The organism is Streptacidiphilus sp. MAP5-3, from assembly GCF_041262505.1.
Lineage (GTDB): Bacteria > Actinomycetota > Actinomycetes > Streptomycetales > Streptomycetaceae > Streptacidiphilus.
Map to the genome: position 1 here is coordinate 1 of NZ_JBGCCL010000035.1, position 56,118 is coordinate 56,118.

At 70.8% G+C, this 56,118-nt stretch carries 55 protein-coding genes and 1 pseudogene; 27 read left to right on the forward strand and 29 right to left on the reverse strand.

The window, feature by feature from the left end; genetic code table 11:
- Positions 1–176: 176 nt before the first annotated feature.
- Together ABH928_RS32225 and ABH928_RS32230 are read right to left on the reverse strand one after the other, a co-directional pair.
- On the reverse strand, positions 177–2,198 hold the full coding sequence (locus ABH928_RS32225) for an AAA family ATPase (RefSeq protein ID WP_370072287.1): 2,022 nt from the start codon (positions 2,196–2,198) through the stop codon (positions 177–179).
- Positions 2,199–2,755: 557 nt separating this feature from the next.
- Positions 2,756–3,337: a uridine kinase gene (locus ABH928_RS32230; protein WP_370072219.1), complete on the reverse strand. Its 582-nt coding sequence runs from the start codon at positions 3,335–3,337 to the stop codon at positions 2,756–2,758.
- A gap of 276 nt (positions 3,338–3,613) precedes the next feature.
- Here ABH928_RS32230 and ABH928_RS32235 point away from each other — a divergent pair, with 276 nt between their 5' ends.
- A complete protein-coding gene (locus ABH928_RS32235) occupies positions 3,614–4,774 on the forward strand; it encodes an acyl-CoA dehydrogenase family protein (RefSeq protein WP_370072220.1) in 1,161 nt (386 codons plus the stop codon).
- Positions 4,775–4,912: 138 nt separating this feature from the next.
- Here the strand turns inward: ABH928_RS32235 and ABH928_RS32240 are convergent, their stop codons facing one another.
- Positions 4,913–5,137 carry a hypothetical protein gene (locus tag ABH928_RS32240; protein WP_370072221.1) on the reverse strand — a complete coding sequence of 75 codons (225 nt, stop codon included), beginning with the start codon at positions 5,135–5,137 and terminating at the stop codon, positions 4,913–4,915.
- A 38-nt stretch (positions 5,138–5,175) separates the two neighbouring features.
- On the opposite strand from ABH928_RS32240, the gene ABH928_RS32245 reads away from it, so the two are divergent.
- A complete protein-coding gene (locus ABH928_RS32245; RefSeq protein WP_370072222.1) occupies positions 5,176–5,778 on the forward strand; it encodes a PadR family transcriptional regulator in 603 nt (200 codons plus the stop codon).
- On the opposite strand, the gene ABH928_RS32250 is transcribed toward ABH928_RS32245, so the two are convergent.
- Positions 5,744–6,145 (reverse strand): nuclear transport factor 2 family protein, encoded by a 402-nt coding sequence (locus ABH928_RS32250; RefSeq protein WP_370072288.1) that lies wholly within the window; start codon positions 6,143–6,145, stop codon positions 5,744–5,746. The two genes, ABH928_RS32245 and ABH928_RS32250, sit on opposite strands and share 35 nt — an antisense overlap.
- 182 nt (positions 6,146–6,327) lie before the next feature.
- Between ABH928_RS32250 and ABH928_RS32255 the strand changes: the two genes are divergently transcribed.
- Positions 6,328–7,467, forward strand: coding sequence for a hypothetical protein (locus ABH928_RS32255; RefSeq protein ID WP_370072223.1), 1,140 nt, complete (start codon positions 6,328–6,330; stop codon positions 7,465–7,467).
- A 31-nt stretch (positions 7,468–7,498) separates the two neighbouring features.
- Complete coding sequence (locus tag ABH928_RS32260; protein ID WP_370072224.1) at positions 7,499–8,626, forward strand: phosphotransferase family protein; 1,128 nt, start codon at positions 7,499–7,501, stop codon at positions 8,624–8,626.
- Here the strand turns inward: ABH928_RS32260 and ABH928_RS32265 are convergent.
- On the reverse strand, positions 8,614–9,027 hold the full coding sequence (locus ABH928_RS32265) for a hypothetical protein (protein ID WP_370072225.1): 414 nt from the start codon (positions 9,025–9,027) through the stop codon (positions 8,614–8,616). The two genes, ABH928_RS32260 and ABH928_RS32265, sit on opposite strands and share 13 nt — an antisense overlap.
- A gap of 152 nt (positions 9,028–9,179) precedes the next feature.
- Here ABH928_RS32265 and ABH928_RS32270 point away from each other — a divergent pair, with 152 nt between their 5' ends.
- From ABH928_RS32270 to ABH928_RS32285, 4 genes are all read left to right on the forward strand, one after another.
- A complete protein-coding gene (locus ABH928_RS32270; protein WP_370072226.1) occupies positions 9,180–9,623 on the forward strand; it encodes an Lrp/AsnC family transcriptional regulator in 444 nt (147 codons plus the stop codon).
- A gap of 77 nt (positions 9,624–9,700) precedes the next feature.
- The gene (locus tag ABH928_RS32275; RefSeq protein ID WP_370072227.1) at positions 9,701–11,356 is read left to right on the forward strand and encodes an amidohydrolase; all 1,656 of its coding nucleotides are present in this window, start codon (positions 9,701–9,703) and stop codon (positions 11,354–11,356) included.
- A 584-nt stretch (positions 11,357–11,940) separates the two neighbouring features.
- Positions 11,941–13,524: an apolipoprotein N-acyltransferase gene (lnt, locus tag ABH928_RS32280; RefSeq protein ID WP_370072228.1), complete on the forward strand. Its 1,584-nt coding sequence runs from the start codon at positions 11,941–11,943 to the stop codon at positions 13,522–13,524.
- Between the two features lie 171 nt (positions 13,525–13,695).
- A complete protein-coding gene (locus tag ABH928_RS32285; protein WP_370072229.1) occupies positions 13,696–14,214 on the forward strand; it encodes an FxsA family protein in 519 nt (172 codons plus the stop codon).
- A 99-nt stretch (positions 14,215–14,313) separates the two neighbouring features.
- Here ABH928_RS32285 and ABH928_RS32290 read toward each other — a convergent pair whose 3' ends face one another.
- From ABH928_RS32290 to ABH928_RS32320, 7 genes are all read right to left on the reverse strand, one after another.
- A complete protein-coding gene (locus tag ABH928_RS32290; RefSeq protein ID WP_196194063.1) occupies positions 14,314–14,688 on the reverse strand; it encodes an RNA polymerase-binding protein RbpA in 375 nt (124 codons plus the stop codon).
- Positions 14,689–14,973: 285 nt separating this feature from the next.
- Positions 14,974–16,263, reverse strand: coding sequence for an MFS transporter (locus tag ABH928_RS32295; RefSeq protein ID WP_370072289.1), 1,290 nt, complete (start codon positions 16,261–16,263; stop codon positions 14,974–14,976).
- A gap of 77 nt (positions 16,264–16,340) precedes the next feature.
- Positions 16,341–17,144 (reverse strand): glycerophosphodiester phosphodiesterase, encoded by an 804-nt coding sequence (locus ABH928_RS32300; protein WP_370072230.1) that lies wholly within the window; start codon positions 17,142–17,144, stop codon positions 16,341–16,343.
- 272 nt (positions 17,145–17,416) lie between these two features.
- Positions 17,417–17,617 carry a DNA-binding protein gene (locus tag ABH928_RS32305; protein ID WP_370072231.1) on the reverse strand — a complete coding sequence of 67 codons (201 nt, stop codon included), beginning with the start codon at positions 17,615–17,617 and terminating at the stop codon, positions 17,417–17,419.
- A 121-nt stretch (positions 17,618–17,738) separates the two neighbouring features.
- Positions 17,739–19,292, reverse strand: coding sequence for an amino acid permease (locus ABH928_RS32310; protein ID WP_370072232.1), 1,554 nt, complete (start codon positions 19,290–19,292; stop codon positions 17,739–17,741).
- A 192-nt stretch (positions 19,293–19,484) separates the two neighbouring features.
- Positions 19,485–21,137, reverse strand: a complete 1,653-nt coding sequence (locus ABH928_RS32315; protein ID WP_370072233.1) for a hypothetical protein — start codon at positions 21,135–21,137, stop codon at positions 19,485–19,487.
- A 29-nt stretch (positions 21,138–21,166) separates the two neighbouring features.
- Complete coding sequence (locus ABH928_RS32320) at positions 21,167–21,361, reverse strand: hypothetical protein (protein ID WP_037606139.1); 195 nt, start codon at positions 21,359–21,361, stop codon at positions 21,167–21,169.
- Between the two features lie 418 nt (positions 21,362–21,779).
- Here ABH928_RS32320 and ABH928_RS32325 point away from each other — a divergent pair, with 418 nt between their 5' ends.
- The 5 genes from ABH928_RS32325 (at position 21,780) to ABH928_RS32345 (ending at position 25,876) form a co-directional block, all read left to right on the forward strand.
- Positions 21,780–22,187: an ankyrin repeat domain-containing protein gene (locus tag ABH928_RS32325; RefSeq protein ID WP_370072234.1), complete on the forward strand. Its 408-nt coding sequence runs from the start codon at positions 21,780–21,782 to the stop codon at positions 22,185–22,187.
- Positions 22,188–22,359: 172 nt separating this feature from the next.
- Entirely contained in the window at positions 22,360–22,839 is a 480-nt protein-coding gene (locus tag ABH928_RS32330) for a GNAT family N-acetyltransferase (RefSeq protein ID WP_370072235.1), read from the forward strand.
- A 132-nt stretch (positions 22,840–22,971) separates the two neighbouring features.
- Positions 22,972–23,574 (forward strand): DoxX family membrane protein, encoded by a 603-nt coding sequence (locus ABH928_RS32335; RefSeq protein ID WP_370072236.1) that lies wholly within the window; start codon positions 22,972–22,974, stop codon positions 23,572–23,574.
- Between the two features lie 95 nt (positions 23,575–23,669).
- Positions 23,670–24,122, forward strand: coding sequence for a DUF4442 domain-containing protein (locus ABH928_RS32340; protein ID WP_370072237.1), 453 nt, complete (start codon positions 23,670–23,672; stop codon positions 24,120–24,122).
- Between the two features lie 299 nt (positions 24,123–24,421).
- The gene (locus ABH928_RS32345; RefSeq protein WP_370072238.1) at positions 24,422–25,876 is read left to right on the forward strand and encodes a hypothetical protein; all 1,455 of its coding nucleotides are present in this window, start codon (positions 24,422–24,424) and stop codon (positions 25,874–25,876) included.
- 57 nt (positions 25,877–25,933) lie between these two features.
- Here the strand turns inward: ABH928_RS32345 and ABH928_RS32350 are convergent, their stop codons facing one another.
- Together ABH928_RS32350 and ABH928_RS32355 are read right to left on the reverse strand one after the other, a co-directional pair.
- Positions 25,934–27,274 (reverse strand): streptophobe family protein, encoded by a 1,341-nt coding sequence (locus ABH928_RS32350; RefSeq protein ID WP_370072239.1) that lies wholly within the window; start codon positions 27,272–27,274, stop codon positions 25,934–25,936.
- A gap of 267 nt (positions 27,275–27,541) precedes the next feature.
- The gene (locus ABH928_RS32355; RefSeq protein WP_370072240.1) at positions 27,542–29,842 is read right to left on the reverse strand and encodes an MMPL family transporter; all 2,301 of its coding nucleotides are present in this window, start codon (positions 29,840–29,842) and stop codon (positions 27,542–27,544) included.
- A 163-nt stretch (positions 29,843–30,005) separates the two neighbouring features.
- Between ABH928_RS32355 and ABH928_RS32360 the strand changes: the two genes are divergently transcribed.
- From ABH928_RS32360 to ABH928_RS32370, 3 genes are all read left to right on the forward strand, one after another.
- Complete coding sequence (locus tag ABH928_RS32360) at positions 30,006–30,710, forward strand: helix-turn-helix domain-containing protein (RefSeq protein WP_370072290.1); 705 nt, start codon at positions 30,006–30,008, stop codon at positions 30,708–30,710.
- 95 nt (positions 30,711–30,805) lie between these two features.
- The gene (locus tag ABH928_RS32365; protein WP_370072241.1) at positions 30,806–31,243 is read left to right on the forward strand and encodes a hypothetical protein; all 438 of its coding nucleotides are present in this window, start codon (positions 30,806–30,808) and stop codon (positions 31,241–31,243) included.
- Between the two features lie 31 nt (positions 31,244–31,274).
- Positions 31,275–31,877: a maleylpyruvate isomerase N-terminal domain-containing protein gene (locus tag ABH928_RS32370; protein ID WP_370072242.1), complete on the forward strand. Its 603-nt coding sequence runs from the start codon at positions 31,275–31,277 to the stop codon at positions 31,875–31,877.
- 119 nt (positions 31,878–31,996) lie between these two features.
- On the opposite strand, the gene ABH928_RS32375 is transcribed toward ABH928_RS32370, so the two are convergent.
- Positions 31,997–32,752 carry a hypothetical protein gene (locus ABH928_RS32375; protein ID WP_370072243.1) on the reverse strand — a complete coding sequence of 252 codons (756 nt, stop codon included), beginning with the start codon at positions 32,750–32,752 and terminating at the stop codon, positions 31,997–31,999.
- Between the two features lie 117 nt (positions 32,753–32,869).
- Between ABH928_RS32375 and ABH928_RS32380 the strand changes: the two genes are divergently transcribed.
- Entirely contained in the window at positions 32,870–33,313 is a 444-nt protein-coding gene (locus ABH928_RS32380) for a hypothetical protein (protein ID WP_370072244.1), read from the forward strand.
- A gap of 197 nt (positions 33,314–33,510) precedes the next feature.
- The gene (locus tag ABH928_RS32385; RefSeq protein ID WP_370072245.1) at positions 33,511–33,930 is read left to right on the forward strand and encodes a VOC family protein; all 420 of its coding nucleotides are present in this window, start codon (positions 33,511–33,513) and stop codon (positions 33,928–33,930) included.
- Here the strand turns inward: ABH928_RS32385 and ABH928_RS32390 are convergent.
- On the reverse strand, positions 33,918–34,061 hold the full coding sequence (locus ABH928_RS32390) for a hypothetical protein (RefSeq protein ID WP_370072246.1): 144 nt from the start codon (positions 34,059–34,061) through the stop codon (positions 33,918–33,920). The genes ABH928_RS32385 and ABH928_RS32390 overlap by 13 nt on opposite strands.
- 70 nt (positions 34,062–34,131) lie before the next feature.
- Positions 34,132–34,992, reverse strand: coding sequence for a class I SAM-dependent methyltransferase (locus ABH928_RS32395; RefSeq protein WP_370072247.1), 861 nt, complete (start codon positions 34,990–34,992; stop codon positions 34,132–34,134).
- A 469-nt stretch (positions 34,993–35,461) separates the two neighbouring features.
- Here ABH928_RS32395 and ABH928_RS32400 point away from each other — a divergent pair.
- The 4 genes and pseudogenes from ABH928_RS32400 (at position 35,462) to ABH928_RS32415 (ending at position 39,792) form a co-directional block, all read left to right on the forward strand.
- Positions 35,462–36,800: pseudogene (locus ABH928_RS32400) on the forward strand (nucleobase:cation symporter-2 family protein).
- Positions 36,801–36,922: 122 nt separating this feature from the next.
- Positions 36,923–37,468 carry a GNAT family N-acetyltransferase gene (locus ABH928_RS32405; protein ID WP_370072248.1) on the forward strand — a complete coding sequence of 182 codons (546 nt, stop codon included), beginning with the start codon at positions 36,923–36,925 and terminating at the stop codon, positions 37,466–37,468.
- Positions 37,469–37,658: 190 nt separating this feature from the next.
- On the forward strand, positions 37,659–39,191 hold the full coding sequence (locus tag ABH928_RS32410; RefSeq protein WP_370072249.1) for a helix-turn-helix domain-containing protein: 1,533 nt from the start codon (positions 37,659–37,661) through the stop codon (positions 39,189–39,191).
- Positions 39,192–39,240: 49 nt separating this feature from the next.
- Positions 39,241–39,792: a Uma2 family endonuclease gene (locus ABH928_RS32415; protein WP_370072250.1), complete on the forward strand. Its 552-nt coding sequence runs from the start codon at positions 39,241–39,243 to the stop codon at positions 39,790–39,792.
- Here ABH928_RS32415 and ABH928_RS32420 read toward each other — a convergent pair.
- From ABH928_RS32420 to ABH928_RS32445, 6 genes are all read right to left on the reverse strand, one after another.
- The gene (locus ABH928_RS32420) at positions 39,778–40,287 is read right to left on the reverse strand and encodes a DUF5990 family protein (RefSeq protein WP_370072251.1); all 510 of its coding nucleotides are present in this window, start codon (positions 40,285–40,287) and stop codon (positions 39,778–39,780) included. The two genes, ABH928_RS32415 and ABH928_RS32420, sit on opposite strands and share 15 nt — an antisense overlap.
- On the reverse strand, positions 40,284–41,006 hold the full coding sequence (locus ABH928_RS32425) for an alpha/beta hydrolase (RefSeq protein ID WP_370072252.1): 723 nt from the start codon (positions 41,004–41,006) through the stop codon (positions 40,284–40,286). Before ABH928_RS32425 ends, ABH928_RS32420 begins: the two co-directional genes overlap by 4 nt.
- Positions 41,007–41,053: 47 nt before the next feature.
- On the reverse strand, positions 41,054–41,896 hold the full coding sequence (locus ABH928_RS32430; RefSeq protein WP_370072253.1) for an ABC transporter permease: 843 nt from the start codon (positions 41,894–41,896) through the stop codon (positions 41,054–41,056).
- Positions 41,856–42,761 carry an ABC transporter ATP-binding protein gene (locus ABH928_RS32435; protein WP_370072254.1) on the reverse strand — a complete coding sequence of 302 codons (906 nt, stop codon included), beginning with the start codon at positions 42,759–42,761 and terminating at the stop codon, positions 41,856–41,858. Before ABH928_RS32435 ends, ABH928_RS32430 begins: the two co-directional genes overlap by 41 nt.
- Complete coding sequence (locus ABH928_RS32440; protein ID WP_370072255.1) at positions 42,758–43,210, reverse strand: MarR family winged helix-turn-helix transcriptional regulator; 453 nt, start codon at positions 43,208–43,210, stop codon at positions 42,758–42,760. Before ABH928_RS32440 ends, ABH928_RS32435 begins: the two co-directional genes overlap by 4 nt.
- Positions 43,211–43,305: 95 nt before the next feature.
- Positions 43,306–43,959 carry a LysE family translocator gene (locus tag ABH928_RS32445; RefSeq protein ID WP_370072256.1) on the reverse strand — a complete coding sequence of 218 codons (654 nt, stop codon included), beginning with the start codon at positions 43,957–43,959 and terminating at the stop codon, positions 43,306–43,308.
- A 116-nt stretch (positions 43,960–44,075) separates the two neighbouring features.
- Between ABH928_RS32445 and ABH928_RS32450 the strand changes: the two genes are divergently transcribed.
- Positions 44,076–45,485 (forward strand): PLP-dependent aminotransferase family protein, encoded by a 1,410-nt coding sequence (locus tag ABH928_RS32450; RefSeq protein ID WP_370072257.1) that lies wholly within the window; start codon positions 44,076–44,078, stop codon positions 45,483–45,485.
- A gap of 34 nt (positions 45,486–45,519) precedes the next feature.
- Here the strand turns inward: ABH928_RS32450 and ABH928_RS32455 are convergent, their stop codons facing one another.
- The 3 genes from ABH928_RS32455 to ABH928_RS32465 all read right to left on the reverse strand — a co-directional run bounded on the left by ABH928_RS32455 (position 45,520) and on the right by ABH928_RS32465 (position 48,128).
- A complete protein-coding gene (locus ABH928_RS32455) occupies positions 45,520–46,710 on the reverse strand; it encodes a cation:proton antiporter (RefSeq protein WP_370072258.1) in 1,191 nt (396 codons plus the stop codon).
- Positions 46,711–46,821: 111 nt separating this feature from the next.
- Positions 46,822–47,214, reverse strand: a complete 393-nt coding sequence (locus ABH928_RS32460) for a Zn-ribbon domain-containing OB-fold protein (protein WP_370072259.1) — start codon at positions 47,212–47,214, stop codon at positions 46,822–46,824.
- Positions 47,215–47,384: 170 nt separating this feature from the next.
- Positions 47,385–48,128 (reverse strand): TetR family transcriptional regulator, encoded by a 744-nt coding sequence (locus tag ABH928_RS32465; protein ID WP_370072260.1) that lies wholly within the window; start codon positions 48,126–48,128, stop codon positions 47,385–47,387.
- 101 nt (positions 48,129–48,229) lie between these two features.
- Here ABH928_RS32465 and ABH928_RS32470 point away from each other — a divergent pair, with 101 nt between their 5' ends.
- On the forward strand, positions 48,230–49,381 hold the full coding sequence (locus ABH928_RS32470) for an acyl-CoA dehydrogenase family protein (protein WP_370072261.1): 1,152 nt from the start codon (positions 48,230–48,232) through the stop codon (positions 49,379–49,381).
- A gap of 83 nt (positions 49,382–49,464) precedes the next feature.
- Here ABH928_RS32470 and ABH928_RS32475 read toward each other — a convergent pair whose 3' ends face one another.
- The 3 genes from ABH928_RS32475 to ABH928_RS32485 all read right to left on the reverse strand — a co-directional run bounded on the left by ABH928_RS32475 (position 49,465) and on the right by ABH928_RS32485 (position 52,515).
- The gene (locus ABH928_RS32475) at positions 49,465–50,712 is read right to left on the reverse strand and encodes a tyrosine-type recombinase/integrase (protein WP_370072262.1); all 1,248 of its coding nucleotides are present in this window, start codon (positions 50,710–50,712) and stop codon (positions 49,465–49,467) included.
- 349 nt (positions 50,713–51,061) lie between these two features.
- A complete protein-coding gene (locus tag ABH928_RS32480) occupies positions 51,062–51,691 on the reverse strand; it encodes a hypothetical protein (protein ID WP_370072263.1) in 630 nt (209 codons plus the stop codon).
- Positions 51,692–51,870: 179 nt separating this feature from the next.
- Positions 51,871–52,515, reverse strand: a complete 645-nt coding sequence (locus ABH928_RS32485; RefSeq protein WP_370072264.1) for a helix-turn-helix domain-containing protein — start codon at positions 52,513–52,515, stop codon at positions 51,871–51,873.
- A 208-nt stretch (positions 52,516–52,723) separates the two neighbouring features.
- On the opposite strand from ABH928_RS32485, the gene ABH928_RS32490 reads away from it, so the two are divergent.
- The 3 genes from ABH928_RS32490 (at position 52,724) to ABH928_RS32500 (ending at position 55,813) form a co-directional block, all read left to right on the forward strand.
- Positions 52,724–53,014 (forward strand): helix-turn-helix transcriptional regulator, encoded by a 291-nt coding sequence (locus ABH928_RS32490; protein WP_370072265.1) that lies wholly within the window; start codon positions 52,724–52,726, stop codon positions 53,012–53,014.
- 365 nt (positions 53,015–53,379) lie between these two features.
- Positions 53,380–53,637 carry a hypothetical protein gene (locus tag ABH928_RS32495; RefSeq protein ID WP_370072266.1) on the forward strand — a complete coding sequence of 86 codons (258 nt, stop codon included), beginning with the start codon at positions 53,380–53,382 and terminating at the stop codon, positions 53,635–53,637.
- A 154-nt stretch (positions 53,638–53,791) separates the two neighbouring features.
- Positions 53,792–55,813 (forward strand): protein kinase, encoded by a 2,022-nt coding sequence (locus ABH928_RS32500; RefSeq protein WP_370072291.1) that lies wholly within the window; start codon positions 53,792–53,794, stop codon positions 55,811–55,813.
- Positions 55,814–56,118: the final 305 nt, after the last annotated feature.

The window sequence follows — 56,118 nt, forward strand, 5'->3', positions numbered from 1 at the left end:
CCACCACGTTCCCGCCCCCCCCCACCCCGGGGGCCGTGTCCCCCCCCCCCGGGGTCGCCCTACCCCCCCCCCGGGCCCCCGGGGGCCCCCCCCCCCCCGCGGGGGGGGGGGGGCGGGCCCACCCCCCCCCCCCCCCCGCGCCCCTGGTGGTTGCGACGACCTGCGGGAGCGGACCGTCAGCGTCCGTCTATCAGTTCGCCGTAGGCCTGGAGTACGTCCGGCAGCCGCAACGCGGCCAAGTCCTGGCGGGTGGGTGGGTCTGCGAGGACGGAGAGGCGCAAGTCCCGGTACGCGCAGGACTTCTCGTAGAGCGTGCGCATGAAGCGTCCGTTGCCGAGGTCGTCGATCCAGCCTTCGCGGACGACGTGGCCGCAGATGGAACGGAGTTCCTCCAGCGCCTCGTCGTCCCAGAAGTCGCCGTCGCCCGCCGCCAGCGACTCGCCGATCGCGGAGAGCTCGCCCGGGCGGTAACTCGGGAAGTCGACCCGGGAGGTGAACCGCGAGCTGAGCCCGGGATTCGCCGCCAGCAGGCGGTTCATACCCTCCGGGTAGCCCGCGAGGATCACCACCAACCGGTCGCGGTTGTCCTCGGCGCGCTTCAGCAGGACCTGGAGCGCCTCGTCCCCGTACGCATCGCCCTTGGAGTAGCCGGAGTTGGCCAGGCTGTAGGCCTCGTCGATGAAGAGCACGCCGTCCAGCGCCGAGTCGATCAGCTCGTTCGCCTTGACGGCCGTCTGGCCCAGGAACTCGCCGACCAGGTCGGCCCGTTGGGCCTCGACCAGGTGGTCGCCGCTGAGCAGGCCGAGGGCGTAGAAGACCCGGCCGAGGATCCGGGCCACCGTGGTCTTGCCCGTGCCTGACGGACCGGAGAAGACGAAGTGCCGCTTCGGCGGCTGCACCGGAAGGCCCTGGCCGGCGCGGAGCCGGGCCATCCGCAACTGCGCCGAGAGCGCCAGCACTTGGCGCTTGACCGGTTCCATGCCGACCATCTGGTCCAGCTCGGCGAGCGCGGCGTCCAGTCGCTCCTGGTTCGGCTGGACGGTCGTGCCCGGAGGGAGCGGCGGCACCGCGGCGGCGTCGGCGCGGTGGCGTGCGCCCAGCGCTGTGGCCCCCGGTGTCCGGGGTCCGGTGTCGTCGCCCTCCTCGGGTTCGTCGTCCTCGTCGGTGCCCGCAACACCGGCACCTTCCGCACCCTCCGCGTCGAAGTACGCGGAGCCGGCGGAGGCGTTCGCGCCGTCCTCCGCCTCCCCGCCCACCACGTCCTCGTCCTCGTCCGCGAGCGGGAAGCCGGGCAGCGGGTCGTAGTAGGCCGGGTCGAAGCCGCCGTCGAGCGAGGAGTCCAGCGGGACGTCCAGCGAGGCGTCCAGCGGGTCGAACGGCGACGCCGACGGCGTCTCGGGCGGTGTGCCTGCGAAGCCGGCGCCGCCGCTGGCGCGGCGCGGGCGGTGGAGGCCGGGCTCGGGCGGGGACTCCAGCAACGACGGGTCGACACCGTCCTCCGCGGTGATCGCGGCAAGGCGGGCGGTGGTGTCCATGAAGCCCGGGTCGACGCGGTGCACCGCACGGTAGAGCGAGAGCGCCGCCGCGCTGCGGCCGACGCCCTCGTAGGCGCGGGCGAGCCAGTAGCGCAGCTCCTTGCGCTGCGGCTGCTCGGAGCGGCAGCGGGCCAGGGAGGTGGCCAGCGGCAGTTCGGCCTGGCCGGACATGTCCAGCCGCACCCGGGCCATCCCGGCGAAGAGGCCCGCCTCGATGCCGAGCAGCGGATCGTCCAGCAGGCCGTCGGTGTCGCGGATCAACTGCTCCCAGTCCTTGGTCAGGTAGGAGCGGCAGGCGTGCAGGAAGCGGACCGCGTGGTCCAGCCCTGGGGGTGGGCAGTCGGCCAAGGCCTGGTCCAGCTCGGGCAGATGACGGCCGTCCAGCCAGTGCGACGCGTGTGCGAGGGCCAGGTCGCGCTCGTCCTCCAGCAGCGGCTGCACCCACCAGCCCAGCCAGTACCAGGAACTGAGTGGGCGTCGGTGTCTGCCCCGCTGCTCGCCGAAGCGGTGCCGGTTCCGGTACATGGCGAGCAACGCGGCTGAGGTGTCCGAACGCAGGGCGTGCAGGCCCAGCCAGGCGTCGGCCATGCCCGGGTCAAGGCGGACGGCGGCGCGGAACTCCTCCTCGGCGCGGGTGTACGCGCCGGCGGCGTAGGCGTCCATCGCCCGCAGCCAGGCGCGGTCGGCCAGGCTCCGGGAACGCCTGTCGCCGTTGTCCTCTGTCCCCACCGCTCTGCCCCCTGCTGTGCCGCGACCCGCCGCCCAGCAACTGGGCTGACCCGGGAGGCCTGCAGACGCCGCACTTTGACGGTCCGTGAGCGCGCGGGGCCGAGGCACCGCGCTCATGGGGGCATCGTACCGGCCCGGTGCTGATCCGGAAGAGTGCCTTGCGGCCGTATCGGCTGGTGGGAACACGGACAATAGGCGGACACAAGCGGCACCCGAGATTCCGGTGGTCACCGACGGTCACTCGGCTGACGAAGAACGGATCGGGCCAAAAGGGCGGATCCGTAGGAAAAGAACGAGCTGCCGGCCACGGGGGAACGGCCAGCAGCTCGTGTCTCTGGAGCGCGATCACGCTCTGTCGCGCTGATGAGAACGTAGTTGCTGCCAGGCCCGCAGGTCAAGGCCGACCCCGTCGCAGGGTCCTTGTGCAACTCCCTTTGCGGGGTGGCAATTCATTGGCTGTGAGACAGCGTACCGGGCGCACGCAGTCGTGATTACCGTGCGTTGCCGAGCGGCTCCCCGGTCGCCCCGTCCACGAGAAAATTGGCGAAAGGTCTGGTGGGATCGTGCCGAAAGTGTGTCGACTGCCCCACGAACCAGTGCGACCAGAAGTCGGCCTGATCCGGTCCGTCCCGGTCTTCGCCGCGCGCACGAGCGGTCGTCGCGTCGAGCTCCATCCAGACCAGCGCGGCCAGCTGCGGCCGCACCGCGCGTCGCCCGGCGCCGACCCCCTCCAGCAGCAGAAACGGAGGAGCGGCGGCCAGTTCGCGGGTGGTGGCGAAGCGGTGCAGCGTCCAGTCGTAGACGCGGTGCCGCACTGGTCGTCCGGCGGCGAGCGGCTCCAGCACCTCGCTGCGCAGACGGTCGGTCCAGCCGAAGAACTGCTCGTGCGTCGCAAGGTCGTCCAGATGTACGACCGGCGCGCCCTCGGGACGAGGGGAGAGTGCGGCGGAGAGGCGTGCGGCGAAGGTCGTCTTCCCCGAACCGGCGAAGCCGTCGACGGCGATCAGGCGGGTCGGCCCGCAGGAAGGGGGGAGCGCCGCCAGCCGTGAGGCGAGTGAGTCCAAGGTGAGCATGATGCTGCGAGCGTATCCAGGCTGCGCCATCCGTCCGGGCCCGTGCGGCCACTCTTGGGCCGGGAAGCGTAGCGGAAGACAGGGGAGGGCAGGTCAGGGCCGATCCGGCTCCCTGGTGCCGGATCGGCTCCGCATGGTGCGAGGGGCTCCGGATGGGGCATACTTCCACCGCCGTATGTTAGCGAGCGTTCACTGCGATCCGGAGGACGGCTCGTGTCCGTGTCGGACGCCCCCACCCAGGGGTGCCCCGCCCAGAGACCAGGAGGCCGCGCCGCCATGACCACGCCTGCGACCAAGCCCGTCGACCGCCAGCTCCCCACGGAGGAGGCGCGCGAGCTGCTGGCCCTCACCCGGGACCTCGCCCTGAACGAGGTCGCCCCGACGGCTGCGGAGGAGGAGGCGGCCGGGATCTTCCCACGCGAGACCTTCCGCACCCTCGGCCGGTCCGGCCTGCTCGGCCTGCCCTACGACGAGCAGTACGGCGGCGGCGCCCAGCCCTACGAGGTCTACCTCCAGGTGATCGAGGAGCTGGCCGCCGCCCGGCTCACCGTCGGTCTCGGGCTCAGCGTGCACACCCTCTCTTGCCACGCGCTCGCCACCTTCGGCAGCGACGCCCAGCGTGACCAGTGGCTGCCCGACATGATCGGCGGCGAACTGCTCGGCGCATACTGCCTGTCCGAGCCGCAGTCCGGCTCCGACGCGGCGGCGCTGCGCACTCGCGCGGTCCGCGACGGCGACGACTACGTCGTCAACGGCACCAAGGCCTGGATCACCCACGGCGGCATCGCCGACTTCTACAGCACGATGGTGCGCACCAGCGACGACGGCTCGCACGGCATCAGCGTCCTGCTGGTCCCCGGCGACACCCCCGGCGTCTCGGGTGCGGCGCCGGAGCGGAAGATGGGCATGAAGGGCTCGCCCACCGCCCAGGTCCTCTTCGACGACGCCCGCGTCTCCGCCGACCGGCTGATAGGGAGCGAGGGCCAGGGCTTCGGCATCGCGCTCTCCGCGCTGGACTCCGGCCGCCTCGGCATCGCCGCCGCCGCGATCGGCGTGGCCCAGGCCGCGCTCGACTACGCCGTCGGATACGCGAAGGAGCGCGAGCAGTTCGGCCGCGCCATCGCGGACTTCCAGGGGCTCTCGTTCATGCTCGCCGACATGGCCACCGCGGTCGAGGCCGGTCGCGCCCTCTACCTCGCCGCCGCCCGCCGCCGCGACGCCGGCCTCAGCTTCGGCCGCGAGGCCGCGATGGCGAAGCTCTTCTGCACGGACGCGGCGATGCGCGTCACGACGGACGCGGTCCAGGTCCTCGGCGGCTACGGCTACACCCAGGACCACCCGGTCGAGCGCTACATGCGCGAGGCCAAGGTGCTCCAGATCGTCGAGGGCACCAACCAGATCCAGCGCCTGGTCATCGGCCGCGCCTTGACCCGCTGACGCGGTCGCCTGCCGGCATGCGGCACCGGGACGCGGCACAGGGACGTCGGAACGGAGGGGACTCCGCCCGGCGTCTCCGCCCGACTTGGCCGGACCCGTGGCCCCGCCGCCAGTCGTGGGTGGCGGGGCCGTCGTGCGTCAGCCGCCGAAGAGCGTGCCGCCAGTGATGGCGATGACCGTCGGCAGGAAGATCAGCGCCGCGGATACGAAGAGGAGGGCCAGGGGGGTTCCGATCGGCACGACGGGCTCCTTGTCGGCGGGAGAGGGTCCTGCGATCAGTCGAGCGGCGGCCGGACCGGTCGGCAACTGCCGGTAGGCCGTCCAGCCCACAACCCGACGGGTGGCGGCGCCCGCATCGTCCATCTGTCCGAGTGACTACGGCCCCCCGATACGCTCGGGTTATGGCTCTGCGCAACGCGATCATGTCCGCGCTGCTCGACGGCGAGGCCTCGGGCTACGACCTGGCCAAGGCCTTCGACGCCTCGGTGGCGAACTTCTGGATGGCCACGCCGCAGCAGCTCTACCGCGAGCTGGACCGGATGGAGGCCGAGGGGCTGGTCCAGGCGCGGGTCGTCGAGCAGCGGGGGCGGCCGAACAAGCGGCTCTTCTCGCTCACCGGCGACGGTCGTGCCGCGCTGCGCGCCTTCACGGCCGAAGCCCCGAGGCCGTCCGCGATCCGGGACGAGCTGCTGGTCAAGGTGCACGCCGTCGACGCGGGTGACGCGGACGCGGTGCGCGCGGCGCTGCGCGAGCGTGCGGCCTGGGCCGAGGCCAAGATCGCCCGCTACGAGCGCCTGCAGGCGCGGCTGCTGGACGGCCGGTTCGAGGAGGAGTACCTGGCCGCCGCCGACCCCGTCGGTCCCTACCTCACGCTGATGCGCGGCCTGATGTTCGAGCGGGAGAACCTGCGGTGGTGCGAGCAGGCGCTCGCCGTCCTGGAGCGGCGCGCCGCCCCGGCGGACGTGGCGTTCACTCCGCCGGCGAGCCCAGAGCCTCGGCCGTGATCCGCTCGAACTGGGCCCCCATCGCCGCCGCGAGCGCCTGTGCTCCGGAGAGCGGGCGCACCATCACCGTGAACTCGTCGATCAGGCCGTCCTCGTCGAAGTGCAGGAAGTCGCAGCCGTGCACCTCGCGGCCGTCGACGGTGGCCTTGAAGACGAAGGCGCGGTCCCGGTCGTCGGCGCCGCCGATCTCGCGGACATAGCGGAAGTCCTCGAAGACCCGGCCCGCCCCGCGCAGGATCGCCGCCGTGATGGCCTTGCCCGGGTAGGGCTTGAACACGACCGGACTGGTGAAGACGACGTCCTCGGCCAGCAGCGCCTCAAGGGCCTTGTGGTCACCGGCCTCGACCGCAGCGCGGAAAGGGTGCACGGGGTGCTCCATGGTCACCACTCCCTAGTCAATTAGTTGAGTATCAACACCGAGACTAGTGACGCCGGTGGGTGCTGTCGAGGGCCGACTGCGGACGTGCCGATGGCTGCGTCGATCCGGGTATGGCCTCCTCGACCTGACCTGACGTACCGTCAGACAACTTTCCTGTCGAGGAGGCCAGCGTGACGTTCCGTCCTGTCCCTCTGGACGAGTACCCCGTGCACCAGGTGCCGCTGTCCATGCGGCACGTCGCCACCGGCGACCGCAACGCCTACGACCGCTGCATCTTCCACGTCTTCGACCACAACGGCCGTGCCCTCCTCATCGCCGGGCTCGGGGTCTACCCCAACACCGGCGTGATCGACGCGTACGCGACGCTCAAGGTCGGCGACACGCTGCACGCCGTCCGCGCGTCGGACGCGCTCGGCGAGGACCGGATGAAGCTCCAGGTCGGCCCGGTGCGGATCGAGGTGGTGGAACCGCTCCGCACGCTGCGCCTGGTCTGCGAGGGGGACGGCACGCCCGACGGTCTGGCCCTCGACCTCACCTGGCAGGCCGAGTTCCCCGCCGTGTGGGAGCCGCACCATGTGGGCCGCACCGGCGACCGGCTCACCCTCGAAGGGCGGCGCTTCGTCCAGGCGGGCGGCGCGACCGGCGTGATCCGCGCCGGGGGAGTGGAGTACCGGGTCACGCCCGAGCAGTGGACCGGCACCCGGGACCGCAGTTGGGGCGTGCGGCCGATTCCCGGCGAACAGCCCGGCCGCGCCGCCGAGGAGCACCGGCCCGAGGGCTTCCACTGGGTCTGGTGCCCGATCCGCTTCCGCGACCGCTTCGTCATGGTGATCCTCCAGGAGGACGCCGACGGCTACCGCACCCTCAACGAGGCGTTGCTCGTCCACGCCGACGGGGGCGCGCGCGACGGGACGCGGAAGGACGAGCAACTCGGCTGGCCGCACGTCGACATCCGCTACCGGTCCGGCACCCGGGTGCCCGAGGGCGCGGTGCTGCACCTCACCGACTCGGCGCGCAAACCGGTCGAGATCCACGCCGAACTCCTGGGCGGTTCCCCGCTCGCCGTCGGCGCCGGATACCCGCCCGCAGCCGACTGGCAGCACGGCACCTGGCAGGGACGCGGCTGGGTGGACCGGCGCAGCTACGACCTCACCGACCCGAACGACCTCGCCCTCGCGTCGTACGGCGTCACCGACCATGCGGCCCGGTTCACCCTCAACGGGGAGACCGGCCACGGCATCTTCGAACACGGCAGCTTCGGCCGCCACGACCCCAGTGGATTCGCCGACTTCTCCGCCGTCGCGCCCTGATTCGTCTGTCCACGAGAGGAGCAGCCGCGCCATGGCCACCCCCAGCACCCCGCGTCCGCGCACCAGCACCCGCGACCCCGAGCAGCTCCGTGTCCGGCTCGCCGCCTGGATCGACGGCCGGCTGCCCGGAGCCGCCGTCACCGACCTGACGGTCCCTCAGTCCAACGGCATGTCCAGCGAGACCGTTCTCTTCGACCTGCGGCACGCCGACGGCAGCGTCCAGCCCTGCGTGCTGCGACTCGCCCCCGATCCCGCCGATCCCGCCGGTTTCACCGTATTCCCCAGCTATGACATGGAGCGGCAGTACCGCTGCATGGCACTGGTCGCCGCGCACACCAAGGCGCCCGTGCCACGGCTGCTGCGGCTGGAGACAGACCCTGAACCACTGGGCGCCGCAGCGATTCTGATGGAGCGTGTGGACGGCCGTGTCCCACCCGACGTCATGCCCTACACCTACAGCGGCAACTGGCTGCACGAGGCGACCGACGCCGAACGCGGAGAGCTGGAGCGGTCCAGTGTGGCCCTCCTCGCCGAACTGCACACGGTGCCTGTGGCGGACGCGGCCTTCCTGCAGCCGGATCGGGAGGACGGACGCAGCGCTCTCCGTAGGCATGTCGACGCCCAACGCGCCTACTACGCCTGGGTGGTGGACGGACGCCCGGCCTCGCCGCTGATCGAGCGCGCCTTCGCCCGGCTGGAGGAGCTCTGGCCGGCCGACGAGGGTGAAACGGTGCTGAGCTGGGGCGACGCGCGCATCGGCAACGTGATCTACCAGGGCTTCACCCCGGCCGCGGCGCTGGACTGGGAGATGGCCGACCTGGGTCCGCGCGAACTGGACCTCGGGTGGTTCGTCTTCCTGCACCGCTTCTTCCAGGACCTGACCGTCGCTTTCGGCCAGCCGGGGCTGCCCGACTTCCTGGACCGCGACCGGGTCACGGCCCAGTATGCCGAGGCCAGCGGCCACATGCCGACCGACCTGGAGTTCTACACGCTCTACGCGGCGCTGCGCCACGCGGTGGTGATGCTCAGGATCGGCCACCGGCAGATCCACTTCGGCGAAGCCCAGTCACTGGAAGCTCAGCCGCCCGAAGACCCGGACCGCCTGATCCTGCACCGCGACACGCTCGCGGCCATGATCGAGGGCCGCTACTGGTCCTGACGCCGTATCGGGGTCGACCCCTGGCCGCCCACGTGCGAGAACGGCTGCCGACGCCAGTCGAGCTCCGCGGGCAGGGTGAGGAACTCGGCGAGCGAGGGCTCGGGGTCGAACTCCGGGTCCTCGTCGGCGTCGTAGTCCGCGGCGTCCTGGAGTCCGCGGCCCGAGCCCTGGCAGAGCGCGGCGGAGAAGGGGTGCCACGGGTTGCTCACGACGGCGTGCTGCGGGAAGCGCTCCTCGTTGTCCAGCACGGCGATCGGGCGGTGGCAGTCAGGGCAGAGGAACCGGGTGATCTCCCAGGTCTCCGCCTCGCCCGGGTCCATGCCGGGCATTCTTTCGGAGTCGACGCGCTCGCCGAGCTCGACAGGCTCGACGGCAGCAGGAAGCTGTTCGGCAACAGTCATCTGAACTCCCCCTGGAGCAGGCACGCGTACCTCGGTGGTCGCGACCATAGCGAGCAATTCCCGCGCGCGGCATCCGATAATCCTGGGCGTGCCAGCGTGGTTGTCGTGCGACTGTGGCCTTGCTCACATCCCGCGTCGGATAAGTTGTCCGGGTGGAGGAACTCGACCGACAAATCGTGCAGCTGCTGGTCGCCGACGGGCGCATGAGCTACACAGACCTGGGCAAGGCCACGGGCCTGTCCACCTCGGCGGTGCACCAGCGGGTGCGCCGTCTCGAACAACGCGGCGTGATCCGCGGCTACGCAGCGATCGTCGACCCTGACGCCGTCAACCTGCCGCTCACCGCGTTCATCTCGGTGAAGCCGTTCGACCCGAGCGCACCCGACGACACCCCGGAGCGGCTGGCGGGCATCGACGAGATCGAGGCGTGCCACAGCGTGGCGGGCGACGAGAACTACATCCTCAAGGTCCGGGTGACCGCGCCGGGGGATCTGGAGGACCTCCTCGCGCGCATCCGCTCCGCGGCGGGCGTCTCGACCCGCACGACGGTCGTGCTGAGCACGCCCTACGAGGCGAGGCCACCGCGGCTCAGATGAGGTAGTCGCACGATGTGGGGGCATGGTCCCGTGCCCCTCGGTAGGTGCATGCCTGCCGCTTGCATAACCTTGACCGCATGACCGCCGCCGCACCCCTCACCGCCCTTGCCGAGACCGCCCCGCGCAGCGTCCTGCTGCGCGGTGGGGACGTCTACAGCCCGGCCGACCCCTTCGCCACCGCCGTACTCCTGCAGGACGGCACCGTGGCGTGGGTCGGCGAGGAGGGCGCGGCCGAGAGCTACGCCCGGGACGCGGAGTTGGTCGTCGACCTCCAGGGCGCGCTCGTCACCCCGGCGTTCGTCGACGCGCACGTGCACGCGACGTCCACCGGCCTCGCGCTGACCGGGCTGGACCTGACCGACTGCCCGACCCTCGCCGAAGCGCTGGGCCGGATCCGTACCTTCGTCGCGTCGCGGGACGCGCGCGGCGGCGTGCTGCTCGGCCACGGCTGGGACGAGACGCGGTGGCCCGAGCGTCGCGCGCCGTCCCTCGCCGAGCTGGACGAGGCCGCCGGTGGCGCCGCGATCTACCTCTCCCGCACCGACGTCCACTCCGCCCTCGCCTCGACCGCCCTCCGTGCGCTCGTTGGGCCGGAGTTGGCCGCGCTGCCCGGACATGCGCCCGACGCGCCGCTGAGCCGCGACGCGCACCACGCCGTGCGCCGCGCCGCGCTCGCGCATCTGACGCCCGCTCAGCGGGACGCGGCCCAGCGGGCGACCCTCGCGCACGCGGTCACGCTCGGCATCGGCTCCCTGCACGAGTGCGCGGGCCCGGACATCTCCTCCGAGGCTGACCTCGCCGCGCTGCTGGCGCTTGCCATGGGGTCGCCCGAAGGTCAGGCGTCCGGCCCTGAGGTCTTCGGCTACTGGGGCGAGCTCGGCGCGGTCGACACGGCCCGACGGCTCGGCGCGGTCGGGGCGGGCGGGGACCTGTTCGTCGACGGCGCGCTCGGCTCGCACACCGCCTGCCTGCACGACCACTACACCGACGCCGCCCACACCGGCGCGTCCTACCTCTCGGCCGCGCAGATCGCCGACCACGTGGCCGCCTGCACCGAGGCGGGCCTCCAGGCGGGCTTCCACGCCATCGGCGACGCCGCGCTGAGCGCGCTGGTCGAGGGCGTCCGCACCGTGGCCGAGAAGCTCGGGCTGGACCGGGTCCGCTCGATGCGCCACCGTGTCGAGCACGCCGAGCTGTTGACGCCCGCCCAGCTCGCCGCCTTCGCCGAGCTGGGGCTGACCGCGTCCGTCCAGCCTGCCTTCGACGCCGCGTGGGGCGGCGAGGAGGGCATGTACGTCGAGCGGCTCGGCGCGGAGCGGGCGCGGACGATGAACCCGTTCGCGGCGATGCTGCGCGCCGGAATCCCGCTGGCCTTCGGTTCGGACGCCCCGGTCACCCCGCTGGACCCCTGGGGCACGGTCCGAGCCGCCGCGTTCCACCGGACGCCCGAGCACCGGATCTCCGTGCGAGGCGCGTTCACCGCGCACACCCGAGGCGGCTGGCGTGCCCTCGGACGCGACGACGCCGGGGTGCTGATCCCGGGCGCGCCGGCGTCGCTGGCGGTCTGGGAGCCGGGCGAGCTGGTCGTCCAGGCGCCGGACCAGCGGGTCGCCAACTGGTCCACCGACCCGCGCAGCGGCGTCCCCGGCCTGCCCGACCTGACGCCGGGCCGGGAGCTCCCGCGCTGCCTGGCCACGCTCGTCGGCGGACGCGCCGTCCACCTGGCGGGGTAGCGCTCAGGCACCCGTCCGGCGCAGCCCATCATCCTCGCGAGTGGCCCTCCGCGCTCGGATACCGCCGAACGATGGGTTGCCCACGGGTCGCTCACAGCGCGGACACACGCGGCTGACCTGCGGCGACGCGCCGTCGGTGCAGGTAGGACGGCGGTTGACAGGCCGCCCCGGCGGGCGAGTAGGTTCGTCGTCGTCCACCCCACCTCACCACCCACGCCAAACCCGGGATCGCCGCTGGCAGGCAGCCAGGTCCAGCGTTGCCGGACCGGGGAGCGTGGGCGGCACAGGGTCCGCGGGCCCAACGCCGACGGGTGCGACACGGGCTCGGCCCGGACGCTCAGTAGACAACGGCTTTTGGTCGACCCGCAGCCAGCGGATCCCGAGTCGGCCCGAAGAGCGTCCGGGCCGAGCCCGTGTCCGGGTGCTCCCCGCCCCTCGCTCCCGGGCCGATCCGGGGCGCTGCGGCGGTCCTGTCCGCTCCTGTCCTCACCTGCGCTTACCGCGAGGATGTACCGTCTTCCCACTGCCCTGGATCTGCCCTGGATCCTTGTGATCACCCGATCGGCTGCGGATAGGCGGCGAGCGTGCCCTTGACTCTGGAAACCGACGACCGCGTGGAGGCCCAGCCCCCCGCGCGTCCGTCGCGCCTCGCGCGCATCCGCGCCGGGTTGCCGCGCACGGGGCTCTCCGCGCTCTGCGGTGCGCTGCTCGCCCTCTCCTTCCCCTCGGTCGGGATCTGGCCGCTCTCGATCGTCGCCGTCACCGGGCTGGCGCTGCTGACCTATCGGCGCACGCTCAAGCAGGCCGCGTGGACCGGCATCGTCTTCGGCGCCGTCTTCATGTTCTGGCTGCTGATCTGGATCGACGTCATCGGCTACGACGCGTGGGTGCTGCTGGCGCTCGCCGAGGCCGTCTTCGTGATGCTGATGGCGATGGGTCAGGCGGCCGTCTCCCGGTTGCCCGCCTGGCCGTTGTGGACGGCCTGCCTGTGGGTCACCCAGGAGTGGGCCCGCGACCGGGTCCCGCTGGGCGGGCTCCCGTGGGGCCGTCTCGCCTTCGCGAACACCTCGTCACCCTTCACCCCGCTGGCCGCGCTCGGCGGTGCGCCGCTGGTCACCTTCGCCGTCGCGCTGAGCGGCGCGCTGCTGGCCGCCGCGATTCTGGCGCTGCGGGCACGCGGACGCCGCGCGGGCGTGGCCTGCGCTGCGGGGGCGGTCGCGCTCGGTGTCGTCGGGTACGCGGTCCCGCTGCCGACGGGCGGCGACACCGCCGGCGGACCGGCCTCGGCGGAGATCGCGCTCATCCAGGGCAACGTCCCGCACGCGGGCATGGACTTCCTCGGCCGCCCGATGCAGGTGCTCGGCGACCACGTCGCCGCCACCCAGGCGCTGATGGCCAAGGTCGGCGCGGGCAAGATGCCGCAGCCGCAGCTGGTGATCTGGCCGGAGAACTCCTCCGACGTCGACCCGTACACCACGCCGGAGGCGTACCAGCTGATCGACGGTGTGGTGAAGCAGGCCGGCGTCCCCGTCCTGGTCGGCGCGCTGGTGGACGGCCCCGACGCGCAGCACGTGATGAACGAGGGCATCGTCTGGGACCCGAAGACGGGCCCCGGCGCGCACTACACCAAGCAGCACCTGGTGCCGTTCGGCGAGTACGTGCCGTTCCGGTCGTTCCTGAGCAAGTACATCACCGAACTGCAGCGGATCGCCGTCGACTTCTCCCCGGGCGACACGACGGGCGTCCTCCAGGTCGGCCCGGCCAAGGTCGGCGACGTGATCTGCTTCGAGGTCGCCTACGACGGCATCGTCCGCGACGCGGTCACCAAGGGCGGACGCGTCATCGTCGTCCAGACCAACAACGCGACGTACGAGCACACGGACCAGCCGGCCCAGCAGTTCGCGATGTCGCGCCTGCGCGCGGTCGAGCACGGCCGCAGCGTCGTCATCGCGGCGACCAGCGGGATCAGCGCGGTCATCGCCCCGAACGGCTCGGTGATCGAACGCTCGCAGCTGGCGACCCAGGCCGAGCTCGAAGCGAACGTCCCTCTCCGGGACGGGCTCACCCTCGCGGACCGGGTGGGCGCGACGCCGGAGTGGGCGCTGGCCCTGCTGGGGCTCGCAGCCTGCGGCTTCGCGGTGTGGCAGCGCAAGCGGCAGAAGACCTGAGGATCGGGCAGCGGGGACGTCGCACTACCTGGGGGCGCGAGGAACTGCGCGACAAGCCACTCAGGGCAGACGAGGTGCTGCAACGTCCCCCTTGCCCAACGTCCGGAACACTGGATTGACCTCGTGCGTTTTCGCTAGGAACCCCTCGTTCGACGAAAGGTCCCGGGCACTGTGCGCGGCTCACGCATCAAGCGGTTCCTCCCTCTGCTCGTCGCGGCCTACGCGCTGCTGGAGCTGTGGATCATCGTGGAGCTCGCCGGACTGATCGGCTGGCTCGCCGTGCTCGCGCTGCTGATCGGCGGGTTCGTGCTGGGCGGGTGGGTGATCAAGCGGGCCGGGTTGCGCGCCCTGCGCGCGACCACCAGCGGCCGGATGCCCGAGGGCGAGGCCCGGACCGCGGTGACCATCGCCGGAGGCGTCCTGCTGATGGTGCCGGGCTTCCTCTCCGACGTGATCGGCCTGCTCTGCCAGGTACCGCCGGTGGCCAAGGCGCTGCAGCGGATCCCGATGGCGCTGCTGCGGCGCGGACCGCTGGGGGACGCCGTCCGGGTCCAGGAGCAGATGCGGATCCACCAGCCGGACGGCAAGGTCGTCCAGGGCGAGGTGATCCACGACGACGCGCCCCAGGAGGGCTCGTACGACTACGGCCGCCGCGACGACGACGGCCCGCAAGGCCAGATCCGCCGCTGACCGGCACAGGTCACATGTCACAGGGCGAAGAAAACGACGAGGCCCGGCACCCCCGAAGGGGAGCCGGGCCTCGTCGTCAGGTCCGTGCTGCCGTTGCGGCTAAGCCGACTTGCGCGCGTCGCGCGGGTGCACCGCGAGGTTCATGCCGCCGGAGCGAAGAACCGCCAGCCGCTCGGCGAGTACCTCCTCCAGCTCCTCACGCGTACGCCGTTCCATCAGCATGTCCCAATGCGTACGGGCCGGCTTCGTCTTCTTCTCCTCCGGCTCCTCGCCGTCGATCAGCAGCGCCTCGCTGCCGCAGAACCGGCATTCCCACACGTGGGGGATCTCGGCTTCCACCGAGAACGGCACCTCGAAGCGGTGTCCGTTCTGGCATGCGTACTCGACGGTCTGGCGGGGTGCCAGATCGATACCGCGGTCGGTCTCGTAGCTGGTCGCCCCGAGTCGCGTGCCGCGGAGAGCTCGCTCACTCATGAATCGTGCCTCCCGGGCTCCTGGCCCACAGGACTGGATGTCGCTGTCTTCGTCGGTCCGTACAACGCGCGGCAATCGTCGAAGATTCCCGCGGTAAGCGCGCAAAACGCGCGACCCTTCGTCGCACACCCCGCACCGCACCTGTTTGTACCCATCGGCGTCCGATTTGTCACATCTGCGGGCGGATATCACCCTCTGTTGGCCCGCAGTTCCCATCCGTCACGAATCCGCAAGGACATCCGCGCCGAGTTCGGGTGGGATCCGGGTGGCAGTCGTCACACATCCTCACGAAATTGACGGCACCGGATTGCCGACGGCCTCGATCGCCCGACGTACCGGAACGCGCAGCAACAGCAGGAAACCGATCGCGAAGAAGACCAGCAGTGAGATGATGGCGATCCGATAGCTTCCGGTCAGCTGGTAGGCGAGACCGAAGACCAGCGGGCCCATCCAGCTGGTGCCGCGGTCGCTGATCTTGTAGAGGCTGAAGTACTCCGCCTCGTGCCCGGCGGGGATCAGGTGCGAGAAGAGCGAGCGCGACAGCGCCTGGCTGCCGCCCAGGACCAGCCCGATGGCCGCCGCCAGGGCGTAGAACCAGACCGCCTTGTGCGCTGGCATCACGTAGCCGAAGGCCAGCGTCACCACCCAGGCGACCAGTGAGCCGAGGATGGTCTTCTTCGCCCCGTACCGCTGCGCGATCCGCCCGAGCAGCAGTGCGCCGCCGATGGCCACGATCTGGACCAGAAGCACGCCCGCGATCAGTGTGGTCTGGCTCATGCCCAGCTCCTGGCTGCCGTAGAGGGAGGCCTGGGAGATGACCGTCTGGATGCCGTCGTTGTAGCAGAGGAAGGCGATCAGGAAGAGCAGCGTCAGTGGGTACCGCCGCATCGAGCGCAGGGTCCCGACCAGCTCGCGCAGGGTGCCCCCGCCGTGCTCGTCGGCCGGGCGCGCCACGGGGGCCGTGGCCGGACGCTGCGGCAGGCGCAGCATCGGGAACAGGGTGAAGGTCGCCCACCACGCGCCTGCCGAGGCCAGGCAGAGCCGGACCGCCGTGCCGGAGGAGAGGCCGAGCGCGCCGTGGCCGAGGAAGAGGCCGAGGTTGACGATCAGCAGCAGCCCGCCGCCCCCGTAGCCGAACGCCCACCCCTTGGACGAGACCGCGTCGCGGTCGTCGGGCGCGGCCAGGCCGGGCAGGAAGGAGTTGGCCAGCGCGGCCGAGACGGCGTAGCAGATGTTGGCCACGACCAGCAGGCCGCCGCCGAGGAGGTAGTGCGACCCGCCGAGGAAGAACATCCCGAGCGTCGCGGCGGCGCCCACATAGGCGAAGGTGCCGAGCAGCGACTTGTGCCGCCCGGTCCGGTCGGCCGCGGCGCCGGCCAGCAGCATAACGGCGACGGAGATCAGCACCGAGAACGAGACGGTGTAGGGAAAGAACGACCCCGCCTTCACGGGGATGTCGAAGGGGTGCACGTCGCCGTGGGAGTCGGCGGCCTTCTTCGCAATGTCGGTGAGGTACGGCCCGAGGAAGACGGTCAGTACGGTGGCCGAGAAGGCCGCGTTGGCCCAGTCGTTCATGTACCAGCCGAACTGGGTGCGTTTCAGGGCGGCGGGGTCGGCTGTCGCCGGCGATGTGGCGGCAGTGGGAGAAGAGATCAAAACCAGGCTCCGCGCTCGATCAGGACATCGCGAAGGACATCGATGTGATCCGCCATGATGCCATCCACGCCCAGTTCGAGAAGATCACGAATGCGTGACGGTTCGTCCACCGTCCAGACGTGCACCTGGAGGCCGAGCCGGTGCGCGGTCGTCACGAACGCCCGGTCCACCAGGCGGAGTCGGGTGCCCGGCACCGTCTCCGGCACCTGGACGCAGACCGCCTGCCGCCGGACGGCACGGGCGATCGGCGCGTGCCCGCCGGTGAGCGAGCGCAGCCGCAGCGCCGCGACGCCGCGGGGACCGGCGGAGGTGGCCAGGCGCGGCCCGGCGGCCTCCCGCAGTGCGCGCAGCCGTGCGTCGGAGAAGGAGCCGACGCAGACCCGGTCCCAGGCGTTGGTGCGGCGTATGACGTCGACCAGCGGGCGGATCGCGCCCGCGGCCTTGACGTCGATGTTGAAGCGGACGCCCGGGAAGGCGTCGAGCAGCTCGGCCAGCGTCGGGATGGGCTCCCGCCCGCCGATCCGGGCGGCGGAGACGGTGCGCCACGGCAGTTGGGCGACCGCTCCGGTGCCGTCGGTGACCCGCTCCAGCCGCTCGTCGTGAAAGGCGATCAGGACGTTGTCGGACGTGACGTGGACGTCGGTCTCCAGATAGCGGTACCCGAGTCTGACCGCCCGTTCGAACGCGGCCAGCGAGTTCTCCGGCCCGCCCAGGCTCCCGCCCCGGTGGGCGAAGGCCAGCGGACCGGGGTGGTCGAGGTAGGGATGGCGGACGATTCGGCTGGTCAGGCTGCGGGTCACGCGGAGAAGTATGCCCTGTGGCGCCCGGGGCGCTGGAGAGTGCGATGCGGATTTCCGGTGCGGTGCGGTGGAATTCGGCGACGTGGTCAGTGGTCGCGTGCTCGGTTCGACCGTCCGACCGGCGCCGGCCTCGCAATTTCCGCAGGTCTGCGGAAAAGCGGTGGTCGTGCTCGGCGCGGGCGTGGGGGAGGAATTCGCAGAATCGGGCGAGCGGCAGAGCGTCGAAGGGCCCGTTGTCACCGGCAGGAGCTATTTCTGCATGCTCCGGACCGTCATCGCCCGGTGTCGGCCCGCAGCGCCAGGCCCTTCCCGGCCAGGGCAAGGCGGAGCAGGCGCAGGGCCTTTGGCCCGACGCCCGGCAGGTGGTGCAGGGACGCCTCGGGAACGCCGTCCAGATCCTCGAGGCAGCGGTAGCCGGCCTGGTTGAGCGCCTCGCGGGCCGGGGCGGCGAGGCCGGTGGGGAGCGGGGTCATGCGGATCCTTCCGGCGAGAGCGGGGCGTCACGGGGATGTGCCCCGGTGCGGTGGGTACCCGCTCCCGCCGGTCAGATGACGTGCCATCAGGTAAATGTCAGTCAGATCACCTGCGGTCAGGTCACGTGCTGCCGAGTTCGCGCTCGACGGCCGCGAGTTCCTCCGCCGTGCCCTGGACCTTGGGCCCGACGAACCACTTCCGTGCCGACAGCAGCCACCAGCCGCCCGCGAAGCCCAGCACGACCAGCACCGCGATCGGCGCGTAGTTGAAGCTGTTCCTGGTGACCGGGCTGGCGGTCGGCAGCATGAACAGCACCGTGATGATCACGACCCAGACCACCGCGACCGTCCCCACCGGGCGGCTCCAGCGCCCGAGTTGCCACGGACCCGGCCGGAACGCCGAGCCCAGCCGCAGTCGCAGGAAAGTGGGGATGACGTAGGCGATGTAGAGCCCGATGACGGAGATCGACGTCACCGCCGTGTACGCGGTGGTGTTCCACAACGCCGGCAGGCCCAGCACGAACGCGCCGCCCGCGGCCAGCCAGACGCCGTTGGTGGGCGTCCTGGTGCGCGGGTTGATCCGGTGCCACAGGGCCGAGCCCGGCAGCGCGCCGTCGCGCGAGAAGGCGTAGATCATACGGGAGTTGGCGGTGACCGAGCTCATCCCGCAGAAGAGCTGCGCGCCGATGGCGATGAGCAGCAGCAGCTTTCCGCCGGTCGAGCCGACCGCGTCGATGAAGATCTGCGCCGGCGCGACGTGCGTGGCGGTGTTCATCTCCCCGTTGTAGTCCTGGATGGCGAAGGTGATGCCGATCAGCAGCACCCAGCCCGCCACCAGCGACACCAGGATCGAGATGATGATCCCGCGCGGCCCGGTGCGGGCGGCGTCGCGGGTCTCCTCGGTCATGTGCGCGGAGGCGTCGTACCCGGTGAAGGTGTACTGGGCCAGCAGCAGACCCAGCGCGGCGACGTAGAGCGAGCTGCCCCAGCCGGTGGTGTTGACGAAGTGTCCGAAGACGAAGCTCGCCGGCTCGTGCTTGGACGGCACGATGCCGAGGACCGCGACGATCACCACCACGCCCAGCACGTGCCACCAGACGCTGACGTTGTTGAGCAGCGCGACCAGCCGGACGCCGAAGGTGTTGAGCGCGCCGTGGAGCAGCAGCACCAGACCGAAGATGAGCACGGTGTGGCCCTGCGTGGCCGAGAACCAACCCTGCAGGTCCATTAGGGCGTTGATGAACTGCGCCGCGCCGAAGTCGATCCCGGCGGTCACCGCCACCTGGCCGAGGAAGTTGAACCAGCCGGTGAACCAGGAGAACACCGGTCCGCTGCGCGGCGAGAGCTTGGCCGCCCAGTAGTAGAGGCCGCCCGCCGTCGGATAACTGGAGCAGACCTCGGCCATGGCCAGGCCGACCAGAAGCGTCATCAGGCCGACGACGGGCCAGCCCCAGACGATGACGGCTGGACCACCGGTGCCCATGCCCGTTCCGTAGAGCGTGAGGCAGCCGGACAGAATGGAGATGATGGTGAAGGAGACCGCGAAATTGGAGAAGCCCGACATTGTGCGGGCCAACTCCTGTGCGTAGCCGAGCTCGTGGAGGCGTTGCTCGTCACTGGTCGATCCCGGAGCGGTTGCGTCCGGGGCGAGGGCTGAGGGCTCTGGGGACGACATGCGCACCTCTGGTGTGTGGGTGCGGACCGCTCAATGGTATGAAGGCAGTCCATTGGCGCACCATTGAGCACCGGTTCCGGTGGCGCCGTCAAGGGGGTGACAAGAATGCGGACGCGACGACGCCCCCTGCTCGTGGGCGCGGGGGGCGTGGCGTCGGGAGAGGCTGACGCTCCAAGCATCAGCGGCGAAGCGTCAGAAGAAGCGCGGCGCCTCGGTCGGGAGCGGGGGCAGGGTCGGCATCGGCGGGAGGTCCGGAGGCAGCCCGACCGGGGGCAGGTCGGCGGGGGAGACACCCTTGGTCAGGTCCTTGGAGAGGTCCTTGCTCAGCAGGTCCGCACCGAGGTTCAGCTCCGTCGTCGTCTCGGTGCGGGTGTCCGCGTGCGGGAGCAGGGCGATGACCGCGTCACGCTGGTCGGTCGGCGCGTCCTCGTCCAACGGGTCCGGCGTGGCCGGGACCTGGAGCCGGACCGGTGCGGCGTTGCCGAGGCGGGCGTAGCCGCGTCCGGGCGGGGTGTGGCTGGACGGGGTGATGTCCAGCGGCGCACCCAGCGCCTCCAGCGCCGTCTCCGGGCCGACCGGTCCGAGCACGACCCGGGCCCGGCACGCGGTCCTGACGCCGGCGCGGATGCGTTCCAGCGCCTCCAGCCGGTCGACGACCACCACCGTCACGTGCGCGGTGCGGCCGTGACGCAGCGGCACCTCCAGCAGCTCCTGCGGGTCGGTGCGACCCTCCGCGTGGGCCAGCTCGGTCAGCTCCGAGGGGTGGTCCAGCAGTAGCCAGAGCGGACGCAGGGTGTCCGCGGGCGGGACGCCGCCGGAGCGCTTGGCCAGGTTGTGGGCGTCGAGACGGCGCTGCGTCTCGTTGGCCGCCCACTCCAGCGCGGCCAACGCGCCGTGCAGGCTGGTCTCCACCGTGTGCACGCCCGGACGGCCCACAAGGCAGGCGTGTTCGCCGGTGCCCGCGCCGTCGATGACGGCGATGTCGCCGTACTGCAGCGCCTGGAGTGCGAGCGAGCGCAGCAGGGTCGAGGTGCCGTAGCCGTGCGCGCCCAGGGCCAGCAGATGCGGCTCGGCCGAGCGCGGACCGGTGCGCCACAGCACCGGCGGCTGGTGCGCCTGACCGCCGGCCTGGCGGACCGGGATCATGCGGTTGGTGCTGGTGGTGTCGGTGAAGCCGAGCACCAGTTCGCCCGCGGCGGTGACGAAGGTCTGTGCGGCGATGTCGCCCGGCAGCGGCGGCAGCGCGCTGACCTGGAGGCGGTTGACCTCCTGGTCCCAGGTGAAGCGGTACTCGCGGCTGCGGCCGACCTTGCCGTGGATCACCTGCTCGATCCGGGCCCGCGAGTGGGGCTCGGTGTCGGTGAAGTAGGCGGGGTAGCGCAGGTCCAGCGAGGTCAGTCGCCCCTCCTCGTCGAACTCCCAGCCGGTGAACGCGTCCTTGAAGTCGCCGCCGTGCGCGTAGAGCGGGCTCGGGTCCGACTCGTGGACCAGATACGGCGTCAGCGCGGTGTAGACGGCGGCGAGTTTGAGCTGGCTGGTGTCGGGCGCGGGCGGTGCGGGCTCGGTGCGCGAACGTCCCGCCCAGGCCGCGCTGCCCATCAGGGCGAGCAGGGCCAGCAACGGGCCGTAGGGCAGCAGGGCCACGGCGGCGACGACGGCCACCACCAGGAAGAGCGCGGGTCCGCGCTTGTCCTTGGGTGTATTCGCCCACCAGTTCTTCGTCCACTGTGCGTGGGCGCGCAGGCCACGGCCGATGGTGATCAGCGGGCCGAACATGTCGGCCGCGTGGTCACTCGCGGTACGTGCCAGGTCGCGCCCTCGGGTCAGGTGCTCGGTGAAGGTCATCGATGTGCTCCGGGGCAGGTTCGGGGGCGTCAGAACTTGATGCCGCCGAGCAGGCTGGCGAGGCTCGCGCCGCCGGCCTTGATGCTGGGGGCGATCGCGGTTCCGGCGAGGTAGAAGCCGAACAGTGCGCAGACCAGAGCGTGGGAGAGCTTGAGGCCGTCCTTGCGGAAGAACAGGAACACGATGATTCCCAGCAGGACGACTCCGGAGACGGAGAGGATCACGAGGGTCTCCTCGTAGTAGGGACAGCGGGCCGGTGGGCCTGGTGGGACAGGCCTTCCTTACTTACTCGTCACGCAATGGTGAACCATGGTGACAAAAAGTAATAACCAATGAATAGCAGCAAATGGGTGGTTTTGCCGGGTGCGCACCCGCCTCGCCCGTGATCGTGTCTCCGATGGCCCGCCACCACGCGGCGGCGCGCGGGCGGTTCGCCCGGATGGCTGACACCCGGTCGGGGACGGGTGTCGCACCCGTCGGGCTGACCTGAGTGACCGTCCGGGGAGTGGAACGCCGCCCCGTCGTACTCCGCTCGGACGGCCCGACGGCGTACGCTCACGCTCGCCGACCCTTTCCGGCGCCGGGGCAGTCCGGGCCCCGGCCGGGTCGGCGCGGCCGTCGAGAAAGCGAACGAACACACATATGACTGATCAGAACGACGCCACGGGCGGCGCCGACGCCGTCGACCCCGAGGTCGCCGCGCTCGCGGGCAAGGTCTTCGACCTCGCTCGTGCGGGCGACGCCGCCGGGCTCGCCGCCTACATCGACGCGGGCGTACCGGCGAACCTGACCAACGAGAAGGGCGACACCCTTCTCATGCTGGCCGCCTACCACGGCCACGCCGAGGCCGTCCGCACCCTCGTCGAACGCGGCGCGGACGCGGACCGCCCCAACGACCGCGGCCAGACCCCGCTGGCGGGCGCGGTCTTCAAGGGCTCGGCCGACGTGATCACCGCCCTCATCGCCGCCGGCGCCGATCCCGACGCGGGCCAGCCCTCGGCCCGTCAGACGGCCGAGATGTTCGGCCGCACGGAACTGCTCGGGCAGTAGCCAGGCTTCCACTTCCGTCCGCCGCTTCCGCCGCCGGGCCTCCGGCCCGGCGGCGGAGGCGTGTCCGGAAGCGCACGCGCGCTGCGTAGACTCGAAGGCTGCCGCCGCAGGTCAGGCCGGTGGCGGAGGGATTTCGGGGTACAGGTCGGTGCAGAGCGGAGGCAGAGCGCGCGTGGAGCGGATACGAGTCGTCGGGTACGGGCACCCGGATGCACAGCTGTTGATGGCGGAGGTCCAGCAGGAGTACGTGCTCCGCTACGGCGGCCCGGACGAGACGGACCTGGACGAGGCCCACTTCGCGCCGCCCCTGGGGACCTTCGCCGTGCTCTACGACGTGGACGGGGCGCCCGTCGGGACCGGCGCGTGGCGGGCGCAGGAATCGGGCGAGATCGGCCTGGCCGACGGGGATGCCGAGATCAAGCGGATGTACACCCGTGCCGCCGCACGCGGACGTGGACTGGCTCGCCGGATGCTCCGGTTCCTGGAGGAGGACGCCCGCCGGGCGGGACGCCGCCGGATGATCCTGGAGACCGGTGACCAGCAGCCGGAGGCGCTGGCGCTGTACAAGTCCGAGGGCTACGAGCCGATCCTGAAGTTCGGCTTCTACCGGGAGTACGACTCCGCGATCTGCCTGGGCAAGAGCCTCGCCTGAGGCCGCCCGGAGCCTTGTTGTGTCAGACAGGGCCCAGGCGCGGCTCCCACGGGTGGGCTAACCGGGAGGGGCCGGGGCGGGGATTTCGGCGAAGACTGGAGCGACACGTTCCCTCGCCGGAAGGACCTCCTCATGTCGTGCCTGCCTCGCAAGGACCTGGGATTGCTGGTGCTGCGCGTCGGGACCGGGGGCGTGCTCTTCGCGCACGGCGCCCAGAAGCTGTTCGGCTGGTTCGGCGGCGGTGGTCTGGACCGGACCGCGCAGGCGATGGAGGCGATGGGCTTCCGTCCCGGCCGTCAGAGCGCCCTCGCGGCCGGTCTCGGTGAGGCGGGCGGCGGGGTGCTGCTGGCCCTCGGCGTGGCCACGCCGGCCGCCGGTGCGGCTGCGGCGGGCGCCATGGCGGGCGCGGTCGCGGTCCACCGTCCCGCCGGGTTCTTCGCCCAGGCGGGCGGCTACGAGTACCCGGCGTACCTCGGGTACATGGCGGCGGGCCTCGGCCTGGCGGGGCCGGGACGCTTCTCGTTCGACCACATCAGCGGCAACTGCCTGAACCGCCCCGGCATGGTCGTGCTGGCCTTCGGCGCTGCGGCTGCTGCCGCCGCGGCCGTGGTGAGCAAGCGCGAGGCGGCGGTCGAGGCGGCGCAGGTGGCCAAGGACGAGGAGCGGAACGAGGAGCGGACCGAGGAGCGGGGCGCGGGCCGACAGGAGCCGGAGGGCACGGCCGGTTCCGCCTGAGACCGGCCGTCGGTGGCAGCCGGTCGCTGCGAGGGTGGTCCGTCGGTGTCCGCCGGTCGTTGGCAGCGAGGCTACTGGCCAGTAATATGCGGTCCATGACCAACGCCATGCCGTCGATCGCCGAACTGCTGCCCCAGACCGTTCCCATGGTCCGGACCCTCAACCTCGTCTTCGACGAGTGCACCGCGACCCGCGCGGTGCTGCGCCTGCCCGACCAGGCCGACTTCCACAACCACGTCGGCGGCCCGCACGCCGGAGCCATGTTCACCCTCGCCGAGTCGGCGAGCGGTGCGATCGTGCTGTCCGCCTTCGGTGACCAGCTGACGCGTGCCGTGCCGCTGGCGGTGGATGCGAAGATCGCCTACCGGAAGCTGGCCATGGGCGAGGTCACCGCGACCGCCGAGCTCGGACGTGCCGCCGCCGACGTCGTCGCCGAGCTGGACGCCGGGCAGCGGCCCGAGTTCCCGGTCGAGGTGACCATCCGACGCGCCGACGGCGAGGTCACCGGTGAGATGACGATCACGTGGACCTTGCGTCCCAACCGCTGACGTCCGGACTGCTGACCGGCAGTCAGGGGCCCGGCAGCGTCTGGTGATCGACTATGGTCGAACACGCCCTGCTGGTGGACGGTGACCATCCGTCACCGTCCGGATCGGGCCCTTTCGGCCCCAACCACGTGCAGATCCTGTGACCCGCCGAGCACGGGTCGAGCTCGCGTGGATATGATCTGCCAGCGCACTATCCGGGGCGGGGACGGTCCACCAACAGCTCGTCGCCTTGGCGTGCCGAGACAAGGTCCTCTCGGGGGCCTTCACCGACGCAGACCATCGCGGGAGGGCGAGCGGGCGTGTCAGCACCCATAGTCGATGCCGTCGCGCCGCCTGACGCGCGCGTGGTGGCACCAAGAGCAGCAGAGCAGTCGACGACGCGGGACGGCGTCGCCGACGGGCGCAACGAATCCGACGGGCCGGGCGGCTCCGGCAGTACCGGGGTCGCCGAGGCCACCGGGACACCCTGGGGAGCGATATGCCTCTCCGTCGCGGGTGTCCTGCTGATGGCCTTCGTGGCCTTCGCGGCCCCCAACGACCACACACTCGACATCGCCATCAGCTCCCTGCGGCTGCCCAAGCTGCCGGGACCCGCCTCGACCTATCTGACCTGCGCGGCGATAGCCGCACAGGGCGCCGGGCTGATACGGATGCTGGGGGCCTCCCGGCGCGGCTGGTCGCCGTCACCGAAGCGGCTGGTGGGGCTGGGCGCGTTCGGCGCGCTGCTGCTCGCCGTCGGGACGCCGGTCGGTTCCGCCGACACCGCCAGCTACGCGGCGTACGGGCGGATAGCGTCCCTCGGTCTGGACCCCTACCGCACGCTGCCGGGTGAGCTCGGCGGCTCGTACGCGCACCTGGTCGGCAACAACTGGCTCTTCACACCGTCCGTCTACGGACCGCTCGCCACGTTCATCCAACAGCTGGCCGCCGACATCGGCGGCAGTCGCCTCACGCTCACCATCACCGTGCTGATGCTCGCCAACGCGGCGGCCTATGTGCTGACCGGGCTGGTCCTGGTGCGGATGGCACGGGACCGCGGCCGGGCGGCGCTGCTCTGGGCGGCCAACCCGCTGCTCCTCTGCCTGCTCGTCGGCGGCGGACACCTGGACACCTACATCGCCCTGTTCAGCGCCTGCGCCGCCTATGCCGCGCTGCGGGTGCGCGAGTCGCCGCCCAGCCACGAGGTGGTGGTCGGCGCGCTGCTCGGCATGGCCTGCGGCGTCAAGATCAGCGCCGCGCTGGTCGCGGTCGGCCTCTCCTGGCCGCTGCTGCGCGACCGCGAGTGGAAGCGGCTGGTCGTACGCACGGTCAGCTGTCTGGTGCCGCTGGCGGTGATGTACGTACCGATCGGCATCCACGGGCTGGATCCGCTCTCCCAGGCGTCGCAGCTCGTCTCGTCCCCGTCCGTCTGGGCGCTGGTCGAGCTGCTCGGCCACGTGACGGTGGGCCAGAACGTCACCGAGGCCGTCATCACCTTGGCCTGGCCGGTGGTGATGCTGGTGCTGGGCTGGATCTTCTACCGGCGTACGGTCGGTCACCCGGCCGAGCTGGGCCTGGAGCAGACGCGTGGCGCCTACGCGCTGGCGCTGGGCTGGCTGCTGGCCGCGCCCTGGTGCATGCCCTGGTACGCGGCGCTGGTCTGGCCGCTGGCCGCGGTCCTGCCGTCGCGGCGCCGCGCGGACCTGCTGCTGACCTGGTTCACCCTGGGGCTGGCCCTGTTCCACAACACCGGCGGGCACGGCTGGAGCTGGTGAGCCGGGCGGACGCCCGCCGGTTCGCGGGTGCCCGCCGGTGCACGGGTGGTCGCTGGTTCACGGGTGGTCGCGCGGCGTTCGGCGCAGGCGCGCGCCGATCCAGCCGCCGACCACGCCTGCGAGCGCGCCCCAGAGCGCACCGAGCAGGACGGCGCGCAGCAGGTCGGGGATCAGGGTGACGCTGCCGGTCAGAGCCTTGGGGACGCCGGCCCCGCCGATCAGGTTGCCGAGCAGGCCGGAGATGCCGCCGGTGCCGCCGACGCCGAGCAGGGAGAGGCCGTAGGCGGCCGAGACCCGGGTGAGCAGGCCGATCAGCAGCATCGCCAGCGCCGTCGTCAGCCCCAGGCTGACCGCGTGCCGCCACGCCGTCGTCCTGCCGCCCGTCCGGCCCATCGCGATGCCGCAGCAGAGCAGCGCCAGCCCCGCGAGGACCGGCAGCCACCAGACGCGGCCGTCCTGTTGGGCGAGCGTGCCGAGGCTGACCGTGCGGTCGCCGGTGCCCGCCGACCGGAGCACCTCCGACAGCACCTTCGGCATCGGCAGTCCGATCGAGGTGGCCAGGTGCCCGTGCCAGGTCGCGCCGAGCCCCAGGCCGAGGGCCAGCCAGGCGAGGTTGGGCAGGGCCAGCAGGATGACCGCGAAGGTGTCCCTGGCCGGTCCGTGGACCACCGCCGTCACCACTCCCGCGACCAGCGCGACCAGGACGTAGCCGAGCAGCAGCACCACCATCGCCGACGCGGCCGGACGCACTGCGGTCCGGAGCCGCAGCAGCCGGTCCGGCAGCGCTGCGGCCCGAGAGACCGCGAAGGCGAGCAGCAGGACCACGGCCAGCCAGAGCAGGCCGTATCCGACGGCCGCTCCGACGTCGACCCGGAACCCGACCGTGGGCGACGCCCCGAGCGCGCCGGTGATCTGGTCGGTGATCGAGTTGCCGGTCGAGACCACGAAGCTGTGCCGGGCAGCCCACGCCAGCAGCGCCACGGCACCGGCCCAGAGCGCGGCGGTCAGCAGCACCCGGCCGAGCAGTTCCCGTCCGTGCAGTGCGGCCCGGCGCCGCAGCGGCCGGAGGAACGCGTACCCCGCGATCAGCGCCCCGGCCAGGCTGAGCGTCAGCGGCATCGCCGCCACGCCCGCGCTGCCGCTCGCGATGAACCCGGCGGACCCCTGCACGCGAGCGGGCGCGCCGAGCGCCATCAGCATCGTGGCCGCCAGCACCGACCCGAAGGAGTCCCCGGGCAGCGTGTTCGCCCGCGCCAGCCAGAGCCCGATCGCCCCGAGCGCCGCCATCACCAGCAGCGCGCCGACCACGACGCCCACGGCGGCGTTCCAGCTGCGCAGCAGCACCGTTCCCATGCCGGGCGTCCCGTCGGCGGAACCGTCGCCCGAACCCGGATGCATCGCGCCTCCCGGGACGTAGTGAAGCCGATCCCTCCGACCAGCGTCCGCCTCCCCGGTCCTGGGCGCTACCGCGCCACGGCGACGGAGTTCGAGGGTTCGTCCAGCTCCGCGTCCAGGTCCACGACGACCTCCACGACCCGCTCGGTGATTCCGCCGACGTTGCAGGCCATCGACCCCGTCCGTCGCCGAGCCCGGTCCGGACGCGCCGCGCCCGCCCTCCCGGCCCGGAGTGCTGGACGGGAGAGCGGGCGAAAAAGCGACGGATCGTCAGCCGATGGGTTCGGTCACGCGGTTTTCGTCCGCCGGCTTCGACGGGCGGGTGTGCTGTTGGAGGCGCTCGCCCTCGATGTCGAGGTCGGGGAGAGCTCGGGCGAGCCACTTCGGCAGCCACCACGCCGCGCGGCCGGTGAGGGCCAGGACCGCCGGGACGAAGGTCATCCGGATCACGAAGGCGTCGATCAGGACCCCGACCGCCAGGGCGAAGGCGATCTGCTTGAGGATCATGCTGTCGGTGCCGAGGAAGGATGCGAAGACCGAAATCATGATCAGCGCAGCCGCGGTGACGACCCGTCCGCTGTGCCGGGCGCCGCTGTGCACGGCGGCCAGCGGCTCGCGGGAGTGGGCGTAGGCCTCACGCATTCGGGACACCAGGAAGACCTCGTAGTCCATCGCGAGCCCGAACAGCACCGCCAGCAGCAGGATCGGCAGGAAGCTGCTCACCGGACCCGTCGTGTCCAGGCCGAAGAGGCTGCCCAGATGGCCGAGTTGGAAGACGCCGACGACCGCGCCGAGGGTCGCCCCGATCGACAGGAGGAAGCCCACCGCGGCCTTGAGCGGCACCACGAACGAGCGGAACACGAGCAGCAGCAGGAGCAGCGACAGTCCGACCACGACGGCCGTGAACGGCACCAGCGCCGCGTTGAGCTTGGCGGCGACGTCGATGCTGACGGCGGTGCTGCCGGTGACCTGGATGGTCGCGCCGGTCTGCTGCTGGATCGTGCCCTTGTCCGCGCGGATGGTGTTGACCAGCGTCTTCGTCGCCTCATCGCTCGGCGCGCTCTTGGGAATCACCTGGATCAGGGCGGTGTGGGTCGTCGGGTTCGCGACCGGCTTGCCGACGGCGGAGACGTCGGGGAGCGTGCGCAGCGTCGAGGCAATCTGCTGGGTCGCGGCGGTCGGGTCGCTGCTGGCCCCGGTGTCGGCCAGGACGAGGAGCGGGCCGTTGAAGCCGGGCCCGAAGGCGGAGCTGATCTCGTCGTAGGCGACACGCTGTGAGGAGCCGGCCGGGGCGGTGGAGTTGTCGGGCAGCGCCAACTGCATGCTGTGCGCGGGCCAGGCCAGCGCGCCGAGCGCCGCGACGACGGCGATCAGCGTCAGCAGCGGCCTGCGCGTGGCCAGTCGGAACCAGCGCTCGGCCGCGTTGGCCGGCTTGGGGCCCTTGGCGTCCTTGGATCCCTTGGCGTGCTTGGTGCCGCCGGCGTCCGTCCCCGCGGCGCCGCTTTCGGCTGCGGCGATGGCGTGGTCGCGGCGTACCGCGCGCGAGCCCGGCTTCGGGGTGAGGCGGCGGCCGGCGAAGCCGAGGACAGCGGGCAGCAGGGTGGTCGCCACCAGCACGGCGGTGAGCACCGCGCCCGCGGCGGCCAGGCCCATCGCGGTCAGGAAGGGTATGCCGATCACGGTCAGCCCGGCCATGGCGATGACCACGGTCAGTCCGGCGAAGACCACCGCGCTGCCCGCCGTGCCGACGGCCAGCGCCGCCGACTCCTCCGGGTCCATGCCGTGGGCGAGTTGGGCGCGATGTCGACTGACGATGAAGAGTGCGTAGTCGATGCCGACGGCCAGCCCGATCATCAGGGCCAGGCTCTGCGCGGTCGACGAGATCGAGACGACGCCGGTCAGCGAGAGCAGCCCGAAGATGGCGGTCGCCACCCCGAAGATCGCGGTCACCATCGGTACTCCGGCCGTCAGCAGGGAGCCGAAGGTGAGCGTGAGGATGACCAGCGCCACGCCGACGCCGATCACGTCCGAGCTCGACTTCGACGGCGCGTTACCGAACGCCGAACCGCCCACGACGACGCCCACGCCGCTCTGCGAACCGTGGGCGACCGCGGAGTCGACGGAGGACTGGAGGGCGGAGAGGGCGTCCGACTGGAGCGCGCTCTGCGGCACCTCGTACTGGACCTGAGCCACTGCGGTGCTGCCGTCCGGCGAGACGGTGTGCGCGGCGAACGGGCTGATCACCCTGGCGACCTGCGGCGCGGACTGCGCGGCGGTCACCGCGGCGTCGATGGCGGCGGCGTCGGTGGGATCGGTGACCTTCTGCCCGTTCGGCGCGGTGAAGACCAGTTGGGAGCTGGTGCCCGAGGAGGTCGGGAAGTCGGTCTTCATCCGGTCCAGCGCCTGCTGCGACTCGGAGCCCGGGATGGTGAAGGTGTTGTCGAACTTCCCGGACCCGCCGAAGGCCACGGTGCAGGCGACGACTGCGGCGACCGCCGCCAGCCAGAGGGCCAGCACGCTTCGTCGGTGCCGGAAGGCGAACCTGCCGAGGCGGTGCAGGTAGGTGGGCATGAGGGTGCTCCGTGGTGCGTGTGCGTGCGTGTGTGTGCAGGCCGTGAGGGGACGACTGAGGGCCTGCGCCTGAGCCTGCCGAAAAAGTGGCAGTCCTGCCAAAATAGCAAAGTGGCAGAACTGCCAGAGTCATCCCTGAGGCTGAGATACTCGCGGTGTGGACATGCGTGTGGACATGGAGGCAGTGGCTGCGGACGCAGCGGCGACGGAGCCCAGGGGTCGCCGCGAGGAGAACAAGCGGCGCACCCACCAGGCGCTGGTCGAGGCCGCCGCCCGGCTGTTCCAGGAGCGCGGCTTCGAGGCCACGACGGTCCGGGACATCGCGGCGGAGGCCGGAGTGGGGGAGCGGACCTTCTTCCGCTACTTCCCGAGCAAGGAGAGCCTGGTCCTGCAGCAGGTCCGGGACCTGATCCCGCTGCTGGCGGCGGGGATCTGCGAGCGCCCCGCCGACGAGCCCCCGCTGGTCGCGCTGCGCGAGGCGCTGCTGGCCCTGGCCTTCCGGCACGAGACCAACCCCGTGATCCTGCTGGCCATCCCCGGCCCGCTGCGCCTGGAGGCCGCCGGTCGCCCGGCGGACGGTCGGCCGGCGGACGGGCGCTCGGCGGACGGGCGGCCGGAGGTCCCGGGGCGCGGCGACCGCTTCCTGCTCTACGACCTGGAGGAGGCCGTGGCTGAGGCGTTCCGGTCGCGGATGGACGGGGCCGAGGTGGCGGGGGACGCCCGGTTCCGGGCATCCGTGCTGAGCCGCGTCGGCGTGGGCGTGCTGCGCGCTGTGCGGCTGACGTACGGACGGCTCTCCGAGACGGAGCGGGAGGCGGTTGACGCGGCCGAGCTCGTCCGTGCCGGGTTCGCCGCGCTGGAGCGCTGAGCGCCCCGGCGGACCGCCCCCGACCCGCGTGCCGTGCGCTGAGGAAGCGCGCGTATGCTCGCTCGGGAAACGGCGTACAACAGGAGGATGTGCCGATGGCCGGGGAGATGGTGATCCGGGCGGAGGCGCCGCCGTTGCGGACCGCGGGCACGCTCGCGGTGCTTGTGGACGGCGAGCGCGTCGGCGAGGTCAAGCAGGGTGGGGTGGCCCGCTTCCCGCTCGACCCCGGGCCGCACACCGTGCGGGTCGCGGTCAAGGGCAGCCGGTCCAAGGACGTCGCCTTCGAGATGCCCGAGGAGGGCGCCTACCGGGTCGACGTCACCAGTACCGGCATGTCGCTGCTGGTCGGGATCCTCCCGTTCTTCTACCCGCTCGGCTTCATCCCTGGTCTGCTGCACCAGGTCACCGCCCGCGGCGTCGCCCCCGCCCAGGTTCCGGCGCAGGCGGCCGAGGCCGTCGTGTCGGGGGAGCAGGCCCACAACGGCCTCTGGTGGCAGGCCGATCCGAAGCTGGCCAAGCGCTTCCAGAGCTGACGCTCCACTGACGGGTCCGTAGCATCGGCGCATGGATCAGCGCCCTATGGATCACCGGGATCTCGATGCCTCCGTCGCGGAGATGTTGCGGGTCCTCGGACCGCACACCACGGCGGACTGGACCGTTCCTGCGGGCACGCTCACCTGGAGCTGCCGGGAGACCGCCTCCCATGTGGCGCATGATCTGCTCGCCTACGCCTGCCAGTTGACGGCGCGGCCCGACGACGCGTATCTCCCACTGGACCTGACGGTCCGTCCGTCCGCGTCCCTGGCTCAGGTGTTGCAGACGGTGGTGGCCTGCGGCGGGCTGCTGTCCGCCGCGCTGGCCACGGCCGAGCCGCAGGCGCGGGCCTGGCACTGGGGCCCGACGGACCCGACGGGGTTCGCGGCGATGGGTGTGGCCGAGACCCTGGTCCACACCCACGACATCACCTCCGGCCTCGGCCTCGCCTGGGAGCCGCCCGCCGACGCCGCCGCGGCGGCCCTGTCCAGGCTCTTCCCGGACGCGCCGAGCACCGCCGAGAGCTCGGCCAGCCCTGGGCAGTTGCTGCTCTGGTGCGCCGGGCGCACGGCCCTACCGGGCTTGCCGCGCCGGACCTCCTGGACGTGGCGAGCTGCCGTCGAGGGGGCGTGAGCGCCATTGGCGGGCTTCGGCGCACGCTCAAGCCGTCCATCCCGGAGACCTGCGAGTACGACATCCCGTTGCACGACGGGCTGATCTCGAACTGCGCTGGTAGCGGGCGTTCCTGAGGCTCAGGGGTGGAACTGGGCGTACAGCACGGTCGCGTCGTCGTGCCGCTTGCCGCGGAACGAGCCTTCTGCCAGGTCGAGTTCGTGCTTGCGGACCGCGTCGACGAGGTGGGACGGGCCGTCCGTGCCGAGGGCGTCGAGGAGCCCGGGCCAGGACCAGCCGAAGCGGTCGACCAGGCGGCCGATGCCGTCGGAGAGCGCGGCCACGTCGCGGACGCGGGAGAGGGAGTGGGAGGCGGTGAGCGCCTGCTCCGCCGCCTCGGGGCGGGCCGAGGCGACCCAGAAGCCGCCGGGTGCGTTGCGCAGTCGGCTCACCGACTCCCGGTCGTAGGCGGGCAGATGGTCGATCCGGTCGTCGGCGTGGACCTCGACGTGGCCGTCCACCGTGCGGACCACGATCGGGGAGTCGGCCAGCACCAGGCAGTCCAGGCGGTCCGCGTCCGCAGCGATCCGCAGCAGTGCCACGGTTGCTGACGGGCTGTCAGGATTTTCGAGATCGCACTGGGGATGCAGGTCCCGGGTACGCAGGATCGCCTGGCGCAGCACCTCCGGCAGCGGCTCGTCCGGATGTGACAGCAGGAACGCGGCCAGCTCCGCGCCCAGTCGCTGCACGAACCACGCCACGGAGTGGACGCAGCCGGTCGGCAGGCCGCTGGCGGTGGCTCCGTCCAGCACGAGCGCGAACTGTGGGCCGGCGATGACGAAGTCCTCGTTGGCGGCGGTGTCCGGACTCGGCTCGCAGGCGTAGCTGATCTGCACGGCGCTGGCGCTCCTTCGCGGTCTCTTCACGATCTTTGCTGGCTCTGCTCCCCGATCATGCCCTCTCCTCACGTGTCACGGCCCGCCGACACGGGCCGCAACTCTAGGCTGTGGTGCATGGACCGCGACGTCGAGCATGGACATGAGCACGGGCGCCCGCACGGCACGCCGGCCAGCACCGCAGACCCCGGTATCGGGCCGAAGCGCCTCGACCCGCCCGCAGCCGCCGCGTTGCTGCGTCTGGCGGCGCGGGTTGAACGCGACCTGCTGGGCGCCGGTCTGGAGGCCAAGCCCTACGAGGTGACGCCCTCGTCCAGGGCGGGGGCCGAAGTCGAGGTCGACGCGTTCGACGACGCGGTGGGCGGCGTGTGGCTGCACTGGCGGGTGCACCCGGACGTGGACGCGGAGACGCCGGAGGGCGGATCGGTCCGGATCGTCATGGCCGAGGCCCTGGTCCGCACACTCGCAGCCCTCGGGTACCGCAGCGAGCACGGGCAGGACAGCCTCCGGCCGTACGCGGTCCGCGTCCTGTCCGGGCCGGACGAGGACGTCGTCGGGTAGCGGGCTCGGACCCGGCTGGTAAGCCGTTGCCGGGACGGTGGGGCGTGTACTAACGTCGGCATCGTGACTGCCGGGTCGGCCTTGGGCCATGCACGAGATCGGCGCCCGGCCTCTGCGTGAGCGCGGGGCGGGCCCGTGGCCCGCCATGTCCTCTTCGTGATCCTGTCCCCGAACTTCGATCCGGAGAATACATTCTGATGACCGATCAACTCGCAAACACCGCCGCAAACGCCACCACCGCAGTACAGCTCAACCACACCGCCGTCCTCGCGAAGGACCGGCGGGTGTCCGCCGAGTTCCTGGCGGAGATCCTCGGCCTGACCGTTGGCGCGCCGTTCGGCCCGTTCCTGCCGATCGAGCTCGGCAACGGCGTCACGCTCGACTACTACGAGCTGCGCGACCAGCCCGTCCAGAGCCAGCACTACGCGTTCCTGGTGCCGGACGAGGAGTTCGACGGCATGATCGCCCGGCTGGAGGCGGCCCGGGTGACCTACTACGCCGATCCCTCCCACACCCAACCGGGCAAGCTCAGCGCCTACTTCGGCGGCCGCGGGGCCTACTTCGAGGACCCCGACGGCCACAACATGGAGATCCTGACCCGCCCCTACACCCGCTGAGTCAGGCGGGGCGACGACTCGCAGCCGCCGCACGCCGGGTCCTCGGCGCCACGGACATGGCCACCCGGCGTGGCGGCGGCGTGCTCCTTGCTGCCGCCCGCCGTACGGGAGTCGGCCAGGGAAGGCGTCAAGGTCCAGCTCGTGGAGGGTTGAACTGCCCACGGTGGTCGAGGCGTTGTGCACCGGGCCCGTGCAGAGGGCCTAGCCGCGCTTCTCGGCGGTGACCAGGTAGTAGTCGAGGATGCCCCGCTCGTAGGCGGCCAGGAAGTTGCGCGGCCAGGTGCCCGGGTCCCACCAGCGCGAGAGCCAGCGGTCCCAGCCCGGCCAGACGTCACGACCGATCGAGGTGGCGCGCACGGCGGTGAGTCCGGCAGCGGTGGCGGCGTCGGTGAGGGCCGTGATCGGGCGCGCGATGTCCAGGCCGTTGGCGAAGGTGTCCAGCAGTCCGGCGAGTTCCTCAGGGCGGCCCGGGGCGTCGTCCGTGGTGAAGAAGCTGGCCACGGCCATGCGGCCGCCCGGCCGCAGCACCCGTGCGCTCTCCCTTGCGAACGCGGCGAGGTCCGGGAAGTGCTGGGCGGCCTCGACGCTGAGGACGGCGTCGAAACCGTCGTCCTCCAGCGGCATGCGCTCCGCCGCTCCCTGGACGAACCGCAGCCGCCCCGGTTCGTCCCGGAGCAGCTCGGCCTGCGCGGCGCGGGCGCGCGTCAGTTGGTCGGGGTGGATGTCCATGCCGGTGACCGACGCGCCGTCGTGCTCGCGCAGGGTCAGCGCGCAGCCCGTCCCGAGCCCGCAGCCCACCTCCAGGAGCGTCGGCTCCTTCGGAAGGGCGGCGGCGTCGAGGACGAGCCGGTAGAGGTCCTGCTGGCTGCGGATCCGGTCGGCCTCGGTGAGCGGGCGGTCGGGGTCGAGGTCGATGCCGTGCCAGAAGCCGAAGTTGATGAACCCTCCCGCGAAGATCGGAAGGCGGCCCAGGTCGACCGGGCCGTAGGTCTCGCTTACCGCCGGACGCATGGAGGGAGCGTCCTGCTGTGCGTCGGTGGCTGCGTCCGCTGCGTCTGTCATGAACACCGACTGTACGCCGGGCGCTGCTCAGCGTGGTGTAGGCGGTGGCGTGCGCCGTTGGAGGAAGCAATATTAAACAAAGTGTTGACGCAAGGTTCTTTGGAGGCTTAGCTAGGCGACAAGCAAAAGCAGCGAAGCCGATCGTGCCACCCACACCACGGTTTTTGCTGTGCGGGCACTGACTCACCGTCAGCCGCATTTCGGCCCGGCCCCTGCTGCCGAGTCCGTTTCGCACCACCATCATCGCACCGCGCCGCCCTTCCGCTCCTGTGTGCCGGAAGGCACGCCGAGCCTGGAGGGTGAATTCCGCATGCCCGCACAACCCCGGTCGCACGACCCACAGGCAGGGAGAAGTCCGGAAATCGAGCACTGTCCGGAAAACGGACAGAGTAAAGAAGACGGACGGACTCAGGAAAACAATTCTCACGACGCCGTCCACCCCGTCGACGAGAAGCTTTCCTTCCGGCGGATGGTGCCGGCCGCGTTGCAGCACATCGCGGCCATGTACGCCGGAGTCGTCGCCCCGCCGCTGATCGTCGGCCCGGCCTGCGGCCTGAACGCGCGGGACGAGACCTTCCTGATCGCGGCAAGCCTGCTGGTCGCGGGAGCGGCCACGCTGCTGCAGACGCTCGGCGTGAAGAACCTGGTCGGCAACCGCCTCCCGTTCGTCAACGCCGCGTCCTCGGCCGGGATCGGGCCGATGCTGGCGATCGCCGAGCAGAACCACGGCGACCATCGGCTGCCCAGCATCCTGGGCGCGGTCATGATCGCCGGCGCCTTCTGCCTGCTGGTCGGACCGTTCTTCGGACGGCTGATGCGGTTCTTCCCGCACCAGGTCATCGGCGTGGTGATCACGCTGATCGGTGTCACGCTGATGCCGGTTCCGGTGGAGTGGGCGCGCGGCGGCAGCGCCACCGTGCCCCGGCTTCAACTCGCTGAGCAATCTGGGGCTGGCGGCGTTCACGCTGATCGTCATCGTCACCATGCAGCGGTTCTTCACCGGCTTCCTCAAGCAGATCGCGCTGCTGCTCGGCATGGTGATCGGCACGCTCGCCGCGATTCCGCTGGGCAAGGTGGACACCCACTCGTTCGCCACCGCCGCCACCTTCGCGGTGCCGACGCCGTTCCGCTTCGGGACGCCGGAGTTCCAGCCCGCGGCGATCGTCTCCATGATCATCGTGATGCTGGTCCTGATGACCGAGAGCTCGGCCGGCATGCTCGCCATCGGGGAGATCTGCGACCGCCCGGTCGACCGCGCCACCATCACCCGCGGGCTGCGCACCGACGGTGTGGCCACCTTCCTCGGCTCGATGTTCGGCTCCTGCGCGACCAGCGCGTTCGCGCAGAACGTCGGCGTGGTCTCACTGACGCGTGTGCGCAGCCGTTACGTGGTCGCCACGGCCGGGGCGGTGCTGGTCGCGCTGGGTCTGTTCCCCAAGCTGGGCGCTGCGGTCTCGCTGGTGCCGATGCCCGTGCTGGGCGGCGCGGGGATCGTGCTCTTCGGGACCATCGCGGTCAGCGGCATCCGCTCGCTGGTCAAGATCAACCTGGATGACGCGCCCAACATCGTCATCATCGCGGTCTCCCTGGCCATCGGGGTCATCCCGCTGGCCGCGCCGGACGTCTACGACGCGCATGGGCACCTGGTCACCCCGGGGATCTACCACGACTTCCCGTCCTGGGCGCAGACCATCCTCGGCAGCGGCATCAGCGCGGGCGCACTGACCGCCGTCGCGCTCAACCTGCTCTTCCACCACGTGGGCGCGCGCCGTCGGCGCAGCCCGGAACAGGCCGCCCTGCTGCAGTAGCTCGAGCCACGCTCGCACCTGCAGGGCATCCCCGCCGCCCGGCCTGACTCCCCTCCCCAGGCCGGGCGGCGCCCTTGTGCAAAAGGATGGACGCCGAGTGCCCGTTCTTGATCGAATACAGGATGACTTCGATCTGGATCGGTGAGCGGGTGCGGCTGCGCGGGATCGAGCCCGAGGACTGGGACGGCCTGATGCGCGTCGCCCAGGACGAGGAGGGGTTGGGGGACCTGATCCGCCCACCGGGCTCCGCCGAACATTTCCGCGGACGGGCGAAGGAGGAGGCGTCGACCGCCCCGGAGGCCGAGCGCTTCCCGCTCGCGATCCAGGCGGTCGGCACCGGAGAGCTGGTCGGTGTCGTCGGCGTGCACCAGGCCGACCCGAGAGCCGGATGGTTCGAATACGGCATCAGCGTCGGCGCGGCGCACCGACGGAAGGGCTACGCAGCGGAGGCCGTCGTGCTGCTGCTGCGCTTCATGTTCGGCGAGCGGCGCTACCACCGGTGCGAGGCACGGGTGTTCGCCCACAACGAGGCCTCCTTGGCGCTGCATCGCCGGCTCGGCTTCGTCGAGGAGGGGCACCTGCGGGACCGGGTGTTCCAGGGCGGACGGCACGGCGACCTCGTGGTGCTGGGCCTGCTCGCCGACGAGTTCACCGAACGGTTCGCCTAGCGGTTCACCGGGCGGTTCCCCTAGCGCTTCACCGACCGCGTCACCCGCCTGGCCGATCGCGTACGACCCTCAGCTGGTCGTGCACCAACCGTCATGGGTCACACTGGTGGCGACAGCTGACGCGGTACCCGACGACCCCAGTGTGAGGCGCGCGTGGTTGCTATCTCAGATCTGAGATAGTGTGACCCGCGTGACTGATGACTACCTCGTCCGTATCGGCAAGCTCATCCGTACCGCGCGCCAGCACAAGGGGTTGACCCAGGCGCAGCTGGCAGAAGCGCTGACCACCAGTCAGAGCGCGGTCGTGCGCATGGAGCGCGGCCAGCAGAATCTCAGTCTTGAGATGATTGCCCGGATCGGCGACGCCCTGGACAGTGAGATCGTCTCGCTCGGCTACGCCGGGCCGATGCACCTGCGGGTGACCGGCGGCCGTCGGCTGACCGGGTCCATCGACGTGCGCACCAGCAAGAACGCCGGAGTCGCACTGCTCTGCGCGTCACTGCTCACCACCGGCAAGACGACGCTGCGCCGGGTGGCCCGGATCGAGGAGATCTTCCGGATCCTGGAGGTGCTCACCAGCATCGGCGTCAAGGCCCGCTGGATCAACGACGGCACCGACCTGGAGCTGACCCCGCCGTCCCGGCTTGACCTGGACGCCATGGACGCGGACGCGGCCCGCCGTACCCGCAGCGCGCTGATGCTGCTCGGCCCGCTGATGCACCTGGAGTCGCACTTCAAGCTCCCCTACGCGGGCGGCTGCGACCTGGGCACCAGGACCGTTGGGCCGCACCTGGCCGCGCTGCGCCAGTTCGGCCTGCGGGTCAACGCCACCGACGGTCACTACCACGCCGACGTCGAGTCGGGCGTGGTGCCGACCCGTGCCATCGTGCTGACCGAGCGCGGGGACACCGTCACCGAGAACGTGCTGCTGGCGGCGGCCCGGCACCCCGGCGTCACGGTGATCCGCAACGCGAGCCCCAACTACATGGTCCAGGACCTCTGCTTCTACCTGGAGCGCCTCGGCGTCAAGGTCGAGGGCGTCGGCACCACGACGCTGACCGTGCACGGCGTCGAGCAGATCGACTGCGACGTCGACTACGCGCCCGCCGAGGACCCGGTCGAGGCGATGAGCCTGCTGGCGGCGGCCGTGGTGACCTCCTCCGAGCTGACGATCCGGCGGGTGCCGATCGAGTTCCTGGAGATCGAGCTCACCGTCCTGGAGGAGATGGGCCTCGACTACGACCGCGGCGACGAGTACCTGGCGCGCAACGGCCGCACCCGGCTGACCGACCTGACGGTCCGTCCGTCCAAGCTGACCGCTCCGGCGGACAAGATCCACCCGATGCCGTTCCCCGGCATCAACATCGACAACGTGCCGTTCTTCGCCGCGATCGCGGCGGTCGCGCACGGGGACACGCTGATCCACGACTGGGTCTACGACAACCGTGCCATCTACCTGACCGAGCTGGGCAGGCTCGGCGCGGACGTCAAGCTGCTGGACCCGCACCGGGTGCTGGTCCAGGGCCCGACCACGCGGTGGCGCGCGGCCGAGATGATGTGCCCGCCCGCGCTGCGGCCCGCGGTGGTCGTGCTGCTGGCGATGCTGGCGGCGGAGGGGACCTCGGTGCTGCGCAACGTCTATGTGATCAACCGCGGTTACGAGGACCTGGCGGACCGGCTCAACTCGATCGGCGCGCGGATCGAGACCTTCCGCGACATCTGAGGCGCGCCCTGGCTGGCTACGCTGGCCAGGGCACCCCGAAGGAGACACCGTGAGCTTCTACGAGCAGCACCGCGACTTGATCGAGGAAATCCAGCGCCTCGCACCGCCCGGCATGAAGGTCGAGTGGTCCGGAGACACCCTGATCATGCAGGCCCTGCCGAAGGGCATTCACCAGGGCAATCTTCGGAAGATCCGCGAGCAGTTCGACGCCAACCGCCCGGGTGACAGCGTCCCCAACGAAGGGGCCGAGCTGGTTTCCCCGAACGTCGGCAAGGGCCGAGTTCCTGACTTGACCTACCTGCCGGAGGAGACCGAGGAGAGTGAGGCCGACTCATTCCCCGCCTACATGGCGCTGATCGCCATCGAAATCGCCTCCCCCTCCAACTCCGGCAACGACTGGATGGACAAGCTCCACGACTACGCCGTGATGGGCATCCCGCTCTATCTGCTGGTCGACGCCAAGCAGAAGACGGTGACGCTGTTCTCTGAGCCCAACCAGTTGAAGTACCACGCTCGCGTCGACCACGCGTTCGGCGAGAAGATCCGCATCCCGGAGCCCTTCGGCTTCGAGCTGGACCTGTCGCGGCTAGTCGCCTACTGACGGGTCGGCCGCCGTCCACGTGATCAGCGGTGGCACGACCCGGGCGCAGGTCGGGTTGCCCTTGGGGTCGGTGAGCGGGAGGCGGCCGACCAGGGCGCCCCGGCGCAGCGCCTCGGCCAGTACGTCGTCCGGGACGGCGCTCAGCATCAGCTTGGCGCGCCGGAACAGCTTCGGCGGCTGCGGGTCCGGCAGCCGTTCGACCCAGGAGAGGTAGACGAAGCGTCCGCCGAGCCGGTTCTGGATGTAGGGGCCGGAGATCTCGCCCGTCGGCATGACCCTGCAGGGCAGGGTCCAGGAGGCTGACGGTGCGTCACCCGGCTGCAGGGCGAGCAGCTCGGCCGGGCGGTCCCGGCGCTGGACGGCGACATGGACGTCGTGCGCGCCGGGGAAGTCCGGGCCGACGCCGTTTGAAGCGGCTGGGCAGGAGCGGCTGGGCAGGGTGTGGCCCTCGATCCGGAGCTGGAGCGGCACGTGGGATGCGGGGGTGTTGCTCATCGCGTGCTTCCGGGGTCCGGGGACCAGAGCGGGAGGGCCAGGTCGAGGCCCTCGGGGTCGTCGCCCGACCGGGCCAGCGCCTTGCCGACCGGGTCGGGCAGCGGCCAGTGGCCGAGCAGTCCGCCGACCGTGAGCGCGGTCAGCCGGTGCCAGGCGTTGGCGCGTCGCAGCATGGCGTGGTCGCTGCCGGGAATGACGCAGCGCGCCACCGACGCGCCCGCCGCACGGGCCCGCCGGGCGAGGTCGAGCGACTCGCCCGGCGGCGTGGTGCGGTCCACGTCGGAGTGGATGATGACGATCCGTCGGTCCGCCAGCTGCTCGACCGGCTCGCCGTGCGGGCACCAGGGCGCCAGCGCGACGATACCGGCGACCGACGGGTGTCCGCCGACGCGCAGCGCCGCGCGTCCGCCCATGGAGTGGCCGAGCAGCACGACCGGCACGTCCGGGCCGATCTGCCGCGTCAGCTCGCCCAGCGCCGCCTCCGCGTCGACGGCGGCGTCCGCACGCGTGCCGTTCCAGCCTCGGTGCCGGTAGCGGACCTCGGCGACGCCGATCGTCTCGCCGAACGGCGCACGCCGCACCGCGCGTTCGAACGGGCGCAGCCGCTGGATGGGCGGGTTCAGCCACGACGGCGGACGCTCGTCGTGCTCCTCGCCGCCGTGCATGGCCAGCAGCACGGCGCCTGGTCGAGCCGGTCGTTCACGCCAGACGAGGGTCACCGAGGACTCCGCAACCTGTAGCAGGGGCATAGGTAGTTGCCGTGAGCCTACTTCGCCAGGCGGCCCATCAGCATCGAGGCGGCGGTCACCCCCAGCGCGGTGGCCAGGGCCAGCACCCCGAAGTCCGTGGCGAGGTGGGACGGCGTGCCCAGCAGCAGGCCGCGCAGCGCGTCGACCTCGTAGCTGAGCGGGTTGGCCCGGCTGATCGGCTGCAGCCAGCCCGGCATCACCGACACCGGGTAGAGCGCGTTGGAGCTGAAGAAGAGCGGCATGGTGATCGCCTGCCCGATGCCCATCAGCCGGTCGCGGGTGCGGACGATCCCGGCGATGGTCATGGAGAGGCAGGAGAAGAAGGCCGACCCGAGGATGACCACGGCCGCGACGCCGATCAGCTTCAGCGGGTTCCAGGTCAGCGCCACGCCGAGGACCGCGGCGATCAGGATCACCACGACCGCCTGGACGACGGCCTTGACCCCGGCCGCGAAGGCCTTGCCGGTGACCAGCGCGGCCCGTGGGGTCGGCGTCACCAGCAACTTGGTCAGCACGCCGGAGTCGCGCTCCCAGATGATCATGATGCCGTAGAAGATGGCGATGAACATCGCCGACTGGGCGATGATCCCCGGAGCCAGATAGTCCAGGTACGGGATGCCGCCGGTCGGGATGGCCCGGATGTGGGTGAAGGTCTCGCCGTAGATCAGCAGCCAGAGGGCCGGCTGCACGGCGCGGGTGTAGAGCTCGGACCGGTCGTGCCGCAGCTTCTGCAGCTCGACCGCGCACATGGCCAGCACCCGGGCGAGCACCAGCCGCCAGGCCCGCCGCGCGGGCGGCGGGGTGAGCAGCAGGCTGAGCTCAGCGGACGCGGTTCGCGGCGGCGCGGGTGCGACGGACATCCTTGAAGTTCCCTCCCTCGTCGGTACGTTCGCCGCCGACCAGGCCGGCTCCGGCATAGTGGCGGAACACGTCTTCCAGGCTCACCCGGTCCGGATCCACGCCGGTCTCGGCGGCCAGGTCGGCGCGGAGCCGCTCGGGCGTGCCCTCGGCGCGGATCGTGCCCTTGTGCATCAGGGCGATCCGGTCGCAGTGCTCGTTGGCCTCGTCCATGTAGTGCGTGGTGACCAGCACGGTCATGCCGGTCGCGGCGCGGACCTGGGCGATGCACTCCCAGACGCTGGCGCGGGCCAGCGGGTCCAGACCGATCGTCGGCTCGTCCAGGATCAGCAACTTGGGCGCGCTGACCAGGGCTTGGGCGAGTTCGAGGCGGCGGACCATGCCGCCGGAGTAGGTGGCGGCCAGCCGGTCGGCGACGTCCAGCAGGTCGACGGCGGACAGTGCCTCGGCGACGCGTGCGCGTCGCTCGGAGCGTGGGACGTCGAAGACCCGGGCGAACAGCTCGACGTTCTCCCGGCCCGTCAGACCGCCGTCGGCGGAGAGCTGTTGCGGGACGTAGCCGAGCATCCGGCGGACGCGCATCTTCTGGGTGGCGCAGTCGAGGCCGAAGACCTCGATCTTCCCGGCCGGAACCGGCAGCAGCGTGGTGATGGCGCGGATGGCGGTCGTCTTGCCCGCGCCGTTCGGGCCGAGCAGGCCGAACGCCTCGCCCTGGCCGACCTGCAGGTCGATGTGGTCGACGGCCTTTGTCGGGCCGAAGGCGTAGTCGAGGCCGGTGCAGCGCAGGGCTGGTGGCAGGTCGGCTGCCGCCGGGTCGGGCGGGGGTATCGGCCCCTGCTCGGGAACTGTGGTCGCGGTCTCGGTCATGGCGCGCTCTCCTCACGCAGTCCCTCGGCCAGGCGGCGCAGCGCGGGCAGCGCCGCCGTGAGCGCCTGATGGTCCGAGTCGTCCAGGCGGCCCAGCTGTTCGGTCAGCACCGCGCCGCGCCGCGCGTCCCAGTCGGTCAGGCGGGCGACCGCCTGCGGCTCCGGGTGCAGCAGCGCCGCGCGCCCGTCCTGGGGGTCGGGCTCGCGGCGCAGCATGCCGGTCCTGACCAGCTGGTTGACGAGTGTGGACACCGAGTTGCCCGCGAGGAACAGCTCCTGGGCGGCCTCGCTGACCCGCAGGCCAGGACGCGCGACGACCAGGCGCAGCAGCTCGATCTGCGCTCCGCGCAGCCGGGGGTGCGGCGTCTCGGCCTGGAGCCTGCGCCGTACCTGCCGCTGGATCGCGGGCAGCAGCTCTGCCAGTTCGGCGATGGGGTCTTCGGTGGTCACTCTTCAATTACCTCTCAGTGAGAGGCAAATGTCCAGAGGCTGGGGAGTTGAAGATCGCACGAGCGGATCGTAAGGGCGGAGCGGCGGTTGGGCGTCTACGCGACCGCTGCCCCCGCGCGGTCGGCGGCGATGTGCAGGGCCAGTCCGGCCAGCGCTGTTCCCATCACATAGCGCTGGACGCGCAGCCAGGCCGGACGCTCGACGAAGAACGCCGCGATTGCCCCCGCGCCAAGCGCGATCAGGCCGTTGACGGTGATCGCGATGGCGATCTGGGTGAGGCCGAGCAGCAGACTCTGCTCAGGGACGTGGCCACGGGAGGGGTCGACGAACTGCGGGAGCAGTGAGATGTAGAGGATTGCCAGCTTGGGGTTGAGCAGGCAGGTCAGGAAGCCCATGGCGTAGAGGCGGCGCGGCGGGTCGGCGGGCAGCTCCTGGGGTGCGAAGACGGCGGTGCCGCCCGGGCGGACCGCGTTCCAGGCCAGCCAGAGCAGGTAGGCCGCGCCCGCCAACTTGATGGCGGTGTAGAGGAAAGGGACGACGGCGAAGAGCGTGGCGATCCCGGCGGTGACGGCGGCGAGGTAGACGAAGAACGCGGTGCCGACCCCCGCCAGTGAGATCAGCGCGGCACGGCGGCCCTGGGTGATCGAGCGGGAGACCAGGTAGATCATGTTCGGCCCGGGCGTGAGCACCAGGCCCAGGGCTACTGCGGCGATGCCGAGTTCGGCGTGCAAGCTGACGACTGCGTCCATGGCCCGAGGCTAGGCTGGGGCGGAGGCTCGGTGCAATAATTATCCTGCCCTCGGTGCAATCGTCGCTGATTGACGCGTGAGCCCGAGTGACCGGCAAAGGGGGGAGGGAGAGCCGCATGACGGACGCGGGACCGGGCGACGACTACCGGCTGATCGCCGACGAGTTCGCCGCCGCCATCGCGGACGGACGCCTGCGCGCCGGGGACCGGCTGCCGCCGCAGCGGACCTTCGCCCGGCGGCGCGGCATCGCCGCCTCGACGGCCGGGCGCGTCTACGCGGAGCTGGTCCGGCGCGGCCTGGTGGTCGGCGAGGTCGGACGCGGCACCTACGTGCGTGCGGCTCCTGCGGTGCCGGGCGCGGGCCTGCCGCTCGGCGAGCCGTCCCGGGCCCGGGTCGACCTGGAGCTCAACTACCCCGTCGTGCCGGAGCAGTCCGCGCTGCTGGCGGAGGGGCTGACCCCGTTGCTCCGCGCCGACGCGCTGGACGCGGCGCTGCGTCCGACCCGCGCCGCCGGTACGGCCGCCGCGCGGGAGTCCTTCGCCGCGCTGCTGGGCGCGGGCGCGGGCGCGGGTTTGGGCACGGGCGGGAGCGACGGTCGGAGCACGGGCGCGGGTTGGCGGCCGGATCCGGAGTCGCTGCTCTTTGCGGGCGGCGGGCGGCAGGCGATCTCGGCGGTGCTCTCCGCGCTGGTGGCGCCGGGCCAGCGGCTCGGCGTCGAGGCGCAGACGTATCCGCTGGTCAAAGCCATCGCGCAGCGCCTCGGCATCGTGCTGGTGCCGCTGGCGATGGACGAGCACGGCGTCCTGCCGGAGGCGCTGGCCGCTGCCCACCGCTCGTCGCCGCTGCGCGCGGTCTACCTCCAGCCGCGCGTGCAGAACCCGCTCGGCGTCACCATGCCGGACGAGCGACGGGCGTGCCTGGCAGGGGAGTTGGACCGGCTCGACCTGTATGCCGTGGAGGACGGGATCTGGTCCTTCCTCCAGCCCGACGTCCCGCCGCTGGCCGCACTCGCACCCGAGCGGGTGGTGCTCGTCGACAGCCTCTCCAAGCGCCTGGCCCCGGGCCTGAGCACCGGCTTCGCCGTCGTGCCGGACGCGTTGCGCCCGTCGGTGGCGACCGCGCTCCGCTCCGGCGGCTGGATGCCGAGCGGCTTCGCCCTGGACGCGGCGGTCCGCTGGATCGGCGACGGCACTCTCGCCCGCATCGCCGAACTCAAGCGGGCGGACGCGACGGCACGTCAACTGCTGGCGCGTGAACGCCTCGTCGGGCAGACGCTGCGCGCGCATCCGTGCTCGTACTTCTGCTGGTGGGAGCTGCCGGCGCCGTGGCGGGCCGAGACCTTTGTCGCGGCGGCGGCCCGCGAGGGCATCGGCATCACGCCCGCGGCGGCCTACGTCGCGGGCAACCGCGCGGCTCCGGCGGCAGTCCGGATCGGCCTCGCGTCGCCCCCGCCTCCGGTGCTGACACAGGCGCTGGACACGCTGCTCCGCATCGCCCACAGCACGCCGGAGGAGTACGCGGACTGACGGACTGACGGACTACGCAGAGGCTGACCAACCGTCAGGCCTGGGCGGGCGCGCTCGGCTTGCCGCCCGAGCCGCCCTTGCCATCCTCGCCGCCCGAGCCGCCCGCGTTGTGTGCGGCGAGGGCGCCGGCGGCGGTCGCTGCGCCGATGCAGACCACCGCGCCGAGCAGCAGGGCGGCGGCCTCGCCGGGCGCCAACAGGTGGAGTTGGGTGCCGAGCGTCGCCGCCGCGACCGGAACTCCCAGCTGGGCTGCGGCCAGAACGCCGTAGGAGACCGGCTGTCCGCTGACGCGCATCAGCCCGTGGGCGACCACGGCGGAGACGCCCAGCAGCACGCCGAGCAGGATCGCCGACGGATGGTCGACCAGCTGGCTCAGGTCCAGGGAGGCCCCGAGCCAGACGAAGAACAGCGGCCCGAGGAAACCCTCCGAGAGCGCGAACAACTGCTTGGCCAGCCGCCGGGGTTCGCCGACCCCTGCGACGGCGAGGCCGAAGGAGAACCCGGCCAGCATGATCGACACATGCGTCCCGGTGGCGAGTGCCGCCAGTGCGAACAGGATTGCCAGGCTGATCCGCAGCTCCAGGGCGAACTTGCGGTGCTGGGACAGCCGGTGGATCCGCCGCCGCAGGCCCGAGCGCTCGCTCTGACGCAGTACCAGGAAGACCACCACCGCGCAGGCCAGCACCGCCGCCGCGCCGACCGCCGCACGTGCCGCGTGCGCGGGGTCGACGGCCAGCGGCAGCGCGACGATGCAGAGCGTGTCCGCGATCGCGACCTGCGGCAGCAGTTCCAGCACGGGTGGGCCGCCGAGCCGTAGCGAGTCGATGATCGGCAGGATCAGCGCCGCCGACGACGACGCGATCAGCACCGCGTACATCGCGGTGTGCCCGGTGTGGAAGCCGCGCGAGAGCGCGAAGGCCGGGCCGACCGCGATCGCCCCGATGGCAGCGGCCCGCAGGAAGCCCTTGCCCAGACCGCTGCGCAGCGCCCTGTCCCGGACCGGGACGTGCGCCCCGGCCACGAACATGATCAGCGCGAAGCCGATGTCGGCGAGGAAGGTGAAGGTCTGGTTGTTCGCGTCCAGGTAGCCGACGAAGGTGGGCCCGAGCAGCACCCCGGCGACCAACTCGCCCAGCACCGCCGGGAGCCGCCACTGCGTCGGCAGCGCCAGCAGCGGGCCGAGCAGCGCGACCGCCGAGATCACCGCCAGGGTCGTGAAACTCACGTCGTGTCAGCCTCCGCCGGTGAGCGCGTCGACAAGCGCCTTGGAGCGCCTTGGAGCGCCTCGGAGCGCTCGATGAGTGAGGAGCTTAACCGGGGCGGACGCAGACGCTCGTCAGGCGCAGGCGCGGAAGACCGGCAGCTGTCCGCCGTCGGCGGGACCGGCGAGGCGGACCCTGGTGCCCTCGGGCACGGTGCCGGGCAATGCGTCGTCCAGGGAGGCCTGGACGGTGAAGCCCTCGTCGAGGACGACCAGGCAGTGCGTCTCGTAGTCGCCGAACTGGCGGTGACGCGGCGTCAGTACCCGGTGCACGGTGCCGGTTCCGGCGCTGGCGCGCTCCATCAGCTCCGAGCAGCCGCAGATCGGGCAGAGCAGCGCGGCCCGACCGGTGGCCGAACCGCACCACGGGCAGCGGTGGTAGCGCAGCTCCGGCTCGTCGCACGGCAGGTCGGCGACGGCGGTGCTGCCGATGGCAGGAACGGACGGCAGGGTCAGGGTCGAGGGCATGGGGGCTCCAGCGAACGGTGAGGGGAGGACGTTCAGCGGCTGATGCCACGCTGACTGTATGGCACTGAGTGCCTCCCGTAAAGGCACTCAGTGCCCTCGCCTGTTCGCGGGGTCTCCGGAACCCGGTTCCCCGATTCCCCGGTCCCCGGAACTCCGGACCCCCGCCGCTGTCAGCTGCCGCCGAGCGCGCCCTCCACGTCGCGGACCACCCGCCACAGCGGCGTGCCCTTGCGGGCCAGCAGCACCACGACCTCCTCGTCCGGCCGCTCGCCGTCGACGCCGTCCGTGCCACCGCCGCCGTGCGGCCCCGCGGAGTCGGAGAAGGCGCGCACTACGTAGCCGAGCGCCTGGTCCATCGCCGCCTGCACGTCGCCCTCGCCACCCGCGCGCAGCCAGGTGCGCAGGGCGTGGTTGTGCGCGGCGACCACGGCCGCCGCCACGACGTCCGCGCGCAGCGCGCCGTCGGCACGGCCCGCGCCGCGCTCGCGCAGGTGCTCGGCGAGCGCGAGCTCGTAGCGCCACACGACGGAGAGTTCGTGCGCGCGCAGCCCGGGAACCTCGCGGGTCAGCCGGTAGCGCTGCACCGAGAAGAGCGGGTCGGCCGCGTACATCCGCAGCACCAGCCGGGCCGCCTCGCAGACCTGCTGCACCGGGTCGCCGTCGGCGGGCGCGTCGCGCAGGTACTCGGTCATCTCGACCAGGCAGCCCTCGTGGTCGGGGAAGACCACGTCCTCCTTGCTGGGGAAGTAGCGGAAGAACGAGCGTCGGCCGACGCCCGCGAGGGCGACGATGTCGTCGATGGTGGTCTGCTCGAAGCCCCGGTCGAGAAAGAGCTGGAAGGCGGCCTTGATCAGCGACTCCCGCATGGTCGGGGCCGGTTTGGTCGCGTCTGCTCCCGCTGCTGCTGCACCCATGTGCAGAACGTAACACTGGAACCCGGCACTCAGCTCCCCATGGGGGGTACTGAGTGTGCATAATCGAGGGTACTGAGTGCCATCACTTCTCGGGAGCCACCGTGAGCGCAGAGTTCGACCTGTACCAGATCTCCGAAGAGCACCAGATGCTCCGGGAGACGGTCCGGTCCCTGGCCGAGGCCAAGATCGCCCCGTTCGCGGCGGACGTCGACGAGGAGGGCCGCTTCCCGCAGGAGGCGCTCGACGCGCTCACCGCGGCCGAGCTGCACGCGGTGCACGTCCCGGAGGAGTTCGGCGGCGTCGGTGCCGACGCGCTGGCCACCGTCATCGTGATCGAGGAGGTGGCCCGCGTCTGCGCGTCCTCCTCGCTGATCCCGGCCGTCAACAAGCTCGGCTCGCTGCCGGTCGTCCTGTCGGGCTCCGAGGAGCTCAAGCGCAAGTACCTCTCGCCGCTGGCCGCGGGCGAGGGCATGTTCTCCTACTGCCTCTCCGAGCCGGACGCGGGCTCGGACGCCGCGGGCATGAAGACCCGCGCGGTGCGCGACGGTGACTTCTGGGTGCTCAACGGCGTCAAGCGCTGGATCACCAACGCGGGCGTGTCGGAGTTCTACACGGTCATGGCGGTGACCGACCCCGAGAAGCGCTCCAAGGGCATCTCCGCGTTCGTGGTCGAGAAGAGCGACAAGGGCGTCTCCTTCGGCGCGCCGGAGAAGAAGCTCGGCATCAAGGGTTCGCCGACCCGCGAGGTCTACTTCGACAACGTCCGCATCCCGGCCGACCGCATGATCGGCGCCGAGGGCACCGGCTTCGCCACCGCGATGAAGACCCTCGACCACACCCGCATCACCATCGCCGCCCAGGCCCTCGGCATCGCCCAGGGCGCGCTGGACTACGCCAAGGGCTACGTGCATGAGCGCAAGCAGTTCGGCAAGGCGATCGCCGAGTTCCAGGGCGTCCAGTTCATGCTCGCCGACATGGCGATGAAGCTGGAGGCGGCCCGTCAGCTCACCTACGCGGCGGCGGCCAAGTCCCAGCGCGTCGACGCCGACCTGACCTTCTTCGGCGCGGCGGCCAAGTGCTTCGCCTCCGACGCCGCGATGGAGATCACCACCGACGCGGTCCAGCTCCTCGGCGGCTACGGCTACACCCGCGACTACCCGCTGGAGCGCATGATGCGCGACGCGAAGATCACCCAGATCTACGAGGGCACCAACCAGGTGCAGCGCATCGTCATGGCGCGCAACCTGCCGTAAGGCCAGGTCAGAGGGCCTATATCGGAGCGATCGGCGGAGGCCGCCGACGAGCTTGGATCATGATCCAAGTGCCCGTGTTGCATCTATGTTGCATGGGAGACGGCACGCGGGCGGAACAGGCGTCCGTCGATCGCTCGGATGGCTCGCTCATGCGAGTCCGGCAGCATGTGAATGTATGTACGGAGAGTGAACCCCGGGTCCGCGTGCCCGAGGTACTCGGCCAGCTCCTTGACCGACACCCCGTCGGCGAGGAGCACGCTCGCGTAGTAGTGCCGGAGGGCGTGCATGCCGTCATGCCGGGAGTTGATGAAGCGCTTGCGGCCACGGGCATCCCTGACAGGAGCGGGAGCCAGCCCTGCGGTGACGAGCGCCGGCCGCCAGACCGACTCGTTGTACAGGCGGGCGCGGAGAGCCCTCGAATCAGTCCACCGGAACAGCAGGTTGTGGGTGGCCAGCTTTCCGCTGGGCTTTTCCCACGGCAGCGAGTACGGCTCTGGCTTGAACTTCGCCTGGTGGGCCTGGATCGTCTGCGCGACCCATGCGGACATCGGCACGGCACGCTCCCTGTCGTTCTTCGGGAGGGCGTAGACGTACTCGGACCCGAGCTTCTTGATCTGCCGGCGCACTCGGACGACGTTGGCTTCGAAGTCGAAGTCCTCCAATGCCAAGCCGAATATCTCGCCCTGGCGAAGGCCGCAGCCTGCGCCGATGACCGGCACCGCGCGAACGAGGTCGCTGTGCGCGTCGATGACCGCGGCGAGTGACGCGTCGGTCCACGGGACGATCTTCTGGCCTATCCACTTGGGGACCTGCACGATCGATGCCTTGGCAGGATTCTTCTTCAGTGCTTCGTCGGCTACGGCCAAGTCCAGCACGCCCTGAAGGATCTGGAAGGCCGTGATGATTGTCGAGGGCCCGTGGGTTCTCGACAACTTTCCGATCCATGCCTGGATAGCCGAGGGGGTGATCGTACGAATCTGTCGCCGTGCGAACTCGGGTGCGACATGCAGGTGGTAGACGCCTTCATACCGGATCTGGCTGGCGGGGTCGACGATGCGGGAGCTGAGCCAGCGGCCCGCGACCTCATTGAAGATGATCTTCCCGCGGTTGGGGTCGAAGTAGTCGCCGCGGTGGACGTCGGTTTCCATGGCCTTGGCATGTGCTTCCGCATCGACCTTGCGCTCGAAGACCTTCGACCGTGGCTTGCCTGTGTCGTCGATCCAGCGGGCCTGCCAGCGCTTGCCTTTGCCATATCGGTCCGTTTTGACCTTCTCGTACCTCCCCTGCTTGTTCTTGACTGTTCTTGTCCATAGATCTGCAACATTTGCCAAGGTTTGATCCTTCGAGAGCCTCATGGCGGGCGGGCAGCCCTATGCGGCTGGAGCTCAACGAGCCGGGATGTACGCGGCTGCCTTGAGCGGCGCCCGTCTCGCAAAATGGTTCGCGGGGGAGCGTCCGATGGCGTTGGATGAGCCTCTCGGAACTACTTGCTCCACTTGGTCGGCGCGAGTGAGGGCCTCTGCCTAGCGCCGAACCCATCCGCGGGTGTCCGTTTCATCGCGGATGATCTGAAATGAGTTGCTTAGTTGAGCACCGCTCGTCGCAGCTTGAGGTCAACGTGCTTGATCTGAACGGCGGTTGCCTCGCCCCAGCGGACACCCGTGTAGGCCAGGAACAGGATTAGGGTCCGATAGGGGCCGCAGGCGTCGGCGAGCGCTTCCACCTGGACGTTGTCGAGGTAGACGTCTTCGGCAGGGGTGTACCGGGGAGCGGAACACCGATCGCAGGGTTCGTGCCGATCTTGTTGGTGCGCACCGCGTAGCCCAGTACGCCCTTGAGGACCACGTAGATCTTCCTGATCGTGGTGGCACTGAATGGCTTCTCGGCCTTGATCGAGTCCTCCATCAGGGCAGCCAGCCACTTCATAATGTCCTCGTGGCTGACTCGGGCCACCGACGTCGTACCCCAGCGCGGCAGTATGTGGAAGTCCAGAACGCCCTTGTAACGACTACGAGTTGAGCGCCGCAGATCCACCTTGCAGGCGAGCCACGCCTCGGCGACGTCAGCCATCTTGGTCCGCCCTGCAGCCGGGTCCTTGTGTGTACCGTCCCCGAGCTTCGACTCCAGCTCTGTCCGCTTGGCCTCGGCGTCGATCTTCTTGAGGAAGGTGAGGGCTCGTTCCTTGCCGTTGGGGTCGTACCAGCGCACACGGAACCGGCCCGGCAGCTTTCGCCCAGACGACTTCGCGTTCTTCACCGCCTCCTTGTAGGCAGCGTGGCTGATTCGATCTTCAATCCAGACTCGGGACATGGGTCTCCTCTATGTTCTGTGCATGACATGAATTGCGCTGTGCTCCCTCTTGCTGGGCCGCGTTGGGCAAGAGGCCCCGTAGGCCTGGCAAGGGGAACGAGAAGTCGGTACGCACGCCTACGAGGTCGTCAGGTGTCGTACCACTTTGGGAAGCCGCAGTTGCTGCGGTGGGGAACCGGCTACTCCTGGCCAGCCTGCTTCAGAAGAGCCAAGACCTCGTCGAGGGATGCGCCGTCGTTGATGGCCTGCTCTGCTTCGGCAACCAGATCCTGCAACTGCGCAGTCGCGTTGGCTGCCATCTGTGCGGTCTGTTCGTTGAAGCCCCTCAGCAACTCCTTCGCGCGGTCCTGGAGTACGGATCGAGCGAACTCGGCGCTCGTACGCTGGACGTCGGGGCTGGGAAGTCGCTCGATGGCTGATGCGTAGTAGAGCCGCGCGTCGCTCTCGGGCAGCGGCGCGTCGCCGCGGACCCACTGGAGCAGTCCTGCGTTGTCCTTGAGAACCACGTCGGGGGCCACTCGGACGGCGACTTCAGTCTCTCCGTTCTCTGGTAGTGCGAGCAGGTGGATCGGGGCTACGTCGAGAACCAGGGCGAGGCCCAGAAGTTCATCAACGGTCACGTCCCGCTTGCGCTGTCCGTTCTCGTTGTGCCGGCCGGACTCGATGTTGTTCAGCACCGAGTGAGTAAGCCGGACGAGGCCGCGTTCGGCGCACCTCTCGGCCAGTTGCTTGGCCGACCAACCGCGGCGAGCGCGTGACTCCTTGATCCGTAGCGCGACGGCATCGCTGACCGACAGCTCCGTCGGATCTGTTCCGCTGGTCAAGCGAACCTCCTCTTCTGTCTTATCGACCACCCTACGTCGATGGAGCCTTCTGTGCAATCGACAGAGTGGGAAATGTCGAGCAAGTAGAACTGTCGATTCGACAGCGCTGCACCTGAGCGGCCTCTGGCTGTCGAATCAGGGGAATCGTCCGGGCTTCCGACGACTAGCCAAGGATGGCTCTGTCTATATGACAGAAGGAAATGCCGTCTTGACAGAGTGGTTCCCGATAGATGAAGCTCAAGCCATCGGTCGAAACGACAGTCTATCTTGTCGAATCGACAAAGACAACAGATGGGTGCAGATGACGAGCATGGAACGCCTGTGGAGCCTCCGAGAGACCGCCGATTTCCTCGGTGTGCCCGTTAAGACCATGTATCAGATGAATTGGAAGGGAACCGCGCCGCGCAGTTTCCGCGTCGGCCGCTATCGCCAGTACGCACCGGCTGATGTCCGGGCCTGGCTCGAACATCGGGCGTCGCGGCAGTGGGACGGCAAATGAAGCGGGGAAGCGCCGTTGCGGCGCAGTCGCATAGGCCGTGGTGGTCCATTCAGGTTGCTGCAAAGCACCTTGGATTGTCCCCGACGGACCTTCAAGAGGCCGGAGTTGACGGCTGGGGTCCGCGGTACACGGAGGTTCGGGGGGTGCGGCGCTACCAACCCGCGGACGTGCGCGCCTGGTCCGTGGACGGAGCGCGGAGCGCGTCTGGGCTGTCCCGACGTAGTGGCGCTGGAGTGAGCCGATGAGCGGTGGGTGCAAACGGCTTTGCAACGGCTGGCCCGCGACCACTCCCCGCGGGCCGCCGCTCAGGCCGCTTGCCATCACCTCGTCCGGATCAATCACGATGCCATGCCCTGGAGTAGAAGATGAACATCAACCCGACTGACCGATACGCCGAGCAGCCGCCCCAGGAATGGATCGGCCACCTCTGGGTCTCCACGTGGAAGGACAAGGGAGGTATGTACGTCCGAGGACAGATCCTCGACGTTGCGCCCGGCCTCATCCTTATCCGCTGGCTGGACCGACGGCGCCGGGCCGACGAGTGGGTCCGCACCGACAGCGGCACCCTGCGTCGCTCTGCCGTAAAGGACTTCCTAGACGGCCCACCGACCATCATGAGCTAGGCAAGGCCCCAGCCCGACCTCAATCGGGCTGGGGCCTCCGCGCGTTGAGAGGGACAGTCGCTAAGCGGCTTCGGTGAAGTTCGTTACTGATCCTTGAGAGGCTGGGAGGGCAAGTCGACGCTGATCGTCATGCAGCACCCTGTCTGCCGTGTCCATGGCTATGCTGGCGGGCATGGCGGGGGTCGTGGGGCTGTTGGTGGGTGGGCGGTACCGGCTGGTGGAGCCAGTCGGGCAGGGCGGCATGGGCCGGGTGTGGCGGGGCCATGACGACCTCCTTGACCGCGAGGTGGCGGTCAAGGAGGTGCTGCTCCCTCCGGGCCTGTCGGGGCCGCTGCGGGAGGAGTTGGTCGCGCGCACCAAGCGTGAGGCACGGGCCGCGGCCCGGCTCCACCACCCGGGCATCGTGACTGTGTACGACGCGCCCGAGCACGACGGTACGCCGTGGATCGTCATGGAGTTCATCACCGGGCCCTCGCTGGCCGCGCTCGTCGCCCGGGAAGGGCGCCTGGGCTGGGAGCAGGTCGCTGCGGTCGGCGCCGCCATGGCGGAGGCGCTGACCCACGCGCACCGCGCCGGAGTGGTGCACCGGGACCTGAAGCCCGACAACGTGCTGCTGGTCGGTGACCGCACCGTGATCACCGACTTCGGCATTGCCCGCATCCTGGACACAGCCAGCCAGCTGACGATGACCGGCACCGTCATCGGCACGCCGCAGTTCATGCCCCCCGAGCAGTTCGAGGGCAAGGCGGTGGAAGCCCCCGCCGATCTGTGGGCCCTGGGTGCGACCCTCTATACCGCCGTCGAGGGCCGTCCCCCCTTCGATGGACCGACACTTACCGCGATCATCACTGCCGTGCTGACCCAACCCCTGCCTCCAGCCCCACAGGCTGGCCCACTGGCCACCCTTCTCGACGCCCTGATGGCCAAGGCCCCCCAACAGAGGCCGGATGCCGCCACCACAGCCCGGCATCTGCGCTCCCTGCAACGCCCCGACGAAGCCACCAGGCATCTCGCCCCCGCTCTGGCCCCACGTCCCCCGCGCCGTGGCCGTGCATCAATCGCACCGGCCACATACGGTCCTGCGCCGCACGAGAGTGCACCGCCGACGGCTCCTGGGAGTGCGGCGGTTCCGCCCATATCCGGGATCGTGAACGCGCCGGGCACAGGCACCACGCGGCGCGGACCAAGCCGCCGCAGCATCGTTCTCGGCGGCATCACCGCACTGTCCGCAGCCACCGCCGCAGCATTCCTGATCACCAACGGGCCGCAGCGGAGCGGCAGTGAGGGCGCGTACCGGTGGTCCGCCCTCACAGGCCACACGAACGCGGTGTTTTCAGTGGCGTTCAGCCCCGATAGCAGGACCCTCGCCAGCGGCAGCACCGACGAGACCGTCCGGCTGTGGGACGTGGCCACCCGGACCGGTACCGCCACCCTCACCGGCAGCGCCAGCGTGTCTTCGGTGGCGTTCAGTCCCGACGGCAGGACCCTCGCCAGCGGCAGCGGCGACAACACGATCTGGCTGTGGGACGTCGCCACCCGGAGCAATACCGCCACCCTGACCGGAGATACCGACGAGGTGTCTTCGGTGGCGTTCAGTCCCGACGGCAGGACCCTCGCCAGCGGTAGTTTCGACGAGACCGTCCGGCTGTGGGACGTCGCCACCCGGAGCCATACCGCTACCCTCACCGGCCATACCAACTTGGTGTCTTCGGTGGCGTTCAGTCCCGACGGCAGGACCCTCGCCAGCGGCGGCGGCGACAACACCGTCCGGCTGTGGGACGTCGCTACCCGGAGCCATGCCGCTACCCTTACCGGCCACACCGACTTGGTGTTTTCGGTGGCGTTCAGTCCCGACGGCAGGACCCTCGCCAGCGGCAGCGGCGACCACACCATCAGACTGTGGGACGTCGCCACCCGGACCAGTACCGCCACCCTCACCGGCCACACCGGCTGGGTGTCTTCGGTGGCGTTCAGTCCCGACGGCAAAACCCTCGCCAGCGGCAGCGAAGACAACACCATCCGGCTGTGGGACGTCGCCACCCGGACCAGTACCGCCACCCTCACCGGCCACACCAACGACGTGATTGGGGTGGCGTTCAGCCCCGACGGCAAGACCCTCGCCAGCGGCAGTTCCGACAACACCGTCCGGCTGTGGAGCGGTTCGACCTCTTGGTGACCGCTGACGTGCACTGCTCGAAGCGTGGTGACGGTTCATCAATGGGCAGGCTCGTGACCAGCACTGTACTTCGCCGTAACCGCTTAGGGCCTGCAGCAGCCCTCACGAGCGGTTCGCGCAAGCGCACACTGGAGACAGCCCCTGACTGTTGCGCGGGAAGTGCCCTTCGATCTTGAGAGGCCGGTTGGGGTGCGGCTCGTGTAGCCGCGCGGTTGACCTACGGGAACGCGCTGTGGGTAGTGTCCACGGCGATGGATCGCTGAGAGTCAGTCAGGGCCGACGGGATCCTGCGTCATGTAGGGATT

Coding starts and splice junctions, on each gene's coding strand:
- ABH928_RS32310 (WP_370072232.1), bottom strand. CDS start 19,292: ATGTCGTCCCCAGAGCCCTCAGCCCTCGCCCCGGACGCAACCGCTCCG.
- ABH928_RS32365 (WP_370072241.1), top strand. CDS start 30,806: ATGGCCGGGGAGATGGTGATCCGGGCGGAGGCGCCGCCGTTGCGGACC.
- ABH928_RS32435 (WP_370072254.1), bottom strand. CDS start 42,761: ATGACCGAGACCGCGACCACAGTTCCCGAGCAGGGGCCGATACCCCCG.
- ABH928_RS32245 (WP_370072222.1), top strand. CDS start 5,176: ATGGCTCTGCGCAACGCGATCATGTCCGCGCTGCTCGACGGCGAGGCC.
- ABH928_RS32295 (WP_370072289.1), bottom strand. CDS start 16,263: ATGAACGACTGGGCCAACGCGGCCTTCTCGGCCACCGTACTGACCGTC.
- ABH928_RS32290 (WP_196194063.1), bottom strand. CDS start 14,688: ATGAGTGAGCGAGCTCTCCGCGGCACGCGACTCGGGGCGACCAGCTAC.
- ABH928_RS32305 (WP_370072231.1), bottom strand. CDS start 17,617: ATGACCCCGCTCCCCACCGGCCTCGCCGCCCCGGCCCGCGAGGCGCTC.
- ABH928_RS32465 (WP_370072260.1), bottom strand. CDS start 48,128: ATGGGTGCAGCAGCAGCGGGAGCAGACGCGACCAAACCGGCCCCGACC.
- ABH928_RS32450 (WP_370072257.1), top strand. CDS start 44,076: ATGACGGACGCGGGACCGGGCGACGACTACCGGCTGATCGCCGACGAG.
- ABH928_RS32495 (WP_370072266.1), top strand. CDS start 53,380: ATGAACATCAACCCGACTGACCGATACGCCGAGCAGCCGCCCCAGGAA.
- ABH928_RS32480 (WP_370072263.1), bottom strand. CDS start 51,691: ATGTCCCGAGTCTGGATTGAAGATCGAATCAGCCACGCTGCCTACAAG.
- ABH928_RS32225 (WP_370072287.1), bottom strand. CDS start 2,198: ATGGACGCCTACGCCGCCGGCGCGTACACCCGCGCCGAGGAGGAGTTC.
- ABH928_RS32350 (WP_370072239.1), bottom strand. CDS start 27,274: ATGCATCCGGGTTCGGGCGACGGTTCCGCCGACGGGACGCCCGGCATG.
- ABH928_RS32340 (WP_370072237.1), top strand. CDS start 23,670: ATGACCAACGCCATGCCGTCGATCGCCGAACTGCTGCCCCAGACCGTT.
- ABH928_RS32355 (WP_370072240.1), bottom strand. CDS start 29,842: ATGCCCACCTACCTGCACCGCCTCGGCAGGTTCGCCTTCCGGCACCGA.
- ABH928_RS32500 (WP_370072291.1), top strand. CDS start 53,792: ATGGCTATGCTGGCGGGCATGGCGGGGGTCGTGGGGCTGTTGGTGGGT.
- ABH928_RS32315 (WP_370072233.1), bottom strand. CDS start 21,137: ATGACCTTCACCGAGCACCTGACCCGAGGGCGCGACCTGGCACGTACC.
- ABH928_RS32265 (WP_370072225.1), bottom strand. CDS start 9,027: ATGACTGTTGCCGAACAGCTTCCTGCTGCCGTCGAGCCTGTCGAGCTC.
- ABH928_RS32240 (WP_370072221.1), bottom strand. CDS start 5,137: ATGGACGATGCGGGCGCCGCCACCCGTCGGGTTGTGGGCTGGACGGCC.
- ABH928_RS32335 (WP_370072236.1), top strand. CDS start 22,972: ATGTCGTGCCTGCCTCGCAAGGACCTGGGATTGCTGGTGCTGCGCGTC.
- ABH928_RS32430 (WP_370072253.1), bottom strand. CDS start 41,896: ATGTCCGTCGCACCCGCGCCGCCGCGAACCGCGTCCGCTGAGCTCAGC.
- ABH928_RS32395 (WP_370072247.1), bottom strand. CDS start 34,992: ATGACAGACGCAGCGGACGCAGCCACCGACGCACAGCAGGACGCTCCC.
- ABH928_RS32460 (WP_370072259.1), bottom strand. CDS start 47,214: ATGCCCTCGACCCTGACCCTGCCGTCCGTTCCTGCCATCGGCAGCACC.
- ABH928_RS32380 (WP_370072244.1), top strand. CDS start 32,870: ATGGACCGCGACGTCGAGCATGGACATGAGCACGGGCGCCCGCACGGC.
- ABH928_RS32235 (WP_370072220.1), top strand. CDS start 3,614: ATGACCACGCCTGCGACCAAGCCCGTCGACCGCCAGCTCCCCACGGAG.
- ABH928_RS32260 (WP_370072224.1), top strand. CDS start 7,499: ATGGCCACCCCCAGCACCCCGCGTCCGCGCACCAGCACCCGCGACCCC.
- ABH928_RS32360 (WP_370072290.1), top strand. CDS start 30,006: ATGCGTGTGGACATGGAGGCAGTGGCTGCGGACGCAGCGGCGACGGAG.
- ABH928_RS32230 (WP_370072219.1), bottom strand. CDS start 3,337: ATGCTCACCTTGGACTCACTCGCCTCACGGCTGGCGGCGCTCCCCCCT.
- ABH928_RS32385 (WP_370072245.1), top strand. CDS start 33,511: ATGACCGATCAACTCGCAAACACCGCCGCAAACGCCACCACCGCAGTA.
- ABH928_RS32445 (WP_370072256.1), bottom strand. CDS start 43,959: ATGGACGCAGTCGTCAGCTTGCACGCCGAACTCGGCATCGCCGCAGTA.
- ABH928_RS32420 (WP_370072251.1), bottom strand. CDS start 40,287: ATGAGCAACACCCCCGCATCCCACGTGCCGCTCCAGCTCCGGATCGAG.
- ABH928_RS32325 (WP_370072234.1), top strand. CDS start 21,780: ATGACTGATCAGAACGACGCCACGGGCGGCGCCGACGCCGTCGACCCC.
- ABH928_RS32405 (WP_370072248.1), top strand. CDS start 36,923: ATGACTTCGATCTGGATCGGTGAGCGGGTGCGGCTGCGCGGGATCGAG.
- ABH928_RS32370 (WP_370072242.1), top strand. CDS start 31,275: ATGGATCAGCGCCCTATGGATCACCGGGATCTCGATGCCTCCGTCGCG.
- ABH928_RS32275 (WP_370072227.1), top strand. CDS start 9,701: ATGACCGCCGCCGCACCCCTCACCGCCCTTGCCGAGACCGCCCCGCGC.